At 69.7% G+C, this 55713-nt stretch carries 55 protein-coding genes, 2 tRNA genes and 1 riboswitch (1 of these 58 running past the window's edge); of the genes, 32 read left to right on the top strand and 25 right to left on the bottom strand.

The annotated features are described in order from the left end of the window. Window positions 1-313: 313 nt before the first annotated feature. Together Q0937_RS07895 and Q0937_RS07890 are read right to left on the bottom strand one after the other, a co-directional pair. Window positions 314-745: a hypothetical protein gene (locus tag Q0937_RS07895; RefSeq protein ID WP_299301986.1), complete on the bottom strand. Its 432-nt coding sequence runs from the start codon at window positions 743-745 to the stop codon at window positions 314-316. Window positions 746-2220: 1475 nt separating this feature from the next. Further along, on the bottom strand, window positions 2221-3198 hold the full coding sequence (locus Q0937_RS07890; RefSeq protein ID WP_299301983.1) for a ParB/RepB/Spo0J family partition protein: 978 nt from the start codon (window positions 3196-3198) through the stop codon (window positions 2221-2223). A 271-nt stretch (window positions 3199-3469) separates the two neighbouring features. On the opposite strand from Q0937_RS07890, the gene Q0937_RS07885 reads away from it, so the two are divergent. Beyond that, on the top strand, window positions 3470-3712 hold the full coding sequence (locus Q0937_RS07885; protein ID WP_299301980.1) for a hypothetical protein: 243 nt from the start codon (window positions 3470-3472) through the stop codon (window positions 3710-3712). Between the two features lie 408 nt (window positions 3713-4120). On the opposite strand, the gene Q0937_RS07880 is transcribed toward Q0937_RS07885, so the two are convergent. The 7 genes from Q0937_RS07880 to rpmH all read right to left on the bottom strand — a co-directional run bounded on the left by Q0937_RS07880 (window position 4121) and on the right by rpmH (window position 8583). Continuing rightward, window positions 4121-5002 carry a ParA family protein gene (locus Q0937_RS07880; protein WP_299302500.1) on the bottom strand — a complete coding sequence of 294 codons (882 nt, stop codon included), beginning with the start codon at window positions 5000-5002 and terminating at the stop codon, window positions 4121-4123. 34 nt (window positions 5003-5036) lie between these two features. After that, window positions 5037-5711, bottom strand: coding sequence for a 16S rRNA (guanine(527)-N(7))-methyltransferase RsmG (gene rsmG, locus Q0937_RS07875; RefSeq protein WP_299301977.1), 675 nt, complete (start codon window positions 5709-5711; stop codon window positions 5037-5039). A gap of 8 nt (window positions 5712-5719) precedes the next feature. After that, window positions 5720-6478 (bottom strand): R3H domain-containing nucleic acid-binding protein, encoded by a 759-nt coding sequence (locus Q0937_RS07870; RefSeq protein WP_299301974.1) that lies wholly within the window; start codon window positions 6476-6478, stop codon window positions 5720-5722. Between the two features lie 67 nt (window positions 6479-6545). Then, window positions 6546-7655, bottom strand: coding sequence for a membrane protein insertase YidC (gene yidC, locus Q0937_RS07865; protein ID WP_299301971.1), 1110 nt, complete (start codon window positions 7653-7655; stop codon window positions 6546-6548). Between the two features lie 85 nt (window positions 7656-7740). After that, entirely contained in the window at window positions 7741-8037 is a 297-nt protein-coding gene (yidD, locus tag Q0937_RS07860; RefSeq protein ID WP_299301969.1) for a membrane protein insertion efficiency factor YidD, read from the bottom strand. After that, window positions 8034-8486, bottom strand: coding sequence for a ribonuclease P protein component (gene rnpA, locus Q0937_RS07855; protein ID WP_299301965.1), 453 nt, complete (start codon window positions 8484-8486; stop codon window positions 8034-8036). The genes yidD and rnpA overlap by 4 nt, the downstream gene beginning before the upstream one ends. Beyond that, the gene (rpmH, locus tag Q0937_RS07850) at window positions 8446-8583 is read right to left on the bottom strand and encodes a 50S ribosomal protein L34 (protein WP_299301961.1); all 138 of its coding nucleotides are present in this window, start codon (window positions 8581-8583) and stop codon (window positions 8446-8448) included. Before rpmH ends, rnpA begins: the two co-directional genes overlap by 41 nt. 390 nt (window positions 8584-8973) lie before the next feature. On the opposite strand from rpmH, the gene dnaA reads away from it, so the two are divergent. The 11 genes from dnaA (at window position 8974) to Q0937_RS07795 (ending at window position 24245) form a co-directional block, all read left to right on the top strand. Next, on the top strand, window positions 8974-10662 hold the full coding sequence (gene dnaA / locus Q0937_RS07845; RefSeq protein ID WP_299301958.1) for a chromosomal replication initiator protein DnaA: 1689 nt from the start codon (window positions 8974-8976) through the stop codon (window positions 10660-10662). 617 nt (window positions 10663-11279) lie between these two features. Then, window positions 11280-12404, top strand: coding sequence for a DNA polymerase III subunit beta (gene dnaN / locus Q0937_RS07840; RefSeq protein ID WP_299301955.1), 1125 nt, complete (start codon window positions 11280-11282; stop codon window positions 12402-12404). Between the two features lie 19 nt (window positions 12405-12423). Next, window positions 12424-13683: a DNA replication/repair protein RecF gene (gene recF, locus Q0937_RS07835; protein WP_299301952.1), complete on the top strand. Its 1260-nt coding sequence runs from the start codon at window positions 12424-12426 to the stop codon at window positions 13681-13683. Next, window positions 13680-14426, top strand: a complete 747-nt coding sequence (locus Q0937_RS07830) for a DUF721 domain-containing protein (protein ID WP_299301949.1) — start codon at window positions 13680-13682, stop codon at window positions 14424-14426. The genes recF and Q0937_RS07830 overlap by 4 nt, the downstream gene beginning before the upstream one ends. An 80-nt stretch (window positions 14427-14506) precedes the next feature. Next, window positions 14507-14636, top strand: a riboswitch (FMN riboswitch). Between the two features lie 125 nt (window positions 14637-14761). Beyond that, window positions 14762-15823 (top strand): bifunctional diaminohydroxyphosphoribosylaminopyrimidine deaminase/5-amino-6-(5-phosphoribosylamino)uracil reductase RibD, encoded by a 1062-nt coding sequence (gene ribD, locus Q0937_RS07825; RefSeq protein WP_299301946.1) that lies wholly within the window; start codon window positions 14762-14764, stop codon window positions 15821-15823. A gap of 43 nt (window positions 15824-15866) precedes the next feature. Next, on the top strand, window positions 15867-16478 hold the full coding sequence (locus Q0937_RS07820) for a riboflavin synthase (protein WP_299301944.1): 612 nt from the start codon (window positions 15867-15869) through the stop codon (window positions 16476-16478). Next, window positions 16478-17728: a bifunctional 3,4-dihydroxy-2-butanone-4-phosphate synthase/GTP cyclohydrolase II gene (locus tag Q0937_RS07815; protein WP_299301941.1), complete on the top strand. Its 1251-nt coding sequence runs from the start codon at window positions 16478-16480 to the stop codon at window positions 17726-17728. Before Q0937_RS07820 ends, Q0937_RS07815 begins: the two co-directional genes overlap by 1 nt. Next, complete coding sequence (gene ribH / locus Q0937_RS07810; RefSeq protein ID WP_299301938.1) at window positions 17725-18225, top strand: 6,7-dimethyl-8-ribityllumazine synthase; 501 nt, start codon at window positions 17725-17727, stop codon at window positions 18223-18225. Before Q0937_RS07815 ends, ribH begins: the two co-directional genes overlap by 4 nt. 496 nt (window positions 18226-18721) lie before the next feature. Then, on the top strand, window positions 18722-20770 hold the full coding sequence (gene gyrB, locus Q0937_RS07805; protein WP_299302497.1) for a DNA topoisomerase (ATP-hydrolyzing) subunit B: 2049 nt from the start codon (window positions 18722-18724) through the stop codon (window positions 20768-20770). Window positions 20771-20855: 85 nt separating this feature from the next. Further along, entirely contained in the window at window positions 20856-23684 is a 2829-nt protein-coding gene (gene gyrA / locus Q0937_RS07800; protein WP_299301935.1) for a DNA gyrase subunit A, read from the top strand. A gap of 3 nt (window positions 23685-23687) precedes the next feature. Further along, the gene (locus tag Q0937_RS07795) at window positions 23688-24245 is read left to right on the top strand and encodes a DUF3566 domain-containing protein (RefSeq protein ID WP_299301932.1); all 558 of its coding nucleotides are present in this window, start codon (window positions 23688-23690) and stop codon (window positions 24243-24245) included. On the opposite strand, the gene Q0937_RS07790 is transcribed toward Q0937_RS07795, so the two are convergent. Next, on the bottom strand, window positions 24232-24738 hold the full coding sequence (locus tag Q0937_RS07790) for an aminoacyl-tRNA deacylase (RefSeq protein ID WP_299301929.1): 507 nt from the start codon (window positions 24736-24738) through the stop codon (window positions 24232-24234). The genes Q0937_RS07795 and Q0937_RS07790 overlap by 14 nt on opposite strands. Before the next feature lie 94 nt (window positions 24739-24832). Here Q0937_RS07790 and Q0937_RS07785 point away from each other — a divergent pair, with 94 nt between their 5' ends. Further along, a complete protein-coding gene (locus Q0937_RS07785) occupies window positions 24833-25621 on the top strand; it encodes a hypothetical protein (RefSeq protein ID WP_299301927.1) in 789 nt (262 codons plus the stop codon). A gap of 24 nt (window positions 25622-25645) precedes the next feature. On the opposite strand, the gene Q0937_RS07780 is transcribed toward Q0937_RS07785, so the two are convergent. The 5 genes from Q0937_RS07780 to Q0937_RS07760 form a co-directional block, all read right to left on the bottom strand. Continuing rightward, window positions 25646-27259 carry a molybdopterin-dependent oxidoreductase gene (locus tag Q0937_RS07780; RefSeq protein ID WP_299301924.1) on the bottom strand — a complete coding sequence of 538 codons (1614 nt, stop codon included), beginning with the start codon at window positions 27257-27259 and terminating at the stop codon, window positions 25646-25648. Continuing rightward, a complete protein-coding gene (locus tag Q0937_RS07775) occupies window positions 27256-28119 on the bottom strand; it encodes an anti-sigma factor (protein WP_299301921.1) in 864 nt (287 codons plus the stop codon). Before Q0937_RS07775 ends, Q0937_RS07780 begins: the two co-directional genes overlap by 4 nt. Next, the gene (locus Q0937_RS07770; RefSeq protein ID WP_363323213.1) at window positions 28116-28418 is read right to left on the bottom strand and encodes a sigma factor-like helix-turn-helix DNA-binding protein; all 303 of its coding nucleotides are present in this window, start codon (window positions 28416-28418) and stop codon (window positions 28116-28118) included. Before Q0937_RS07770 ends, Q0937_RS07775 begins: the two co-directional genes overlap by 4 nt. Continuing rightward, a complete protein-coding gene (locus tag Q0937_RS07765) occupies window positions 28355-28747 on the bottom strand; it encodes a sigma factor (RefSeq protein ID WP_299301917.1) in 393 nt (130 codons plus the stop codon). The genes Q0937_RS07770 and Q0937_RS07765 overlap by 64 nt, the downstream gene beginning before the upstream one ends. A gap of 89 nt (window positions 28748-28836) precedes the next feature. Continuing rightward, window positions 28837-29547, bottom strand: a complete 711-nt coding sequence (locus Q0937_RS07760; protein WP_299301914.1) for a fasciclin domain-containing protein — start codon at window positions 29545-29547, stop codon at window positions 28837-28839. Window positions 29548-29819: 272 nt separating this feature from the next. On the opposite strand from Q0937_RS07760, the gene Q0937_RS07755 reads away from it, so the two are divergent. The 4 genes from Q0937_RS07755 to Q0937_RS07740 all read left to right on the top strand — a co-directional run bounded on the left by Q0937_RS07755 (window position 29820) and on the right by Q0937_RS07740 (window position 30739). Continuing rightward, window positions 29820-29893: transfer RNA gene (locus Q0937_RS07755), tRNA-Ile, on the top strand. A gap of 21 nt (window positions 29894-29914) precedes the next feature. Then, window positions 29915-30100 carry a DLW-39 family protein gene (locus Q0937_RS07750; RefSeq protein WP_299301912.1) on the top strand — a complete coding sequence of 62 codons (186 nt, stop codon included), beginning with the start codon at window positions 29915-29917 and terminating at the stop codon, window positions 30098-30100. Window positions 30101-30149: 49 nt separating this feature from the next. Then, window positions 30150-30225, top strand: a tRNA-Ala gene (locus Q0937_RS07745). Between the two features lie 142 nt (window positions 30226-30367). Further along, window positions 30368-30739, top strand: coding sequence for a hypothetical protein (locus Q0937_RS07740; protein WP_299301909.1), 372 nt, complete (start codon window positions 30368-30370; stop codon window positions 30737-30739). 112 nt (window positions 30740-30851) lie between these two features. On the opposite strand, the gene Q0937_RS07735 is transcribed toward Q0937_RS07740, so the two are convergent. Continuing rightward, a complete protein-coding gene (locus Q0937_RS07735; RefSeq protein ID WP_299301906.1) occupies window positions 30852-31988 on the bottom strand; it encodes a glucose-1-phosphate adenylyltransferase family protein in 1137 nt (378 codons plus the stop codon). 37 nt (window positions 31989-32025) lie between these two features. Next, window positions 32026-32634: a flavodoxin family protein gene (locus tag Q0937_RS07730; RefSeq protein WP_299301903.1), complete on the bottom strand. Its 609-nt coding sequence runs from the start codon at window positions 32632-32634 to the stop codon at window positions 32026-32028. A 269-nt stretch (window positions 32635-32903) separates the two neighbouring features. Here Q0937_RS07730 and Q0937_RS07725 point away from each other — a divergent pair, with 269 nt between their 5' ends. Both Q0937_RS07725 and Q0937_RS07720 read left to right on the top strand, forming a co-directional pair. After that, window positions 32904-33683, top strand: a complete 780-nt coding sequence (locus Q0937_RS07725) for a CHRD domain-containing protein (protein ID WP_299301900.1) — start codon at window positions 32904-32906, stop codon at window positions 33681-33683. Between the two features lies 1 nt (window position 33684). Continuing rightward, window positions 33685-34449, top strand: coding sequence for a class F sortase (locus tag Q0937_RS07720; protein ID WP_299301897.1), 765 nt, complete (start codon window positions 33685-33687; stop codon window positions 34447-34449). Window positions 34450-34526: 77 nt separating this feature from the next. Here the strand turns inward: Q0937_RS07720 and Q0937_RS07715 are convergent, their stop codons facing one another. Further along, window positions 34527-34955, bottom strand: a complete 429-nt coding sequence (locus Q0937_RS07715) for an Lrp/AsnC family transcriptional regulator (RefSeq protein ID WP_299301895.1) — start codon at window positions 34953-34955, stop codon at window positions 34527-34529. 162 nt (window positions 34956-35117) lie between these two features. Between Q0937_RS07715 and Q0937_RS07710 the strand changes: the two genes are divergently transcribed. Together Q0937_RS07710 and Q0937_RS07705 are read left to right on the top strand one after the other, a co-directional pair. Further along, entirely contained in the window at window positions 35118-35738 is a 621-nt protein-coding gene (locus tag Q0937_RS07710) for a LysE family translocator (RefSeq protein WP_299301892.1), read from the top strand. A gap of 25 nt (window positions 35739-35763) precedes the next feature. Continuing rightward, window positions 35764-36444 carry an SDR family NAD(P)-dependent oxidoreductase gene (locus tag Q0937_RS07705; RefSeq protein WP_299301889.1) on the top strand — a complete coding sequence of 227 codons (681 nt, stop codon included), beginning with the start codon at window positions 35764-35766 and terminating at the stop codon, window positions 36442-36444. On the opposite strand, the gene Q0937_RS07700 is transcribed toward Q0937_RS07705, so the two are convergent. Beyond that, a complete protein-coding gene (locus tag Q0937_RS07700) occupies window positions 36401-37948 on the bottom strand; it encodes an XRE family transcriptional regulator (RefSeq protein WP_299301887.1) in 1548 nt (515 codons plus the stop codon). The genes Q0937_RS07705 and Q0937_RS07700 overlap by 44 nt on opposite strands. Before the next feature lie 162 nt (window positions 37949-38110). On the opposite strand from Q0937_RS07700, the gene aceA reads away from it, so the two are divergent. From aceA to Q0937_RS07685, 3 genes are all read left to right on the top strand, one after another. Next, entirely contained in the window at window positions 38111-39448 is a 1338-nt protein-coding gene (gene aceA / locus Q0937_RS07695; RefSeq protein WP_299301884.1) for an isocitrate lyase, read from the top strand. Between the two features lie 256 nt (window positions 39449-39704). Then, window positions 39705-41288: a malate synthase A gene (gene aceB / locus Q0937_RS07690; RefSeq protein WP_299302494.1), complete on the top strand. Its 1584-nt coding sequence runs from the start codon at window positions 39705-39707 to the stop codon at window positions 41286-41288. A gap of 174 nt (window positions 41289-41462) precedes the next feature. Further along, a complete protein-coding gene (locus Q0937_RS07685) occupies window positions 41463-42944 on the top strand; it encodes an Hsp70 family protein (protein WP_299301881.1) in 1482 nt (493 codons plus the stop codon). Window positions 42945-42979: 35 nt separating this feature from the next. On the opposite strand, the gene Q0937_RS07680 is transcribed toward Q0937_RS07685, so the two are convergent. The 3 genes from Q0937_RS07680 to fdxA form a co-directional block, all read right to left on the bottom strand. Continuing rightward, window positions 42980-43366 (bottom strand): YciI family protein, encoded by a 387-nt coding sequence (locus Q0937_RS07680; protein ID WP_299301878.1) that lies wholly within the window; start codon window positions 43364-43366, stop codon window positions 42980-42982. 91 nt (window positions 43367-43457) lie between these two features. Then, window positions 43458-43847, bottom strand: coding sequence for a MerR family transcriptional regulator (locus tag Q0937_RS07675; RefSeq protein ID WP_299301876.1), 390 nt, complete (start codon window positions 43845-43847; stop codon window positions 43458-43460). Between the two features lie 86 nt (window positions 43848-43933). Next, a complete protein-coding gene (gene fdxA, locus Q0937_RS07670) occupies window positions 43934-44263 on the bottom strand; it encodes a ferredoxin (RefSeq protein WP_299302491.1) in 330 nt (109 codons plus the stop codon). A gap of 96 nt (window positions 44264-44359) precedes the next feature. Here fdxA and soxR point away from each other — a divergent pair, with 96 nt between their 5' ends. The 4 genes from soxR to Q0937_RS07650 all read left to right on the top strand — a co-directional run bounded on the left by soxR (window position 44360) and on the right by Q0937_RS07650 (window position 47325). Further along, window positions 44360-44878 carry a redox-sensitive transcriptional activator SoxR gene (gene soxR / locus Q0937_RS07665; protein ID WP_299301873.1) on the top strand — a complete coding sequence of 173 codons (519 nt, stop codon included), beginning with the start codon at window positions 44360-44362 and terminating at the stop codon, window positions 44876-44878. A 137-nt stretch (window positions 44879-45015) separates the two neighbouring features. Beyond that, complete coding sequence (locus Q0937_RS07660; RefSeq protein WP_299301870.1) at window positions 45016-45204, top strand: hypothetical protein; 189 nt, start codon at window positions 45016-45018, stop codon at window positions 45202-45204. Between the two features lie 91 nt (window positions 45205-45295). After that, window positions 45296-46687 carry an ATP-binding protein gene (locus Q0937_RS07655; protein WP_299301867.1) on the top strand — a complete coding sequence of 464 codons (1392 nt, stop codon included), beginning with the start codon at window positions 45296-45298 and terminating at the stop codon, window positions 46685-46687. Then, window positions 46684-47325 carry a response regulator transcription factor gene (locus Q0937_RS07650; RefSeq protein WP_299301864.1) on the top strand — a complete coding sequence of 214 codons (642 nt, stop codon included), beginning with the start codon at window positions 46684-46686 and terminating at the stop codon, window positions 47323-47325. Before Q0937_RS07655 ends, Q0937_RS07650 begins: the two co-directional genes overlap by 4 nt. A gap of 102 nt (window positions 47326-47427) precedes the next feature. On the opposite strand, the gene Q0937_RS07645 is transcribed toward Q0937_RS07650, so the two are convergent. Beyond that, complete coding sequence (locus tag Q0937_RS07645) at window positions 47428-47976, bottom strand: hypothetical protein (protein WP_299301861.1); 549 nt, start codon at window positions 47974-47976, stop codon at window positions 47428-47430. Between the two features lie 251 nt (window positions 47977-48227). On the opposite strand from Q0937_RS07645, the gene Q0937_RS07640 reads away from it, so the two are divergent. Continuing rightward, window positions 48228-48722 (top strand): flavodoxin domain-containing protein, encoded by a 495-nt coding sequence (locus Q0937_RS07640; protein ID WP_299301858.1) that lies wholly within the window; start codon window positions 48228-48230, stop codon window positions 48720-48722. Between the two features lie 61 nt (window positions 48723-48783). On the opposite strand, the gene pdxT is transcribed toward Q0937_RS07640, so the two are convergent. Together pdxT and pdxS are read right to left on the bottom strand one after the other, a co-directional pair. Further along, window positions 48784-49440 (bottom strand): pyridoxal 5'-phosphate synthase glutaminase subunit PdxT, encoded by a 657-nt coding sequence (gene pdxT / locus Q0937_RS07635; RefSeq protein WP_299302488.1) that lies wholly within the window; start codon window positions 49438-49440, stop codon window positions 48784-48786. After that, window positions 49434-50357, bottom strand: a complete 924-nt coding sequence (gene pdxS, locus Q0937_RS07630; RefSeq protein WP_299301856.1) for a pyridoxal 5'-phosphate synthase lyase subunit PdxS — start codon at window positions 50355-50357, stop codon at window positions 49434-49436. The genes pdxT and pdxS overlap by 7 nt, the downstream gene beginning before the upstream one ends. A gap of 183 nt (window positions 50358-50540) precedes the next feature. Between pdxS and Q0937_RS07625 the strand changes: the two genes are divergently transcribed. From Q0937_RS07625 to Q0937_RS07615, 3 genes are all read left to right on the top strand, one after another. Beyond that, entirely contained in the window at window positions 50541-51863 is a 1323-nt protein-coding gene (locus Q0937_RS07625; RefSeq protein WP_299301853.1) for an aminotransferase class I/II-fold pyridoxal phosphate-dependent enzyme, read from the top strand. 162 nt (window positions 51864-52025) lie between these two features. Beyond that, a complete protein-coding gene (locus Q0937_RS07620) occupies window positions 52026-53057 on the top strand; it encodes a LacI family DNA-binding transcriptional regulator (protein ID WP_299301850.1) in 1032 nt (343 codons plus the stop codon). Beyond that, a protein-coding gene (locus Q0937_RS07615) for a GH36-type glycosyl hydrolase domain-containing protein (protein ID WP_299301847.1) crosses the window boundary here: on the top strand, window positions 53054-55713 show its 5' portion. The gene runs 763 nt beyond the window's last position; the window shows 2660 of its 3423 coding nt (coding positions 1-2660); it begins with the start codon at window positions 53054-53056; the stop codon falls past the right edge of the window. Before Q0937_RS07620 ends, Q0937_RS07615 begins: the two co-directional genes overlap by 4 nt.

Below are 55713 nucleotides of genomic sequence, written 5' to 3'. Positions count from 1 at the left end.
CTGGCCCCCGCGCGAGATGCGCTCCGAGTCGTCCGCGTCTTGGCAGCGTTTGCTCTGATTCCGGCCACGCTTCTCCTCCCTCAACCGGGGTCAAGGTCGTGCAGGGGCGAGCGGCGCCGGCGGTTCCGCTCGCTGACCCGGCGTCCCGAGGCAGGTCCGAGCAGACTTCCCGATCGGTGGCAGACACGGAGTTCCTCGTGAAACTTCGTAGGAGCGGCATCGGTCTAGTGCATTGAGGCCCCAGCGCGCGCTGTGTGATCGTTTCACGGGGAACGTCGCGTCGTTCGTGCTGTTGGTGATATCCGTTGTCGCGTCAGCGACTGACTGACACGGTCCTGCGCTGCGCCAGGCGTCCGGTGATGAGTTCGACTTCTCGTTCCACGTGGAACGAGCCGCCAGAGGTGCGATGCGGATCAGGTCGCTTCATCGTGGGCTCCGCACTCTGCGTGTAGCGCATCGTCGGGGTCAGGCCGGGAGCTGTTCCACCGAGATCGATCGAGGTTTCACGTCGAACTTCGTCACGAGTTCCGTGAAGTCGAGCCTCGTCATCAAATCCGGGATTCCGCGGGGCGACGGAATGGTGCGCATCCAAAGTTGCCGAACTACTGCGTTTCACGTGAACCGCATGCTTCGGCTCGCGTTCGTTCGAAGCGAAGCAGCGGTGGCAGAGCAGGAGGCTGTCGCCGAATCTCTGCGCTACTCTCGGGCTGACCTTGCGCCATAGCGCCCCGTACTCCAAGGCCATCCGAGTGGAATAGTTCGCCAGCCTCCACTCAGAGTTTCACGCGAAACATGTCCCCAGAGGACAGCCTCCATACCGCCACGGAGTATCCGCCACCTGGTTCAATGCGCTCCTGACGTGAACGGGCCTCCGATTGGTCGAGGCGCTACACGTCGTGAGTTCAGATCCGGGAGGGCGCGGTGACGACGGAGGGGAGCACGACTCGAGTAGTGCAGTGTTTCACGGGGAACCGTCGCGGGACTTCGCCAGACGACAACGTCGCTGGTTCGGTCGACAGACCGAATCGGATTCGCCGCCCAGCTGGCCTTTCTTGAGTGTGACCGGACCGATCCAGCCGCTTTCCGCAGCGTTTCACGGGAAACCCGCGTTGAGCGGCGCGGTCCGAGCAATTGCGGAGCAAACAGCGCATTCCCTGCCCTCTTCGGCGCAGCGTTCACGGGTCTCTGCGAAAGGTGCCGTTCCACGTGGAACACGTCAGTACCTAGCGGTCCCACCCGGAGCTGGTTCTCGAACGGGACGCCTAAATGCATCCTCCAGAACGACCTCCCTCGTCACCACGCTGCGTTGGGCGTTCGGCAAGAGGACGAAGTGCCGGGGTTTCACGTAGAACTACCAGAACACGCGCTAGAGCTCGCGCAGCACGAGGTCGCTGACTTCTCTCGGCCAACAGAATTTCTCCCTTGGTGTGAACCGCGCACGTCGGTCTCGCCTCGCCCTTTCGGACGCTGGCGCAGTTCAGTCCGCGTTGCACGTGAAACACAACCTCGTAGGAATCTCTGATCATCGCTCAGTGCGCTGTTCACGCCTGCTGGGCCAGACGGTGCAACGCGCACCTACACCATTCGCCGCGGGAGTTCGTTTCACGTGAACACCTGCAGCGTGTTTCACGTGAACCGCCCGCATGACGTGGACTCTGGAGCTGCCGCCGCGATACCAACTCTTCGATGGAGTAGTTCGGGGTGCCTCTGGTTTCTCGTGAAACTCAAGCAGCGACCGTATCCATGAGCGCATATGCACTAGGGGGGTGTTGCTGCACCGTGAGTAGTAGAGACCATCGCCGAAACGGATGAGCAAGCACACCCGAATACCCTTGCCTCTATCCACAAGTCTGTGCACATCGGTGGATAACTCCGCAACATGGCGATGACCAGCGTGAATGCGGGTCGTCTCGACTCTCTGGCCTGTACAGCCCACGGAGGGAGCCGTGCGTGACGCACGGCACACATTAGATAATATGACGTCATGGAACTATGAGTCATCTTATGGATCAGAGACCTTGAATCCCCATCAGCTTCGGCATAGCGACGCGACGAGTCCCCGTCCGGACACATCGAGCATTGAGCAACCCCTCGGTGGTGCGACAATCCAGTCCGGGAGCAGCGACACCGCACGGCAGATTCCGAAGCCCGATCGGCACTGGACAGCCGAGGAGGGGCCCGCATCCATGCGGGCCCCTCCTCGGCTGCGGATATTCCGGTTCAGTCCCGGGTGCCGTGCTCTCCAGCGGGCAGGGGAATGTCCAGCCCCATGTTCTCCACCAGTCGCTCCAGATCTTCGAGGGTGCTGAACTCGAGGGTGATCCGCCCCTTGCGCTTGCCGACATCGATGCGGACGGGTGCTTCGAGTCGGTTGGAGAGTCGACTGGTGAGGTCCACGACATGCGGATCATAGGTCGTCCGACGAACTGTCCGAGTGCCGGTCTCCTGGCCGCCACGTGCGACGAGACGTTCCACGGCTCGCACGGACAGCCCTTCCTGGACGATGCGCTGAGCGAGTTCCTCCATCAGCGTCGGGTCGTCGAGGGAGAGGAGCGCGCGAGCATGACCGGCGCTGATCGCCCCGCTGGCGAGCCGGCGCTGCACGAGGGCGGGGAGTCGCAGGAGACGCAGGGTGTTCGTGATCTGGGGACGCGAACGCCCGATGCGTTCACCGAGCTCATCCTGCGTGCATCCGAAGTCCTCGAGGAGCTGCTGATAGGCGTTCGCCTCTTCGAGAGGATTCAGCTGCGTGCGGTGGAGGTTCTCCAGCAGCGCATCGCGAAGGAGATCATCATCGCTGGTCTCGCGGATGATGGCGGGAATGGCGAGGAGCCCGGCCCGGCGAGCAGCGCGCCAACGACGCTCACCCATGACCAGCTCGAAGGACTCGCCGTCCTCGGTGACGGGGATCGGGCGCACCACGACCGGCTGCAGCACGCCGACCTCGCGAAGCGAGTAGGCGAGCTCGTCGAGCTCGTCATCATCGAACATGGTGCGGGGATTCCGCGGGTTCTCCCGCACCTCATGGATCGGGATCTCAGCGAACTCAGCGCCGGGAACACTCACCAAGCCACGGGTCCCGGAGGAGCCTGCCGGCGTTTCATCGCTGGTCTTCTCGTCCTGCTGGGGGCCGTCCTCCGGCTCCGCGGGTTCCGCAGCGGGTGCCGTCGGTTCCTCGGACAGATCCGTCGGCTCCACAGGAGTTTCCGTGGGCTCTTCCGCTGAAGCGGGCGTCCCCTCCTGTGCCACGGGAGATTCTCTCGGCTCGGCGTCCGCCGGAGCAGCGTCAGGCTGTGCGGGCGTCGACGCCACCGTCTCGACGTCGACGACCGGGCTCTCCTCGTTCTGGGGCGGCTCCTCGCGGGGCGCGTCCGGGGGGAGGCCAGCGGGCTGGGCGACGATACGCTCCGGAGCCGTCGATGCAGGCGCAGTCGATTTCTGGTCCTCGGGAGTCGAGGAGCTCGGAGAGGTGGCCGTCCTCGCCACGGTGGGCTTCGCCGCTGCACTGCCCGTCAGCGCAGTGCTCTTCGGCGAGGTCTTCTTCGGCGCGGCGCTCTTCGGCACGGCCTTCTTCGCCGCAGCACTGCTGGGAGCGGTGCTCTTGGCGGGGGCCTTCTGCGCAGGGGCCCTCTTCACGGTGCCCCTCGTGGAGGTGCTGCGGGTGGAGCGCGCCGGTGCCGGGCTGTTCGAGGGAACGCTGTCCGTCTCCTGACCAGCACCCTCGGAAGACGAGGACGCAGCGGTCGAGCGAGCGGCACTGGTGGCGCTGTTCCGCCCGCGTCGTTCTGCCGCCGCCCGGGCCATGCCGGCCGCCAGATCGTGGGCACCAGCGCTTCCCCGCTGTGGGCGGTCGCTCTCGCCGGCCTTCTCCCCGGAGAAGAACATGTCCACGGGCCGGGGGGCGTTGGAGCGTCCCTCGGTCGCGTCGGACGGGCGCGTGCGCGTACGAAGCTCCTGCTCAGGCGCAGGCGTCGAACCAGCACCCGGGATCAGGGCGCCGAGTCCTCGACCGAGTCCTCGCTTCTGCGTCATGGCCGTTGTCCTTCCAAGAAATATCGTCGCCATCGGGATGTCGACCGGGTGTACGCGCGTCGTCGCAGCGTGGCCCGGTCAGGGGAGATCAGGGAGCAGGGCGGGTGTTGAGCTCATGCGCGGCTGCCCGGTAGGCGAGTGCCCCGCTGGAGCCCGGATCGTAGGTCAGCACGGTCTGGCCATAGCTGGGAGCCTCGGAGATCCGCACCGAACGCGGGATGCTCGTCTCCAGGGTCTGTTCCGGGAAATGGTCCCGCACATCCTGGGCAACCTGCGCCGCCAGGCGGGTGCGGACGTCGTACATGGTGATCATGATCGTGGAGACCACCAGGTCCGGGTTGAGATGCTGGCGGATCAGATCGATGTTGTTCAGCAGCAGCGAGAGACCCTCGAGGGCGTAGTACTCGGCCTGGATCGGGATCATGACCTCACGAGCGGCGACCAGGGCGTTCACGGTCAGCAGTCCCAGTGAGGGCGGGCAGTCGATCAGCACGTAGTCCAGGCGATCAAGTCCCTGCTGATCGCGTTCCTCGAGATGATCGCGGATCGCGTTGCGCAGCCGGTTCTCGCGCGCCACGAGGGAGACCAGCTCGATCTCGGCACCCGAGAGGTTGATCGTCGCGGGCGCGCAGAACAGGCGCTCCATGTCCGGGACCGGCTGGATCACATCGCTCAGAGGAGCGGACTCCACCAGCACCTCATACATGCTGGGGACCTCGGCGTGATGATCGATGCTCAGTGCGGTTGAGGTGTTGCCCTGCGGGTCCGCGTCGATCACCAGCACGTTCAGGCCGCCCATGGACAGTGCGGCCGCCACGTTGACGGTGGTCGAGGTCTTCCCCACGCCGCCTTTCTGGTTGGCGACCGTGATGACACGGGTGTTCTCGGGACGAGCGAACTCGAGACCTTCGAGCTTCTTCCTGCGGGCATGGTCCCGGGTGAGCTCACGCATCAACGGGGTGTCTTCCATCGCGCCGCGCCCCGGGGAGGAATCTTCGCGCTTTTCAGCCACGTGCGTCTCCCTTCCTGGTCGCCTTCGCACGGCGACGCACTTGGACCACTGTAGTGGGAACCTCGACCTCGCCCATGCCGTACTGGGAGATGGTGGGGTCGACGCCTCCGAGCTTGGTGAGCACCTTCTGAGCGTTCTGCACCTCTTCAGCCGCGGAGGATCCCTTCATGGCCAGCAGCATCCCGTCCTCGGCCACCAGCGGCAGCGTCCAGCGGGCCAGCTTGTCCAGCGCAGCGACCGCGCGCGCGGTCACCACCTCGAAGCTCCGCACGCCGTGCAGCTCCTCTGCCCGTGCCCGCACCACCTCGAGGCCCAGACCCAGCTCGGCGTCGACCTCCTCGAGCCAGGTGGCACGGCGCTGCATCGTCTCCACCAGCGTGACCTGCAGATTCGGTCGGGCGATCGCGATCACCACGCCGGGCAGGCCGGCCCCGGAGCCGATATCAGCCAGTGTCGTGGCGGTGGGCGCGGCGCTGTCGATCGCATCGACCATCAGGGCGCAGTTGAGCAGGTGCCGCTCCCACAGGCGGTCCACCTCACGCGGACCGATCAGCCCGCGCTCCGGCCCCTGCTCGGCGAGCAGGGTGACGAAACGCTCCGCGAGCTCGAGACGGTCTGTGAAGAGACGCTCGGCTGTCGGCCGGAGGGAGTCGGGAAGGGGCTGCACCGGATGCCTCAGGATGCCGGGTAGATCACGACGTGGCGGTTCTTGCCATCACCGTCGGACTCCGAGCGCAGACCCTCGCGCTTGGCCACGTCATGGACGACCTTGCGCTCGAAGGGGTTCATCGCGCGCATCGGGACCGGTTCACCGGACTCCTTGGCGGCAGCGATCGCAGTCGCGGCAAGGCCCTCGAGGCTCCCCTTGTGCTCCGCACGGAATCCACCGATGTCGAGCATGAGGCGCGAGCGATTGCCGGTCCGGGTCTGCACGGCCAGCCGCGTCAGCTCCTGCAGCGCGTCGAGCAGCTCACCCTTGGGGCGGTTCAGGCGGGCCAGCTTGTCGGCGCCGGCGATCTCCACGGACGCCCGATCGCCGTCCACGTCGATATCGATGTCTCCATCGAGGTCGGTGATGTCCAGCAGCTCTTCGAGGTAGTCGGCGGCGATGTCTCCCTCCTCCTCGAGTCGGCGCATCCGCTCTTCGGTCGTCTCGACGACCGCCTCGGGATCCCCCGCGAAGTCATCGCCCTCCGTCGTGGCGCGCTCAGCAGACGCGCCCTCCGCGGAGTCGGACTCCGCAGCGGTGGGCTCAGCAGACGCGGGCTCAGCAGACGCGGGCTCTGCGGATGCGGGCTCGTCGGGAGCAGCCTGGTGGACTGATTGCTCCTCCTCGGTGGCCGCCACGTCGGCCGCAACCTCGCGCGGAGCGGTCGAGGTCTCGGCGCCCTCGTCGGTCACAGGAGCATCAGCGATGGGGTCGTTCAGGTTCATCAGGAGTCCTCCGGGAATGCGGGATGTGGAGTGCTCCCCGGGAGCGGCTGTGCTCCCGGGGGCGAGGTCACTTCTTACGCTTCTTCTTAGCGCCCTTGTTCAGGGCGTTCGATCCCTGCGTGGGAGGCTTGGGCGTCTCGCCGGCGGCCTCCTGCGCCTTCCGACGCTCCTCCGCGGCCTGGGCGCGCAGAGCACGAGCACGCTCGAGCTTCTCCTCGTCGGAGAGCTTCTTCCCGCTCTTGCCCTTCGAGGGTTGGACTCGGAGCGGAGCCTCGACCTCGGGCTCGACGGAGATCTTCTTGGGCGGGGTGAAGTCCAGGGGCTCGAGGCCCTTCTTCGCGCGCTTGGCATTGATCCGGTCGTGCTTGGCCTTCTCCGCCTCGGTGCCGGGCGTCGGAGTCGCGCGGATGACGATGTACTGCTGGCAGAAGGTCCACACGTTCGTGGTGAGCCAGTAGACGAGCACACCGATCGGCATGCCCGGACCCGTGATCACGTAGATGAACGGGAGCATGTACAGCATCATCTTCTGGGTGCTGGCCATGGGACCCTCGAGGGCCGCCTTGGGCATGTTCTTCATGGTCAGCGACTTCTGGGTGAAGAAGGTGACCGCGGACATGCACGCGATGATGAGGCCGGCGACGATCTTGGTGGTGATGCCGCCATCACCCGAGTTCAGGAAGCTGTCGGCGATCGTGACGTCGCCGAAGAAGGTCGCCGTGCTCGCGCTCTCGGCCAGCTGCTGGGTGAGCGGGCCGAAGCCGTCGCTGCCCTCCGCGGCGGCCTCCGGGAGCTTGTTGAACAGCACCCGGAACAGACCGAAGAAGATCGGCATCTGCAGCAGCACCGGCAGGCACGAGGAGAACGGGCTGGCTCCCGCATCCTTGTAGAGCGCCATGGTCTCGTTCGCCATCTTCTGGCGGGAGTCCGGATCCGTCTTGCCCTTGTACTTCTTCTGGACGGCCTGCAGCTCCGGGGAGACCATCTGCATCGCGCGGGAGGCACGGATCTGGCGCACGAACAGCGGGATGATCAGCGTTCGCACCACGACGGTGAGGCCGACGATCGAGAGCACCCAGGTGATGCCGGCGTCCGCGTCCATGAACAGGGACAGCAGCGCATGGAACTGCACCATGAGCCATGCGACGGCCCATTCGATGGGATACAGGGGGTTCATCGGCCTGGTCTTCCTGCCGCACGGATGCGCATGACGTTCATACGAGGTGTCGGCTGTGATCGGGAATCTGAGTCAAGAGTAGGCCCTAGTGGGCTGGGTGCCTGAGACGGCGAGGATTCGTCCACATGCCGGGGGCGGGAACCGGGTCGGGACCCCCGCGGGTGAAGGGGTTGCACCGCAGGATCCGCCAGCTGGTCAGCAGCGTGCCCTTCAGCGCACCGTGCACCCGCAGGGCGTCCATGCCGTACTGCGAGCACACCGGGTCATAGCGGCAAGCGGGCGGGGTATAGGGAGAGATGCCCACCTGGTAGCCGCGCACCGGCAGCATCAGCAGCCGGCGAGGCAGGCGGGTGAGGGCATGAAGTGCCCGCCACCGGCTCATCTGACCTCCTCCAGGCGCCGGGCGAGCTTCCGCTCGGCGGCGGCGAGGGCGGAGTTCACGTCGTCCTGAAGGGCGGCGAAATCCTGGTCCTGGATGCCGGGAAGGGTCCGCAGCACGATCGCCGACCCTGCGGGCAGGGTCGCGAAGTGCGGACGGACGATCTCCCGCAGCCGTCGGGTGACGCGATTGCGCACCACGGCGTTGCCGACCTTCTTGGACACGACGAAACCCACGCGGGGTGCTTCTCCTCCCTGCGTCAGCAGGGCGAGATGCACGACCACGTGGGATCGGGCGCTGCGCACACCACCGCGGGTGACCGCTCTGAACTCGTCACCGGAATGAAGCCGGTGGCTGGACCAGCTCACGGTGTCACGGAGAGTGCGCCGGGGTTCGCCTCGACGAGCTGTCTCAGGCGGAGAGCTCGGAGCGGCCCTTGGCGCGACGTGCATTCAGGATCGCGCGGCCCGCACGGGTGCTCATGCGTGCGCGGAAGCCGTGCTTCTTGGCGCGGCGACGGTTGTTCGGCTGGAACGTGCGCTTGCTCATGGTTCTCCTCGATCGTGGGCACGGATCATGCCCTCGCGGTGGTCTGTACGTCTGCTGCACGAACGGGAAGTCCGGGCGCACCCGCCGAGGCGGGGCGGCTGCCGAGGTCCGATCCGATGCCGGAGTGGGTCCGCAGTGGATCCGGGAACCGTATCGGGACGGCGCGCAGCGCTGACTGCACGATGTTAGGCGCGAGGGTGCGCGGGGTCAACGGCTGGAGCCCTCAGGAGGCCGGTTGTGGCCGGATTCTCACATCGCACCGGCGTTTCGCGGGCGTCGGACCCGTGGGAGGTGTCTCCCGTCTCCGTTGTCCACATTCTCGATCCACAATACAGACGCTATTGTGGAAAACTGTCCCGAACGCCCGCTCGACCTGTAGGGAGAGACCTGATGAACGAGGCGAATGCCGACGCGATCTGGGAGCGCACGCTCCAGACCCTGCGCCGCGACGACACCGTGTCCCAGCGTGTCATCGCCCTGCTCACGCTCTCCCGGCTGATGGCCGTGGTGGCAGACACCGCGCTGGTCGCAGCACCGTCGACCTCGGCGAAGGAGCTGTTCGAGCACCGGGTCGCCGGGTCCCTCAAGGCTGCCCTCAGCGAGGCCACCGGACGCGACATCCGCTTCGCCGTCACGGTGGACGAGTCACTGCTGCTCGAGGAGGACACCGCTCAGCCGGCATCCTCTCCGCTGACCTCCTCCTCCACGCGCGGACGTGCACATTCTGTGGACAGAGATGTGGACAACGCTTCTCGCGACATCCACAACGCGCCCTTCCGCCGCAACGAGGGCTCGATCCTCCCCTCCTCCGAGCAGGTCGGCCGGCCCGCCCTGCCGAGCAGCAGCTCGACGAGCTCGGCCGGCGGCTCGTCCGCCGCGGATCGCTTCGCGACCCACCCGGGCTATCGCGGCCGCGCCGCCGATGACCCCAGCGCCTACTCCGGGCTCACCGGCCCCTCAGCGCCCTCTCCCGGACCCGCTCCGCGCCGTCCCACCCGCAACGGCGCCTCTCGGATGGGCGAGGACTCCCGGCTGAACAGCAAGTACACCTTCGACACCTTCGTGATCGGTGCCTCGAACCGCTTCGCGCAGGCAGCGGCGTCGGCCGTCTCGGAGACTCCCGCGAAGGCCTACAACCCGCTGTTCATCTACGGCGGCTCGGGCCTGGGCAAGACCCACCTGCTGCACGCCGTGGGCCACTACGCCCAGAGCCTCTACCCCGAGGTGGTGGTGCGCTACGTCAACTCCGAGGAGTTCACGAACGACTTCATCAACTCCGTCCAGTCCGGTCAGTTCGGCAAGGCCCAGGAGTTCCAGAGCCGGTACCGGGACATCGACATCCTGCTCATCGACGACATCCAGTTCCTGCAGCGGGCCCCGGAGACCATGGAGGCGTTCTTCCACACCTTCAACACGCTGTACAACTCGGACAAGCAGATCGTGATCACCTCCGATCTGCCACCGAAGGAGCTGGGCGGGTTCGAGGACCGCATGCGCTCGCGCTTCGAGATGGGTCTGATGACCGATGTGCAGCCCCCCGACCTCGAGACCAGGATCGCGATCCTGCGCAAGAAGGTCGCTCAGGAGGACACAGGGGAGGTTCCCCATGACGTGCTCGAGTACATCGCCTCGCACATCGCCACCAACATCCGTGAGCTGGAGGGAGCACTGATCCGAGTGCAGGCGCTGCACTCCCTCTCTCGACAGCCCATGGACGTCACCCTCGCCGAGACCGTGCTGAAGGATCTGCTCTCGCATGACGACGGCGCCCAGATCACGGCGTCCACGATCATCGTGCAGACGGCGACCTACTTCGGACTGTCCGTCGAGGAGATCGTGGGCACCGGTCGGTCCCGTCGACTGGTCTCTGCGCGACAGATCGGCATGTACCTGTGCCGAGAGCTCACCGATATGCCGCTGATCCGCATCGGTGACGAATTCGGTGGCCGCGACCACACCACTGTGATGCACGCGAACAAGAAGATCAGCGAGCTGATGAAGGAACGTCGAGCGATCTTCAACCAGGTCACCGAGCTCACGGCCCGCATCAAGTCCTCGAGCTCCGCGTCGCGTCAGTGATGCTGCCGGCGCTCACGGCCGGAATCTGAACAGCAGAAGAACAGAGCAGGTCAGCACGGAGTTCTCCCCAATTGTGGATAACTCTGTGGAAACTGTGGAATGACAGTGATCCACGCAGGAGCCGATGTGCACGAGGGAATGACAGGAATCGGCGGGGGCAGGGCGTCCATGCACAGCCGACGCACGATGCGCTGACACTCCTCAACGATCTGTCCACGCCGATCGAGATCGTAGTGAACTGCACTGATGCGGGTTATCCACTGGATCCACAGCCGTGAAGAAGAGGACTGTAAGTACTTGCTCGACGGGGATGTGGACGGGGAGGGCTGTTCGGGAGCGACCGCAGAGCATGTGATTCCAGGTGCCGGGGAACGACGAGAAGCCTGGACCAGGAGGGGCCGGATCTCGGGAAACCTCGGGGAACACTGCGGGAGGAGTGCCGCAGCAGGAGTTCCCACGGCGGCCGAAGCAGGGTTCGGTGATCAGGGAAGTCAAGGATCGTGCCCGGTGTGTCGGCGGGAGTCCTCCGGAACCGATACGCTGTGCTCCGTTCGGCCGCGGCACCTGACGCGGACGAGCTGATCCCGTCATTCGACCACTGCGAAGGAGTGGCAACGGTGAAGTTCCACCTCGATCGCGGCGTCCTCGGCGACGCCGTCTCCTGGGCCACCCGTACCCTCCCCGTCCGCCCGGCGATGCCGATCCTGCAGGGGGTGCGGATCGTCGCCGAAGCCAGCGGCGAGCTGCAGTTCTCGACCTTCGACTACGAGGTCAGCGCACAGATCCGGCTCGAGGCGGAGATCGATCAGCCCGGTGAGGTGCTCGTCCAGGGCAGGATGCTCTCCGACATCGTCCGGGCCCTGCCGAACAAGGACGTCTCCATCGCGCTCGAGGGAACCAAGCTCCAGGTCCGCTGCGGCAGCGCCCGCTTCGCCCTGGCGACCCTCCCCGTCGAGGAGTACCCGCAGCTGCCGAGCATGCCCCCGGTGGCCGGCTCCGTCGCAGCAGATGTGTTCGCCGAGGCGATCTCGCAGGTCACCGTCGCGGCGTCGAAGGATGACACCCTTCCGCTGCTGACCGGCGTGAAGGTCGAGATCTCGGGCGAGACGATGACTCTCATGTCCACCGACCGTTACCGTCTGGCGCTGCGCGAGCTGACCTGGAACCCCTCGAGCCCCGGCACCGAGCTCACCGCCCTGGTCCGCGGCCGCACCCTCCACGAGGTGGCACGATCGCTCTCCACCGGCGGCAGCGTCGAGATCGCCCTGTCCGATGACTCGTCGGCGAACCTCATCGGATTCGAGGCCGGCGGCCGTCGCACCACCTCCACGCTGGTCGACGGCGACTACCCGCCCGTGCGGCGGCTGTTCCCGGACACCTCGGCGATCACCGCCGTGGTCTCCACCGGCAGCCTGATCGACGCAGTCAAGCGCGTCTCCCTGGTCGCCGAGCGCAACACCCCCGTACGGCTGTCCTTCACCGAGGGCCAGGTCGCCCTCGAGGCCGGTGCCGGCGACGATGCGCAGGCCAGCGAGGTGCTCGAGGCACATCTCGAGGGCGAGGACCTGGTGGTCGGCTTCAACTCCGGCTTCCTGCTCGACGGCCTCGGCGCCCTGGGCAGCGAGTTCGCCCGGCTCACCTTCACCGACTCCATCAAGCCGTCCGTGATGACCGGTCAGGATTCCCTCGAGGGTGAACCCGACACGTCGTACAAGTACCTGATCATGCCGATGCGGATCTGAGGGAGGGAGTGCTCCCTCTGTGCAGCTGACCGCGCTCGATCTCACCGACTACCGCTCCTACCAGCGGCTCTCTCTGCCGGTTCTGCCCGGAATCACCGTGCTGGTGGGCCAGAACGGGCAGGGCAAGACCAATATCGTCGAGGCCCTCTGGTATCTCGCGACCCTGTCCAGCCATCGGGTCCCCCATGATGCCGCCCTCGTCCATCGCGGCGAGAGCACCGCGATCATCCGGGCGAGCTTCCTGCGGGCGGGGCGCCCGCTGCAGATCGATCTCGAGATCACGCCGGGCAAGTCCAACCGGGCACGCCGTCAGGGACAGAACGTCTCCCGCCTGCGGGATCTGCTCGGCGAGGTCCGGGCGGTGCTCTTCGCTCCCGAGGACCTGGGCCTGGTGAAGGCGGATCCCGAGGGCCGACGCCGCTTCCTCGACGAGCTGCTGTTCGTGATCGCCCCGCGCTACGCCTCGGTGAAGGTCGACTACGACCGGGTGCTCAAGCAGCGCGGGAACCTGCTCAAGCAGATGCGGTCGATGCGCCGCGGCGGAAACGGTCGCAGCGTCGGCGGCCTGGACCCCGCAGACTCCGCCGCCTCCACCCTCGAGGTCTGGGACCAGCAGCTCGCCCGCCACGGTGCGGAGCTGCTGCGAGCCCGCCTGCATCTGGTCAACCGCCTGCGCCCCCACCTCGGCTACTCGTACCTCCGGGTGGCGACCGACGAGGGGGCCGAACAGGCCCTGGATCTTCCCCCTGACCAGCGCGGCGAGGTCAGCTCCCCGGCGGACATCCTCTACCGTTCAGAGGTGCTCGACGAGCTGGGCACCCTCCCCGGGACCCTGCCCAGCACCCTCGAGATCCACGATCGGATGCTGGAGATGCTGGCGGCCCGGCACGATGAGGAGATCGATCGGGGGGTGACCCTCACCGGCCCCCACCGCGATGACCTGGAGATCCGGCTGCACGAGTTCCCGGCGAAGGGCTACGCGAGCCATGGCGAGTCCTGGTCGCTCGCCCTCGCGCTGCGGCTCGCCTCCTACGATCTGCTGCGCCTCGAAGAAGGCGATCTCGGCGACGGCGAGCCGATCCTGATCCTCGATGACGTGTTCAGCGAGCTCGACGTGCACCGGCGCGAACGGCTCGGCCGGATCATCACCGGCGCCTCCCAGGTGCTGATCACCACCGCCAACGACACCGACATCCCGGAATCCCTGGACGGCGAGATCCACGTGGTCGAGGTCAGCCTGGGCGAGGCAGCGCCACGTCAGAACGGCCGCGGGCTGTGACCGGCCGCGGTGAAAGGACCGCCCGGCCGCGCCTCGCGAACCCCTATGACCTCGGCACCTGGTCCACAGCGAACAGGCCGACGGCCGAGCCGGAGCGCACGCCGCGCCGTGAGCCGGCGCCCGGGCCCGAGCCCGACGTGGCGCCGTTCGATCCCTCTGATGACCGCGCGGCCTCCCGCAGCGCCGCGGTCGAGGTGCTCTTCGATCCGCCGCAGCTTCCCATCCCGACGGATCCCTTCGAGCTCGCGCGGCGCACGGTGAACCGCTCCCGGGCCGCGGCGCGGGACCGCGGTCTGTTCCCGATCTCCGCGAAGACACAGGCCAGGGACGTGCGGGACCGGTCCGGCCGGGCACCCGGCTATTCCGGATCCCGGCCCGACCCGCGCGATCCGCAGGGCATCGAGAACGTGCTGAAGAAGGTGCTGGGGAACCTCGGCTGGAATGCGGGGATGAACGCCGGGAGGGTGCTCGAGGAGTGGGACGAGATCGTCGGCGAACGGCTCGCGAGCCATTGCCGCCCGGTGTCCCTGGACGACGGAGTGCTGGTGGTCAGCGCCTCCTCCTCTGCCTGGGCCTCGCAGCTGCGGATGCTCACCCCCCAGCTGATCACCACGATCGAGGAGCACGTGGGATCCCACGTGATCTCGGAGCTCAAGGTGACCGGACCCGCCGCAGCCGAGCGCACCTGGAAGAAGGGCCGCCGCACCGTGACCTGGCGCGGCCCCCGGGATACGTACGGATAGGCCAGGTGTGATGCGCGGTTCACACCCCGTCATCTCCAGGCGGCATCCTGCTACGGTGGATCCCGACGAGCTGATGAAGCTCGCGTGCACTGGGGTCGGTGAAATTCCGAGCCGGCGGTGATAGTCCGCGACCCGATGGCTTCTGGCCCTCGGCTGACCAGGTGGAACTCCTGGACCGACGGTCAGAGTCCGGATGGGAAGCGCACGCGAACGACGTCCTCGGGCGATCCGTCCTCGCGCACCCCGGTGCGCCGCACGGTGACCCTGGGTGACGGCGTCCCCGCGCACCCTTCCTCTCCCTCCGGGACCGCGAGCAGCGGACTGGAGGAGAGACGATGCTGGAGGATGCCGAGCGGCAGGCCCTGCGCCGAGCCCTCGAGATCGCGGCCGATCCCGCTGTACCCCTGGGCCCGAACCCCCGGGTGGGCTGTGTGCTGCTGAGCCCTGCCGGCGACGTCCTCGCCGAGGGCCATCACCGCGGCGCCGGGACCCCGCATGCCGAGGCCGATGCCCTCTCCCGTGCCAGCGCTCCCCTGACCGGCGCCACCGCCGTGGTCACCCTTGAGCCCTGCGACCACGTCGGCCGCACCGGACCCTGCACCGAGGCGCTGATCAGCGCCAGCGTCGGCCGGGTGGTCATCGCCCGCCGCGATCCGAATCCCGTGGCGAGCGGCGGCGTCCAGCACCTGCGCGAGGCCGGGATCGACGTCGAACTCGATGTGCCGGAGGAGCTCGCCGCCGCCGCGGCAGCGCTGAACCGCGGCTGGGAGCACGGCCTGCAGCGCCAGCGCCCCCTGGTCACCGCCAAGATCGCCCTCACCCTCGATGGCCGCGCGGCCGCCGCCGACGGCACCAGCCAGTGGATCACCGGCCCCGCAGCCCGCGACGAGGTCCACCTCCTGCGCACCACCTGCGACACGGTCCTGGTGGGCACCGGCACCGCCCGGAGCGACCACCCCACACTCACCGCCCGTCGGCCCGACGGCAGCCTGCACCCGCGCCAGCCGCTGCGGGCCGTGATGGGCACCGGCGAGGCCCCCTCGCTGCCTGCCGTCGACGGCGCCGGGGAGGAGATCCGGCTGCTCACCCGCGACCCGTCGGCCGCCCTCACGGAGCTGTTCGCCCGCGGGGCCCGCCACGTGCTGCTCGAGGGCGGTCCCACGCTCGCCGCCGCCTTCCTGCAGGCCGGCCTGGTCGACGAGCTGATCGTCCATCTCGCCCCGACGCTGCTGGGGGCCGGCCGGCCCGCCGTCGCGGATCTCTCCATCACCACCCTCACCGACCGCCTCGACCTCGAGCTGATCGATGTGACCCCGCTGATCTCACCGGAGGGCCCGACGGATCTGCGTCTCACCCTCCGCCCCCGCGCTCGGCCCTCTGCGATCCGCCCCACCTGACCCACCCCGCCTGACCCACCTCGCCTGACCAGGAAGGACCACCATGTTCACCGGCATCATCGAAGAGCTCGGCACCGTCGAGTCGCTCACTCCGGGCGCCGATCCCACGCGCCTGCAGATCCGCTCCCCGCACGTCTTGGACGGCATCTCGCTCGGCGACTCCATCGCCGTGAACGGCTGCTGCCTCACCGTGACCTCTCACGAGGGCGAGCTCTGGAGCGCTGACGTCATCTCCACCACCCTGGCAGCCACCTCCCTCGGCGATCTCGCCCCCGGCGACCGGGTGAACCTCGAGCGATGCGTGCGCGTCGACAGCCGCTTGGACGGCCATATCGTCCAGGGCCACGTCGACGGCGTCGCCGAGGTCAGCGGGCGGCAGGAGGCGGAGGGGACCACCCTGCTGCGCCTCGCCCTGCCCGCCGGTCTGGCGCGCTACGTCGTGGCGAAGGGCTCCCTCGCCGTGGACGGCGTGAGCCTCACCGTCGCCGAGATCGAGGGCGACCAGGTCACGATCGGCCTGATCCCCGAGACCCTCGCCCGCACCACCCTCGGCGGCCGCGACGTCGGCGACCGGGTGAACCTCGAGGTCGACGTGCTGGCGAAGTACGTCGAGAAGCTCACCGCGAACCTGCTGCCCGCCACCGAGGAGATCTGATGACCACGCTGCGCCTGGACCCTGTCGAGCAGGCGATCGCCGCGATCGCCGCCGGCCACGCCGTGGTCGTCGTCGACGACGAGGACCGTGAGAACGAGGGCGACCTGATCCTGGCCGCCTCTGCCGCGACCCCCGCCCTGATCGGCTTCGCCGTGCGCCATTCGAGCGGCCTGCTGTGCGCACCGATGAGCGGGGAGCGGGCCGACGCCCTCGAGCTGCCGCTGATGGTGCGTGAGAACGCCGACCCGCTGCGCACCGCCTACACCGTGAGCGTCGACGCGAGCGCGGGTGTGACCACCGGCATCAGCGCCTCCGACCGCGCCCGCACCCTCCGGGACCTCGCCGGCGAGGACACCGTGCCCGGCGATCTGATCCGGCCGGGGCATGTGCTCCCGCTGCGCGCGAAGCCCGGCGGGGTGCTCGAGCGCCGCGGCCACACCGAGGCCGCCGTCGACCTCACCCGTCTGGCCGGCCTGCCCGCGGTGGGGATGATCGTCGAGCTCGTCCACGACGACGGCGAGATGATGCGCGGTCCCGCCCTGCGCGAGTTCGCCGATCAGCACGGCCTGGCGATGATCTCGATCGAGGACCTCGCCGCATACCGCCTGCGGGAGGATCAGCCGGCGCTGGAGATCACCGCGCCGGTTCCGCTGCCCACCCCCCACGGCACCTTCCAGGCGCTCGCCGTCCGCGAGGGCACCGCCGAGCACCTGGTGCTGGTCCGCGGAGACGTCACCACCGAGGCCCCGGTGCTCACCCGGGTGCACTCCGAGTGCGTGACCGGGGACGTCTTCGGCTCGCGCCGCTGCGACTGCGGCCCCCAGCTGCAGGAGTCCCTGGCCCGCATCGACCAGGCCGGGCGCGGGGTGCTGATCCTGCTGCGCGGCCACGAGGGCCGCGGCATCGGCCTGGTCGAGAAGCTGCGCGCCTACGCCCTGCAGGATGCGGGGCGGGACACCGTGGACGCGAACCTCGACCTCGGCCTGCCCGTGGACTCCCGCTCCTTCGCCGCGGTCCCCGGCATCCTCGCCCACCTCCAGGTCGAGGCCGTGGAGCTGCTCACCCACAACCCCGAGAAGGCCCATGCCCTGGTGGGCGGCGGGGTCGAGGTCGCCGGCAGCGTTGACCTCGCCACCCATGCCACCCCGGAGAACCTCACCTACCTCACCACCAAGCGGGACCGACTGGGGCACCACCTCGTCGGCCTGCCCGACCTCCCCACCACCCCCCTCGAAGGAGAGACCGCATGAGCGGCCACGGAAGCCCCACCACCTCGATCCCCTCCCAGCCCGGCACCCGGCTCGCGATCGTCGCCGCGTCCTGGCATGAGCAGGTCATGGACGGACTGCTCGCCGGCGCCCTGCGAGGCGCCGCGGAAGCCGGCATCACCGCTCCGACCCTCGTGCGCGCCCCCGGCTCCTTCGAGCTGCCGGTGATCGCGGACGCCCTCGCCCGCGATCACGACGCGGTCGTGGCCCTCGGCGTCGTGATCCGCGGCGGCACCCCGCACTTCGAGTATGTGTGCGCCGCGGCGACCGACGGCCTCAGCCGGGTGTCCCTGGATCACGGCGTGCCGGTCGGATTCGGTCTGCTGACCTGCGACGACGAGGAGCAGGCACTCGACAGGGCGGGGCTCGCGGACTCGCGGGAGGACAAGGGCTATGAGGCCGTGGCCGCCGCGCTGACCACGGTGAGCGTGCTGAACGGGCTGCGCTCCGGGGGCTCCTCCGAGGTGCCGCGGGACTGAGGTGCGTCCGGGCCCCTAGTGTGCGTACGCCAGGCGCCCCTGTGCCGCGACAGCACCCGGGGAGGGGTATGGGACCCCGTCCGACGGCTCTCGGGGTCGAAATCGAGCCGTTTCCTGGCCTCCTGAGGGCCGTTCCGGGTCGCGTTGTCCACAGAAGCGGCGGTGTGAATAGGTTCAGGAGCCGATCTCCGCTAGAATCAGAGAGGTTCGGCCGACGTCCTCCGACGTCCTCGTGGACTCGATGCTGTCGGCTCGATCGCCGTGGCCTACGGACTTCTCACGCGCGCACGCGCGCGAGCGTCGGTGGGCCGCCTGTGCGAAGAGCCGGCGGTTCCGTCCTCCTGGTCTGCCGAACCACCCTCGGCGTTCTCCCGACCGAGGGACCCTGGACTGCGAGGAGCCACATCAGGTGAGCGACAGCGACCGCCCCATGCCCGATCAGAACGTGCCCGTGGGCACGCCGGGCCCCACTGCCGGGGCCGACGCCGCGCCGGTCATGCCCGGCCCTGCAGAGCCGACCGCCGGTGAGCGCGCGGCCCGCGCGCCGGAGCACTACGAGGCCTCGGACATCACGGTCCTCGAGGGCCTCGAGGCGGTCCGCAAGCGTCCGGGCATGTACATCGGCTCCACCGGCGAGCGCGGCCTGCACCACATGGTGCAGGAGATCGTCGACAACTCGGTGGACGAGGCGATGGCCGGTCACGGCGACACCATCGAGGTCACGCTCCTGGCCGACGGCGGCGTGCGCGTGGTGGACCACGCCCGCGGCATCCCGGTGGACATGCACCCCACCGAGGGCAAGCCCGCGGTCGAGCTCGTGCTCACCGTCCTGCACGCCGGCGGCAAGTTCGGCGGCGGCGGCTACGCGGTCTCCGGCGGTCTGCACGGCGTCGGCTCCTCCGTGGTCAACGCCCTGTCCATCCGGATGGAGGTCGAGATCCGCCGCCAGGGTCACGTCTGGCGCCAGGCCTACAGCCGCGGCGTCCCGCTGGCCCCGCTCGAGAAGGGCGAGGAGGCCACCGAGACCGGCACCACCATCAGCTTCTGGGCCGACGACGAGATCTTCGACGAGACCGTCTACGACTTCGAGACGCTGCGCAAGCGGTTCCAGCAGATGGCGTTCCTGAACAAGGGACTGCGCATCACCCTGACCGACGAGCGCGCCCCGGAGACCTCTGAGGACGACGACGATCTCATCGACGTCGAGCTCGAGGCGCAGGCCACCGAGAAGGACAAGGGACCCCGCACCATCTCGTACTACTACGAGCGTGGCCTGCAGGACTTCGTCGAGTTCATCAACACCTCCAAGCGCGCCGAGGTGATCCACCCCGACATCATCTCCTTCGAGTCCGAGGACACCGAGGCGCACATCAGCGTCGAGGTCGCGATGCAGTGGACCGGCGCCTACTCGGAGTCGGTGCACACCTATGCCAACACGATCAACACCCACGAGGGCGGCACCCACGAGGAGGGCTTCCGCTCCTCGCTGACCTCGATCGTGAACCGGTACGGCCGCGCCCAGGGGCTCCTCAAGGAGAAGGACGCCAACCTCACCGGTGAGGACATCCGTGAGGGCCTGACCGCAGTCATCTCGGTGAAGCTCGGCGAGCCGCAGTTCGAGGGCCAGACCAAGACCAAGCTGGGCAACACCATCGCCCGCACCTTCATGGTCAAGGTGATGACCGATCAGCTCCAGGACTGGTTCGTCTCCCACCCGCAGGAGGCCAAGTCCATCGTCATGAAGGGGCAGGCCGCCGCGGCCGCCCGCGAGGCGGCCCGCAAGGCCCGCGACGCCACCCGTCGCAAGTCCCCGCTGGAGACGGGCGGCATGCCGGGCAAGCTGCGTGACTGCGCTTCGCGCAACCCCGCCGAGTCCGAGATCTTCATCGTCGAGGGCGACTCCGCCGGCGGCTCGGCCGTGATGGGCCGGGATCCGCGCACCCAGGCGATCCTGCCCATCCGTGGAAAGATCCTGAACGTCGAGAAGGCACGCCTGGACCGGGCCCTGGACAACCAGGAGGTCAGGTCCCTGATCACCGCCTTCGGCACGGGCATCGGCGAGGACTTCGACGCCACCAAGCTGCGGTACCACAAGATCATCCTGATGGCGGATGCCGACGTCGACGGCCAGCACATCTGTACCCTGCTGCTCACGCTGCTGTTCCGCTACATGCGCCCGCTGATCGAGCTGGGGCACGTGTTCATCGCGATGCCGCCGCTGTTCCGCCTGAAGTGGACCAACGCCCCGCACGAGTACGTCTTCAGCGACGACGAGCGCGACGAGCGCCTCGAGGCCGGTCGTGCGGCGGGCCGCAGGATCCCCCGGGACAACGGCATCCAGCGCTACAAGGGCCTGGGCGAGATGGACTGGAAGGAACTCCAGTCCACCACCATGGACACCAACACGCGCACGTTGAAGCAGGTCACGGTCGATGAGGCCGCCGATGCGGACACCATCTTCTCCGTCCTGATGGGGGATGACGTCGAGTCCCGGCGCCGCTTCATCCAGGAGAACGCCAAGGACGTCCGCTTCCTCGACATCTGATCGTCGGCCCCGGGGCGGCGCCGGCCCGCCGTGCGCCCCCGGGAGTCCCTGACCCATCGGCCCCATCTGAAAGGCCTTGTGCCCCATGAGTGACACCCCGCAGGACCCCACCAGCCCCGATCAGGACCCGACCCCGGCGGAGAGCGCCGGGCTCGGAGGCCAGGAGACGCCCGAGGGCGCCCACGAGATCTCCTCCGAGGAGGCCGCCTCGCGCACGGTCACCCTGGTGGATCCGCTGGACGAGCACGAGGTGGACCGCATCACCCAGGTCGACCTGAACCAGGAGATGCAGCGCTCCTACCTGGACTACGCGATGAGCGTCATCGTCTCGCGGGCCCTGCCGGACGTCCGCGACGGCCTCAAGCCCGTCCACCGCCGCATCGTCTACGCGATGTACGACGGCGGCTACCGCCCCGACCGCTCCTTCTCGAAGTCCGCGAAGGTCGTCGGCGAGGTCATGGGCAACTACCACCCCCATGGCGACAGCGCCATCTATGACGCCATGGTGCGCCTCGTGCAGCCCTGGTCGATGCGCTACCCGCTGATCCTGGGCCAGGGCAACTTCGGCTCCGCCGGTGATGACGGCGCCGCCGCCCCCAGGTACACCGAGTGCAAGATGGCCCCGCTGGCCCTCGAGCTCGTGCGCGACATCGACCAGGAGACGGTCGACATGCAGGGCAACTACGACAACACCGTCGATGAGCCCGTCGTGCTGCCCGCCCGCTTCCCGAACCTGCTGGTCAACGGCTCCTCCGGGATCGCCGTCGGCATGGCCACCAACATCCCGCCGCATAACCTGCGCGAGGTGGCTGACGCGGCCCAGTGGCTGCTGACCAACCACGAGGCCACCAAGCCCGAGCTGCTCGAGGCCTGCCTGCGCCTCATCAAGGGCCCCGACTTCCCCTCCGGCGCCACCATCGTGGGCACCTCCGGCATCGAGGACGCCTATCGCACCGGCCGCGGGTCGATCACCCAGCGCGCCGTGGTCTCCACCGAGGAGATCAACGGCCGGATGTCGCTCGTGGTCACCGAACTGCCCTACCAGGTCAACCCCGACACCCTCGCGCGGAAGATCGCCGAGATGGTCAAGCTCGGCAAGATCAGCGGCATCGCCGACATCACCGACGAGACCTCGGGCCGCACCGGCCAGCGCCTGGTCATCACCCTCAAGCGCGACGCCGTGGCGAAGGTGGTGCTGAACAACCTCTTCAAGCACACCCAGCTGCAGGAGAACTTCTCCGCGAACATGCTGGCGCTCGCCAACGGTGTGCCGCGCACCCTGTCGATCGACTCCTTCGTGCGCGAGTGGACCAAGCACCAGATCGACGTCATCGTGCGTCGTACGACGTTCCGCCTGCGCAAGGCCGAGGAGCAGATCCACATCTTCCGCGGCTACCTCAAGGCGCTCGACGCGCTCGACGAGGTCATCGCGCTGATCCGCCGCTCGCCGGACGTCGACGAGGCCCGCACGGGCCTGATCGACCTCCTCGAGATCGACGAGATCCAGGCCAATGCGATCCTCGCGATGCAGCTGCGCCGCCTGGCCGCCCTCGAGCGCCAGAAGATCATCGAGGAGCACGACAAGCTGCAGGCCCTGATCGAGGAGTACACCGCGATCCTGGCCTCGCCCGAGCGTCAGCGCGAGATCGTCTCCGAGGAGCTCGCCGAGATCGTGGACCGCTATGGCGACGACCGCCGCACCCAGATCCTCCCCTTCGCCGGCGACATGGCGATGGAGGACCTGATCCCCGAGGAGGATGTGGTCGTCACCATCACCCGCGGCGGTTACGTCAAGCGCACCCGCGAGGACCAGTACCGCGCCCAGAAGCGCGGCGGCAAGGGGGTGCGCGGCGCCTCGCTGCGCGAGGACGACGTGGTCGAGCACTTCTTCACCACCACCACCCACCGCTGGCTGTTGTTCTTCACCAATCAGGGCCGCGTCTACCGCTCCAAGGGCTACGAGCTGCCCGAGGCGCCGCGGGACGCGAAGGGCCAGCACGTGGCCAACCTGATGGCCTTCCAGCCGGACGAGCGCATCGCCTCGGTGCTCGCGATCGACAGCTACGAGGACGCCCAGTACCTCGTGCTCGCCACCGAGTCGGGCCTGGTCAAGAAGACCGCCATGAGTGCTTTCGACTCGAACCGCACCGGCGGCATCATCGCGATCAACCTGCGGGACATCGACGGGGCCGAGGGCGCCCGCCCGGACCGCGTGATCGACGCCCGTGCGGTGAACGGGGACGAGCACCTGCTGCTGGTCTCGCGCAACGGCCAGTCCGTGCGCTTCCCGGCCGATGACGGCACGCTGCGCCCGACGGGTCGTGCGACCAGCGGCGTATCGGGCATGAAGTTCCGCCACGAGGACCAGCTGCTGGCCATGGACGTGGTGCGTCCGGACACCTTCGTGGTCACAGTGACCGACGGCGGCTTCGCCAAGCGCACCAGCGTCGACGAATACCGGCTGCAGGGCCGCGGCGGCCTGGGCATCCGGGTCGCGAAGCTGCCGGATGACCGCGGTCACCTGGTGGGCGCGGCCGTGGTCGAGGAGTCCGACGAGCTGCTGGTGGTCATGGAGCGCGGCCGCGTGGTCCGCTCCAAGGTCGCCGAGGTTCCCGCCAAGGGCCGCACCACCATGGGCGTCGTCTTCGCCAAACCCGACAAGGGAGACCGCATCCTGCTGGTGACCACCGGTCAGGAGACAGAGGTCGACGAGGAGGACGCCGAGGCGCCCGAGATCATCGACGCCGACGCGGGCACCGAAAGCGCCGCGAGCACCGCGGACGGAGCAGGCGAGGATGCTGTGGAGATCTCCACCCAGGACGCGGCCGAGGGTGTGGCCGACCAGATCGATGTTCTAGGCTCTGACGAGTCCGACCAGTCGCCGCAGGGCGAAGCCGACCCGAATCAGGAGTGATCCGTGAGCACCAGTGACTCCAGGACAGCCTCCGGGTCTCCCAGCCCGGCCGAGTCCACCACCAAGCTCCCGGCGTTCGAGGGCACCTCCTCGCCGACGGAGTCTTCGATGGGCACAGGCCGAGGCTCCGCGGCCAAGGGCGCGAGCCGCAGCCCGAAGAAGACCAGCGGGATCTCGAACCCGGCGGAGAAGGAGCGTCGCGGCCCCCGCCGCGTGCGCCTGACCCTGGCCCGGCTCGACCCGTTCTCGGTGATGAAGCTGTCCTTCCTGGCTGCGATCGCCATCGGCATCGCGACCGTGGTCGCCGTGGTGCTGCTGTGGAACCTGGTCGAGGCGATCGGCATGTGGGACCAGCTCGACGAGCTGGGCCGTTCCCTGAACGGCGGCGAGCCGCTGCCCTTCATGGAGTTCTTCAGCTTCTCGAAGATGACCAGCTACGGCACCATCGTCGCCGTGGTGAACGTCGTGATCATCACCGCCCTCGGCACGCTGCTGGCCTTCCTCTACAACCTGGTGGCGGCGCTGCTGGGCGGATTGAAGATGACCTTCACCGACGAGTGAGGCTCGAGCCGCCCGGAGCGTAGGCGAGGTCGGTGATGTCGGCGATCTGGGCGTCGAGGTGGGCGAGGGCGGACTCGGCGGGGACGGTGGCCGCGACTCCGTGGGCGCCGGCGCCGAGGGAGATCGTGCGCTGCGGGTCACCGGTGAGGTCCAGGTCCGCGATCACGGGCCAGGCGGTGGTCGATCCGAAGGGCGTGATGGTGCCGCGCTCGTAGCCGGTGACCTCCTTGGCGACCTCCTTGTCCGGCATCGAGAGCCGGTTGACGCCCAGCAGCGCCCGGAGCTTCGGCCAGGAGATCTCGCGATCGCCGGGGACCAGCACGAACAGGAAGTCACCCTCGCCGCGTCGCACCACGAGGGTCTTGATGATGTCGCGGGGCTCCACACCGCGAGCGGCGGCCGCCTCGGCGAGGGACCCCACCCGGCCGTGCCGGGTGATCTCGTAGGTGAGGCCGGAGGCCTCCAGGGCGTCGATCGCACGCTGTTCGCTCATGGGCGCAGCGTAGGCCCGCGGTCTGCGGCAGAGCTCAGGTGAGCCTCCTCGCGATGGTCTGGGGTCAGCGCATCGACCTCGCTATGGTCGAAGGATGTCCTCCTCCACGATGATCGCCGTGACCCCTGCCCTCGCCGCTCCGGAGGACTACCCGTGGCTCGGACCGGCCGTGCGCTCGGCCCTGCTGCTGAGCGAGGGCATCGTGGAGCTGGACCCGAGCGGCGGTGCGGAGGCCCCGAGCGAGCAGCTCGAGGAGGCGCTCATCAATACCTCCGCGATCGACCAGGCTCTCGCCGCCGAAGGGGTGGCACCGCTGGCAGAGCGCACCCTGGTGGTCGCCGTCGGCTCCAACCAGACCCCGCAGACCATCGCCCGCAAGTACCACCGCTCCGGTCGCCGCATCTCGGTGACCACGCCCTTCGTGCGCTGCACCGTGCGGGACCTCGCCGTCGGGCACGTCGCTCATACCGCCGCGCCTGGGTATGTGCCCGCCGCCCCGTACCGTGCCGTGGGGGAGCGGATGGAGCTGGTCGCGACCTGGTTCGACGACGAGCAGCTCGAGGTCGTCGACGCCACCGAACCGAACTACGACCGGGTGCGGCTGTCCGCAGACGACTTCCCGCTGACGCTCGCCACCGGTGAGAAGCCCGCACACTTCGACGTCTACGCCTCGCTCTGGGGCGTGATCGCTCGGGAGCAGCAGCCGATCCCCCTGCGCCATCGCCAGCAGGAGATGTTCGACGAGCTCGTGGGACTCACCGGATCCTTGCTGACCCACGGCGACGCGGCTGAGATCTGCGCTGCGCTGGCCACCTCCCCGGCGGCCCTGCATGAGCTGGTCATCGCCCACGACCTGGTCGCCGAGGACGGTCTGCCCCGCTGACCGGCGAGCCCCCGTCGGTGCGGCTCAGACCACCGTGCAGCGCACCGTGTGCCAGCCGCTGGAGCCGTCGGGCGCGGGGTTCGCCCGCTCCTCGGTCTGCACCTCGCCCTCGCCGTCGGTGGCGCGGACCATGATGCTGTGGTCCCCGGGCGATGCCTCCTCCCAGCGCAGCGACCACTGCACCCAGGTGTCCGGGGTGACTTCCGCACCGAGCTCGGCCTCGCGCCAGTCGCCGTCGTCGATCCGCACCTCCACGGTCGCGATGCCGCGCTGCTGCGCCCAGGCGGTGCCGCCGAGCATCACGGCCCCGTCGGCGTCCGGCTGGAGATCCCCGAAGGAGCGGGGGACGTCCACGCGGGAGGCGATCTTGATCGGACCGCGCTCGGACCAGCCCCGGGTGGACCAGTAGGCGACGTCATCGGCGAAGCGGGTGACCTTGAGCTCGGTGAGCCACTTGGTCGCGGAGACGTAGCCGTACAGGCCCGGCACCACCATCCGCACCGGGTAGCCGTGCTCCGCCGGGAGCGGCTCACCGTTCATGCCCACGGCGATCAGGGAGTCGCGGGAGTCGGTGAGCGCCTCGAGCGGGGTGGAGGCGGTGAAGCCGTCGACCGAGCGGGAGAGCACCATATCGGCCCCGTCCTTGACCCCGACCCGCTCGAGCAGCGTGCGCACGGGAACTCCGAGCCAGACGGCGTTGCCCGCGAGGTCGCCACCGACCGCATTGGAGACGCAGGTCAGCGTCAGATTCGTTTCGATCATGGGCTCTGCGAGCAGCTCTTCGAAGCTCAGCGTCAGCTCCCGCTCGACGAGCCCGTGGATCCGCAGCTCCCAGGTGGTGGGATCCACCCTCGGCACCGCGAGCGCCGTGTCGATCCGATAGAAGTCCGCATTCGGGGTGACGAAGGGCGGCATCCCCTCGAGGTCCACCTGGGCGTTCTCCGGAATCGGCTCTGCGGTGGTGCGCGGCGTGGGGAGCACGAACTGCGCGGCCCGACGGGCGACCTCTCGGCTCGCGGTGACCCCCCGCGCCGCGCCCGCACCGATGACGGCGAGCAGACCGACGGCGCCGACGCCGAGCAGCGACCGACGGCGCGTCCAGCGAGCTCCCGAGTCGTCTGCGTCGTCAGCGCCTGCCGGGGCGTGGACGGCCCGCAGCAGGAGCAGGAAGGTGGGCACGGCGACCACGGTGCCGACCAGGGTGGGCAGCAGGTCGAGCACCGAGTTCTGGGCGCGGGTGACCACGAGGACCATCGCCAGGACACCGAGGCCGGCCAGCAGGGCGGCGGCGGAACGGGGGCGGGTGTCCCCGAGACGTCCGATCAGAGCCGTGAGCAGGGCGTACACCGCGATCATCGAGGCGAACAGCACCACCTTGTCCCAGGTGCCGAACAGACTGATCACCAGGTCCTTCACCGCCGGCGGCACGATGTCGACGAAGGCGCCGCCGACGGCCACGAACGGTGTGGAGGAGGCGCTGAAGGCGAGGGAGGCGAGCTCCGCGACGGCTACCAGCACCATCCCGGCCACCACCCCGGTCACGGCGGACCAGATGGGGGCCCCGCCGCGGGGATGGGCGCTGCCGCGGGGGTGGGAATCACCGCGGGGGTGGGCACCGCTCCGGGTAGGGGTGGTCATGTCAGCACCCCGCTCGCGATCGGGTCCATCGACGGCTGAACCGAGCCGCCGGCGGGTTCGATGGTCAGGCCGAGGGTCACGCCCTCGGGGATCGCGACCTCCTGCATCACCGCGTCAGCGGGACCGTCGAGCAGCCCGGCGCTCGCGATGTCGCCGGAGCCGTCGATCATCCAGAGCTGGTACACCTCACCCTCGGGCAGGTCCGGCAGGTTCGCTCCCTGCACGATCATCGCCTGCTGCTCACGGGAGTACATCAGCTGCAGGGAGCCGCCCTGATCGGAGGGGACCGTGAGGTGGGCGGCATCATCCGAGGCCATGATCGTGGAGACCATCTGGTTCTCCTGCTCTGCATCGGCCTGCGCGGATTCCAGCGCCGCGAGGGTCTCCCGGGTCTCCTGCTGGGCGGCGCGCTCGGTGCCCCAGAGGCCGAAGCCGGCGATCGAGGTGACCAGGAGCGCCCCGGCGGCGACGGAGAGCCAGCGGGTGCGGGAGCGATAGCGGTCCAGGGGGATCACGGTCGCGTCGGGACTCAGAGCATCGTGCACAGCGGTGTCGCGCTCGACCGCAGCGAGGCTCTCCGTGGAGGTCGCCGGCTCGACGTCCGAGTCGGCACCTGCGTCCGGTTCCGGCGACAGCTGGCGGGTCTGCGAGATCTGCGCCATCAGTGCGTGCTTGAGCGCTGGGCGGGGGGTCTGCGGTGCGAGGCCATGAGCCAGCTCACCGGCGGTCTCCTCGAAGGAGCGGGCCTCGGCGGCGGCATCGGGATCCTGGGCGAGGAACTCCTCGAGCAGGGCGCGCTCCTCGGCATCCAGGGCGTTCAGCGCCCAGGCACCGGTCATGTCATGCTGCTGATCGTTCACGAGGTCACCCCCAAGCTGTCGCGGAGGACGATCATGCCGTCCCGGATTCGTGTCTTGGCCGTCCCGACGGGGATGTCCAGAAGTTTCGCCACCTCCGAGTGGCTGAAGCCGCCGAAGTACGCGAGGCGGATCGCATCGGCCTGCAGCCTGCTCAGTCTGCCCATCGCTGTCTTCACGCGCTGTGCCTCGACCCTCATCATGCCCTCCTCCTGCACGTCGACGACTTCCTCCTGGATCATGCGCAGCCCCTCCTGGGAGTCGCGGCGGCGAGCGGCGGCGCTGGAGCGGACCGTATCCACGGCGCGACGGTGGGCGATGGTGCAGATCCAGCCGTGAGCGGATCCGCGCGGGCGTCGAATCGGGGAGCCTGCTTCCAGATCTCCACGTACACCTCCTGGAGCACCTCTTCGCTGATCGACACATCCCTGACCACGCGCTTGATCAGCGCGAACAGCAACGAGGAGGTGTCGTCATAGAGACGAGAGAAGGCGTCCTCATCGCCTCGGGCGACGCGGGACAGCAGCTCGGGGAGAGCGGGAGCATCAGGTCCCTCCGCCAGGTCACCTCCGCTGTCCGGCTGCGGCGGTGGCCGTCGCTCGGCGGATGACTCGGGAAGGTCGTGCGCCATTCACAGCTCCTTCGGGGACGGGTCGAGCGGGCGGGGGCCATCGGGTCGATGCCCCCGCCCGCTCACTGCGTCTGCCCAGTGTGCGCTGGTCAGCTGGCGTCTGCCATCGACGGCGGCATCAGAACGGTATCGACCAGGTAGACGGTTGCGTTCTGGGTGGTCACGCCGCCGCAGATCACGGTGGAACCGTTGACCATCAGATCGTCGCCGCTGCCGGTGACCTCGACGTCATCGCCCTGCACAGTGGTGTGGGTGCCGGCGATCTCCTCAGGGGAGATCTGACCGGGGACCACGTGGTAGGTGAGCACGGAGGAGAGGCCCTCGGCGTCTCCGGCCAGGGCGTTCAGGTCCGCCTCGGGGATCGCGGCGAAGGCGTCGTCCACCGGGGCGAACACGGTGAACTCGTCACCGTCGAGGGTGTCGACGAGGTTCACGTCCGGATTCAGCTCGCCGGAGACCGCAGAGGTCAAGGTGGTGAGGATGGGGTTGTTGGAGGCGGCCACGCTCAGCGGGTCCTGGGCCATGCCCTCCACGGAGCCGGCACCGTCGGGCACCATCTCCGCATAGTCGGCGCAGCCGGCGCCGACGAGGTTCGCGGCGGGATCCATATCCCCGCCGCCGTCGGACGCCATCCCACCCCCGTCGGACGCCATCCCGCTGCCCTCGCTCTGCGAGGTCGCGGGCTGTTCGCCGCCCTCGGCAGAGGACGGGTCCTCGGTCATCCCACCGGAGCAGGCGCTCATCAGCGCGACCGTGGCCGCCAGGGCCCCGATGCGGGGAAGAAGTGTGCGAGCGTTCATGACGATCTCCTTTGTCAAGCTTCTGTCGCGTTCGGGGGACCCGGCCACGGAACGTCACCGGGGTGGCGTCACACCAGCAGTTCGGAGCGGGCGGTGGAGCGGATTGGTGAGCATCTGCGGGGAACGGCCGGCAGACGGACCCGGAGCGGCCGACGGGGGTGGCGCTGTGACCTCGGGAACACCCGGTCGGCCGGGTTGGACGCGGCGCCCTGGGTCGCGGTAACGTAGCTCGTCGGTGGCTGACACCGGTACGATTCGGAGATCAGCCCCATGGGCCTATAGCTCAGTCGGTTAGAGCGCTGTCCTGATAAGACAGAGGTCACTGGTTCAAGTCCAGTTAGGCCCACTTCGAGGATCGGAGGAACGCATGAAGAAGTTCGTCACCGCCGCCGTCGTCCTGCTCGGGACGTCGATCGCTGGGATCCTCACCTGGCGGAAGGTCGAATCCGACCGCATCCGCAACGATCTGTGGAGCGAGGCGGAGCGAGTCTCCGCCGAGCAGGATGCGTCTGCCGCGAAGCAGGCTCAGCCGACCTCCGCAGCTCGCGGCTGATCCGCAGCCTGCCGCAGCGTGCAGCGGTAGGATCGGGACAATCGAATATGGGGACTTAGCTCAGTTGGTAGAGCGGTAGCTTTGCAAGCTTCAGGTCAGGGGTTCGACCCCCCTAGTCTCCACCACCTGCAGAAGGCCTCTCCTCCGGGAGGGGCCTTCTGCTTTCGTGTGCGTAGGGCCGGCCTGGCGCACCTTTCCCGGTATAGAGTGACCACCTTCGCAGAAACTTAGCCAAGATATCTATTTCTTCCTTGTCGAAGGAGAGTCATGGTTGCCATCACCAGCGTGTCCACCCGAGCGATCGACAGGGCGCGAGAGACGCCGGGAGGGGTGGCGTCGGATCGAGTCGTCCGCAGCGGACCCCTGCAGCAGTCCATCGTCGCCCTCGTGGAGGGAGCTCGTCTGGCTCCGCACCAGTCGGACGTTCCGGCCTCGCTCTATCTGCTCGCCGGTGCTGTACGGATCGAGGCCGAAGAGCCTTTTGTCCTGCAGCGGGGCGATCTGCACCAGATGCCTTCCCAGCGACGTGGCGTCACGGCCCTCGCGGATACGGTGCTGCTGCTCACCGCCGTGACGAAGGTGTCCGATCCGGATTCTCCGGAGGGCTTGATCGAGGATCACACCCTGCCCCTCGCCTGACCAGCCCGACCCGTCGGGCCGTCCTGTGCTCGTGTCCTCAAGGTGCAGCTGCGGCGAGATCTCGACCGGGCTGCCCGCTCTCGGACGCCGGCTCGGTGACCTGTGCAGAGCGTCACTCGCGCGGGACCGCTTCCGCCGCCGTGCCGTCGGCCCCCACGAGCGTGACCATCTCCTCGGCTCCGAGCCGGGCTCCCGCCGGGACCTGCGCCCCGTCCTGCACCAGGCAGCCGTGCAGACGCGCACCGGCGGCGATGCGCGCGCCATCGAGCACCACGCAGTCCACCAGCTCCGCGCCGGCCTCGATCACCGCTCCCGGGCAGATCACGCTGTGCGCCACCGTGCCCGAGATGTCACTGCCCTGGGCGAGCAGCGCGTCGCGCACGTGCGCGCCGTCCCGCACCCGGGAGGGCAGGAGCTGCGGCTGGGCGGAGAAGATCGGCCAGTCGGGATCATCCAGCGTGATCCCGTCCCCGTCCAGCAGATGCATGTGCGCTCTCCAGTACGAGGCGAGCGTGCCGATGTCCCGCCAGTAGCCCTCGAGGCGGTGCTCGACGGTGCGGCGGTGCTCCACGAAGTGGGGAATCAGGTCGTCGCCCCAGTCCTGCAGCTCACCCACCTCATCGGGCAGGGTCTCGAGCGCGTCGAGCAGCGCTGGGGCGTCGAAGCAGAAGATCTCCGTGGCGACCAGGTCGGTCGGAGGATCCTCCGGCTTGTACCAGAACTGCTCGACGACGCCATCCTCCGCCGTGCGCACCACCCCATGGCGGGACGCGTCCTGCGGGAGGCGGGTGGTGACCATGGTGAGGTCCGCGCCGGCGGCCGCATGCGTGTCCAGCACGTCCAGCAGGTTGATCGTGTAGAGGTGGTCGGCACTGAGCACCACCACCAGCTCGGGGTCGAACTCCGCGATCAGCGCCTTCTGCCGCCACAGGGTGTCGCTGTTCCCCGCCGCGAAGCCCTCACCCTCCGCCCCCTCGAACGGGGCCAGGGTGCGCAGCCCACCGTGATGGCGATCCAGGTCCCAGGGCCGGCCCGCTGCCAGATGCGCATTCAGGGAATGCGGGAGGTACTGCTCGACCACCCAGACGTTCGACAGATGGCTGTTGGCGAGGTTGGACAGCGCCACGTCGATCAGCCGGTAGGAGCCGCCCATGCGCAGGGCGGGCTTCGCGCGCTCGTCTGTCAGGGCGCCCATTCGGGAGCCCTGACCGCCGGCGAGGACGATCGCGAGGGTGCGGGGTATGCGCATGCGTGTCAGGGTACGTCCGTGACGGAGCCGGTGGGCCTCAGCCGACCGGCGGGTACGCCGAGCCCCGCAGCAGCCGTGCCAGGTGGGCGGCATTGCGGGCGGCCGTCGCGGTCGTCGAGGCGACGGCTTCCGGCACCTCCTCGAGGTCCTGATAGTCCGTCGAGCCCATCGCCTCACCCACCCAGTAGGTGGCGCCCTGCGCGGGCAGGGTGAAGCCCACGTCGTTCAGACCCTGACCGAGATCCGCGGTCACCTTGTGCGCGCCGTCCTCGTTGCCGACCACGCCGATCAGAGCGACCTTGTCGAAGACGCGGGGACGACCTCCCTCGTCGGTCTCCGAGTCGCCGTTGAGCCGCTCGAGCACGCGCTGGGCGATGCTGCTGGGGTGCCCGAGCCAGATCGGGCTGGACAGCACCAGGATGTCCGCCGCGAGAACCTTCTCGTACAGGGCAGGCCAGGCGTCTCCGGCGCCCATGTCGACCGCCACGCCCGGCTTGACGTCATGGTCGACCACCCGCACGGAGGAGGTCCTCACGCCGTGCTGCTCGAGCTCGTCCAGCAGCTGTCGGGCGAGACGATCGCTGCTCGAGGTCGCGGGGGAGGGGGTCAGGGAGCAGGTGAGGGCAAGGGCGGAGAGGTCGGTCATCGGTGGTTCCTTCCATCGAGGGGCGGACTGCCGGTCCCGCCATGCTGGCCTCCGTGGGTGGGCCTGTCGAGAATCTCGACCGTTCAGTCGGCCGACGGGGTCGGCACCGGTGACCAGCGGCTTCTGCGTCCCGGCCCCTCCGGTCACGAGCCCTCCCCGCCGCGCCGAGAAATTCCCTCCCATCCGATCCTCCGTGTGCTCCGAACCACGTCATGGAACGCCGCCCACGACGGCTGCAGGGTCGTCCGGCGTCCGACGAAGGAGTCATGATGCGCACGACGACGAAGCGACTGCTCCCCCTGTTCGCGGCCACGGCCGTGCTCGGCATGTTCGGTGCCTCCGGTGCCGCCCTGGCCGAGGGTCACGACGGAGACCACGGATCCACCACGCTCGAGGCCCATCTCACCGAGCTCAACGACTCCGGAGCCTCCGGCACCGCCTGGATCACGCTCGAAGGCAACGAGATCACCGTGAAGCTCGACAGCGCCGGCATGCAGGCCGAGGCCCCGCACGCTCAGCACATCCACATCGGCGGCACGAACGAGTGCCCCGATCCGGGTATGGAGGGCACCGGCGCGGACGGTGCGATCCGCACCACCGATGCTGCCGGCGCCTATGGGGCGGTGAAGGTCTCGCTCACCAACGACGGTGACACCAGCGCCGACAGCGCCCTGGCCGTCGACCGCTACCCGGTCGGCGACGCGAGCTACGAGCGCACCTTCGAGGTCGACGACGCGACGGCCGAGAGCCTGCGTGCAGGCGACGGCTCCGTGGTGCTGCACGGTGTGGACCACAACGGCAATGGCACCTACGACGGTGACCAGATGTCCGATCTGGATCCCGCGCTGCCGTCCGAGGCCACTGATCCCGCCGCCTGCGGCACGCTGGACGTGGCCCAGATGGAGCAGTGGCCCGAGGGCGGTGCCGAGACCGGTGACGGCACCGCCGCCGGGATCGAGCAGTCCGGCGTCATGCTCGCCGGCGGTGGTCTGCTGACCGCAGCGGCTGCCGGTGGTATCGCCCTGCGTCGTCGCCAGACCGAGAAGTGACATGACCCCTCAGGGAACTCCCCGTCGGAACGGCGGCCGTCGCCTGGCGGCCGTCGCTCTGGCGGGCCCTGCCCTGATGGGCGCGGCGCTGCTGGTGTTCTCGCTGACCAGCCAGGTCGGCGCGCCGCCGGAACCCCCGCTCCGCTCAGACGGAGCGAGCTCCGAGAGGGGAGCCACCGCGCAGTCCGACGGCGGAGGTGCTGATCCCTCGGCCGACGGCGCAGAGCCGGCGGTCGTCCCCGGCACCGCGGCGGCGGAACCCTCGGAGCAGCCGACCCCGGAAGCACCGGAACCCGCCGTCGCCGCAGCGCTCCCGGGCTCCGAACCCACCTCCCTGCGGATCGACGCGATCGGTGTGGACGAGAAGGTCTTCCCGATCGGTCTGGGACAGAACGGCGAACTGCTCGCCCCGCGCGGCGAGCAGGCGGATCTGGCGGCATGGTTCGACGGCTCACCCACCCCGGGGGAGTCCGGGCCCGCCGTCATCGAAGGACACGTCACCTGGGGCGGTGAGCCCTCCGTCTTCTTCGAGCTCGGAGGCCTGACGCCCGGAGACCGGATCGAGGTCGACCGTGAGGACGGCACGGTGGCGACCTTCGAGGTGTACGACTCGGCCCGCTACCCCAAGGACGAGTTCCCCACGGTCGCCGTCTACGGACGGACCGACGGGCCGGAGCTGCGCCTGATCACCTGCGCCGGCGACCTCGACCCGGACGGGCACCACCTGGACAACACCGTGATCTCCGCGCGGCTGATCGAGAACTGAGGGCACTCCCGGGCCCGTGCCGGACCCGTGCGCCCGCGCGCGATGATGATTCCGGTCGAGCTCTCCGGGCAGCGGGGCTATGCGGTCCGCAGGGAGCTGAACAGCAGACTCGTCTGCGTGGAGCGCACGCCGGGCAGGGCGCGGATGCGCTCCAGTGCGAGATCGAACTCGGTGAGGTTCCGGCTGCGGAGCTGGATCACGAGGTCCCAGGTGCCGATCGTCGAGTGGAGCTCCTCGATCTCGGGGTAGCCGCGGATCTCGTGGACCACCTCGTGGCTGCTGCGCGTCTCGGTCGCGACGAGGATGACGCCGCGGACGGAGTCCGGCGCGAGATCGTTGCTGACCCGGATCGTGAATCCCTCGATCACCCCGCTGTCCACGAGCCGGTCGATCCGTGAGGTGACGGTCGAGCGATTGATGCCCAGCTCCCGCGCCAGGACCGCCACCGGAGTGCGGCTGTCGGTGCGCAGGAGCGCGATGAGTCGGTGGTCCAGATCGTCGAGCACGCAGAAAGCGTACTGCCGCCCCGCAGAGTGCTGGGACTTCCGGCGATCGGGCCGCAACTCGGCGATTGCGGCACCGCACCGCTGCGCCCTACTGTCACTCCTGGCCCAGGTGAGGGCATGGTTCCGGGAGCATCTTCCCGCAGGTCTCCGAGGTGGCGAGAAGTGTTCGATGTGTCCGTCCTGCCCGCTTTCCTGCTCGCGGTCATGGTGATCCTGGTGACCCCCGGCCCGGACATGGCCTTCATGATCGCGACCGGTATCAACCAGGGTCGCGGGGCGGCGGTGCGGGGCGCCTTCGGGGTGACCACCGCGATGACGGTCTGGGTGGTGATCGCGGCCACAGGTCTCGGGGTGGCGCTGACGCAGCTGCCGTCGGCCCTCGATGCCATCCGTCTCGCGGGCGCTGCATATCTGCTCGTCCTCGCCGTGACGACGTGGGCGCACGCGGGGGAGGAGATCGCGGAGGCGAGGACAGGCGCGCACGTGTTCCGCCGCGGTTTCCTGGTCAACATCACCAATCCGAAGATCGCTCTCTTCTTCGTCGCCTTCCTCCCGCAGTTCCTCGGCACGGCGAGCGAACGGCCCTTCGCCCAGATCCTCATGCTCGGCCTGCTGCTCCAGCTCACCGGGCTCGTCGTGGATCTCGCGATCGGCAGCGCGGCGGGCCTGTTCCGGGACGCCGTGCTCGGCCGACGCAAGGTGCGCCTGGCACTGGACGGGGCCGCCGGGACCGTCTACGGAGCGCTCGCCGTCCTGCTGGTGCTCGGGGTGGCCCGCGAGTAGCCGAGCCCAGAGGGAGACTGGACTCATGGACACCCAGCGCAGCTCCTTCACCGCCGTCGTCACCGGCGCCTCCAGCGCCATCGGCCAGCAGGTCGCCCTGCAGCTCGCCGAGAGGGGGTGGCGCGTGATCGCCATCGGACGTGACCAGGAGGCGCTCGCCGAGCTCGGGCGCAGCTCGGCACTGATCACGCCGCGCGCCGCGGACCTGCTCACGGATGACCTCGCCGCCCTCCTCCCCGCGCGTGTCGATGCGCTCGTGCACGCCGCGGGGATCTCGCCTGATGGCGGGGTCGAGCGCACGGACGCCGAGGACTGGTCCCGGGTGTTCGCGCTCAATGTCACCGCCGGGGCACAGCTGGTCCGATACGCCCTGCCCTCGCTGCGCCGCTCCCGCGGCACCATCGTGTTCGTCAACTCGGGCGCCGGCACCGCCGCCAGGCCCCGCAACACTCCCTACGCTGCGAGCAAGCATGCGCTGCGGGCCCTCGCCAACGGCCTGCGCGGCGAGGAGGAGGCTCACGGGGTCCGCGTCTCCACCGTTTACCCCGGACCCACCGACACCCCGATGTTCACCGGGGACGTGGACCGCAGCGACCTGATCCGACCCTCCTCCGTGGCTGCGGCGATCCTCACCGCGATCACCGCGAGCGAGGATGTGCAGCTCACCGACATCCATGTCCGGCCGCGTCGCGAGCTGTCCTGGTGAGCTGAGCTGCCCGGGCGGGGACGGTGTCCCCATCGGTCCGCGAGGGCGCATGCCGTTCGAGGAACTCGAGCATCGAGACCCGGTCCACCCCGGTGAAGGTGCCCGTCGGCATCGCCGCCAGCAGCGAGGCGTGCAGCCGCGCGACCGGCCACACCGACCCGTCCCAGCGGTCCACGAGCGTCGGATCCGGTTCGCGGCAGCAGGTCGGATCGGGACAGGAGGAGGAGTGGCGCACTGTGGTCTCCCGACCCCGGAACCACTTCGTGTGCTGGTAGGCGGTGCCCACCGAGATCGAGAACTCCCCGCCCGGCCCGGATTCGATGTGCGAGGTGCACCAGTAGGTGCCGCCGGGCTTGTCCGTGTACTGGCAGTACTGGCGCATCCGGTCCTCGCTGCGGAACACCCGCCGCGCGCTCCACCAGCGGCACACCCGCTGCCCCTCCACCGCCCCGAGAGCATCGGTGGGGAAGCGCACGTCGTCGTTCTGGTACGCCTTGAGGATCGTGCCGGAGGAGTGGACCTTCAAGAAGTGCACGGGGATGCCCAGGTGATGGGTGGCGAGGTTCGTGAAGCGGTGCGCGGCCATCTCGTAGCTGACCGCGAACTCATCGCGCAGATCCTCGACCGACAGCTCCCGCTCCGCCTTCGCGTGCTGCAGGAAGTCCAGCGCCCCCGACTCGGGCAGCAGCAGTGCGCAGGCCAGATAGTTCGTCTCCACCCGCTGGCGCAGCAGGTCGCCGTAGTCCGCGGGCTCGCCCTTCTGCAGCACATGGGCGGCGATCGCCTGCAGCACGGTGGAGCGCGGATCCGAGGTCGCCCTGCCGAGCGGCAGATAGATCCTCATGTGCTGCGAATCGGTGATGGACCTGGTCGAATGCGGCAGATCCGGCACCGAATGCAGGGAGAAGCCGAGCTTCGAGGCCAGCAGAGACACCTTGGACTGGGACAGCGGGCCTCCCCGATGCCCGATCTGTCCCAGCAGATCCCGGGCCACCTCCTCGAGCTCGGGATAGTAGTTCCCTCCCTCGGACTGCTCCTGGCGCAGCTGGCCGTTGACCCGCCGCGCCTCCTCCGGAGTGGCGGCACGCTCCTCGTGCAGGCGCCGCAGCTCCTCATGCAGCGCCAGGATCGTCTCGATCGCCGCATCGGAGAGGGACTTGCGCACCGGCAGCTCGGGCAGCGGGAGGCTCTGGTAGAGGGTGCCCGCCTGGGCTCTCTCCAGTGCTATCTCCAGGGCGGCCCGACGGGACGGCGGCTCGGACTCCAGCAGGTCGTCGACCTCCACCTCGAGGGCGCGGGCGATCCGGCCCAGCTCGCCGAGCTTGAGCTCGCGCCTGCCGTTCTCGATCACCGACAGCTGGGAGGGAGCGCGCTCGACCCGCTGCGCCAGCTGGGCGAGGGACAGCCCCCGCTGCAGCCGGCGCGCGCGGATGCGCTGACCGATCAGCAGCGGGTCGTAGGAGTCGTCGTCGGCCGCACGGGGGATCACCACGTCGTGAGTCATGCGGACACGGTGCCACAGAAAAGTTCTGTTCGGCAGAAATATTGGAGAAGTTCTTTGATTCAGGGGGTTCTGGGCATCTTGCACGGCCTGCAGAGTGTGACTACTCGATGAAGTTCGTCGAGAACATCACCCGAGACACCACACGATCCAGAGGAGCCGACGATGGCCACTCCCACCACTCCCAGCACCCGGCCCGGCACTCCCCGCCCCGGAGACCAGACCATGACCGCCGAGGAGCTCTCCCGCGACTGGGAGATCGACCCCCGCTGGCGAAACGTGCGCCGCGACCACACCGCAGAGGACGTCATCGCACTCGCCGGACCCGTCCGCGAGGAGCGCACCCTCGCCCGCCGCGGCGCGGAGATGCTGTGGGAGCTCATCGAGGAGAACACCTCCGATCCCGAGCAGTGGGTGCGGGCCCTCGGCGCGCTGACCGGCAACCAGGCCGTCCAGCAGGTCCGCGCCGGGCTGAAGGCCATCTACCTCTCCGGCTGGCAGGTCGCAGCGGACGCGAACCTCTCCGGCAAGACCTACCCCGACCAGTCCCTCTACCCCGTCAACTCCGTGCCCACCGTGGTGCGTCGCATCAACAACGCCCTGCAGCGCGCCGCGCAGATCGAGCACGCCGAGACCGGCACCACCAGTCGTGAGTGGATGGCCCCGATCGTCGCCGACGCCGAGGCCGGCTTCGGCGGTCCCCTGAACGCCTATGAGCTGATGCTCTCGATGATCGAGGCCGGCGCCGCGGGCGTGCACTGGGAGGACCAGCTGGCCAGCGAGAAGAAGTGCGGCCACATGGGCGGGAAGGTCCTGGTGCCCACTTCCCAGCATGTGCGCACCCTCAGCGCTGCCCGCCTCGCCGCGGATGTCGCCGGGGCACCGACGGTGATCATCGCCCGCACCGATGCGCTCGCCGCGAACCTGCTGACCAGCGACATCGACGAGCGCGATCAGCCCTTCCTCACCGGGGAGCGCACCGCCGAGGGCTTCTACGCGGTCCGCCCCGGGATCGAACCGGTGATCGCCAGGGGCCTGGCCTATGCGGAGTACGCGGACCTGCTGTGGGTGGAGTCCTCCGCGCCGGATCTGGAGCTGGCCCGCACCTTCGCCGAGCGGATCCACCGGGACTTCCCCGAGCAGAAGCTCGCCTACAACTGCTCGCCCAGCTTCAACTGGAAGCGCCACCTGGACGACACCCAGATCGCCACCTTCCAGCGTGAGCTCTCCGCGATGGGCTACGCCTTCCAGTTCATCACCCTGGCCGGCTTCCACTCGCTGAACCACGGGATGTTCGAGCTGGCCTCCGGCTACCAGGAGCGGCAGATGAGCGCCTACGTCGAGCTGCAGGAGGCGGAATTCGCGGCAGCGGATCGCGGCTTCACGGCCCATCGCCACCAGGCCGAGGTGGGCACCGGCTACTTCGACCGGGTCGCGACCGCCCTGAACCCGAGCTCGAGCACCCTCGCTCTCGTCGGCTCCACCGAGACGGCGCAGTTCTGAACTGCGCAGCTCTGAACGGCGCAGCTCTCCTCGAGGGAGCAGATGACCCTCACGTCCCGGCCCGCGCACCACCGCCGGCCCCCTGCACGACCGCCCCAGAAGGAGCAGGATCATGACTCTCACCCAGCAGTCCCGACCCACCCAGCAGTTCCGACCCACCCAGCAGTTCCGACCCACCCAGCAGTCCCGGCCCACCAGCGGCGCCCAGGCGAGTCCCACCACGGCGAGCCTCAGCTGGATCGAGCAGCTCGGCCCGATGGAGCACCGATTCGACGAGATCCTCACCCCGGAGGCGATGAGCTTCCTCGCCGCGCTGCACGACCGCTTCGCCAGCCGCCGCTCCCAGCTGCTCACGGCGCGGGCCATGCGGCGCGAGGCGATCTCCGGCGGTGCGATGTTCGACTTCCGCCCCGAGACCGCCGCGATCCGTGACGACCCGACCTGGCAGGTGGCCGGCGCCGGCCCGGGCCTCGAGGACCGCCGGGTCGAGATCACCGGTCCCACCGACCGGAAGATGACCATCAACGCCATGAACTCCGGCGCGAACGTGTGGCTCGCCGACGGGGAGGATGCGCTGAGCCCCACCTGGCACAACGTCATCACCGGGCAGCTCAACCTCCACGACGCGATCCGTCGGAGGATCGACTTCGTGACCGACGAGGGCAAGGAGTACCGGCTGGGGGAACAGACCCCCACCATCGTGTTCCGACCCCGCGGCTGGCACCTGCCCGAGCAGCAGCTGCGATACCAGCGGGCCGACGGCCGCTCCTGCCGCTCCTCCGGCTCGCTGGTGGACGTCGGGCTGTACCTCTTCCACAACGCCCACGAGCTGATCTCCCGCGGCGCCGGCCCCTACCTCTATCTGCCGAAGCTCGAATCCCATCACGAGGCGAGGCTGTGGGATGAGGTGTTCACGTTCACCGAGCGGCGCCTGGGGCTGGCCCATGGCACCATCCGCGCCACCGTGCTCATCGAGACGCTGCCCGCGGCCTTCGAGATGGACGAGATCCTCTATGAGCTGCGCGACCACTGCGCGGGCCTGAACGCGGGTCGATGGGACTACCTGTTCTCGATCATCAAGCAGTTCCGCGACCGCGGTCGCAACCAGGTCCTGCCCGACCGCGCCCAGCTGACCATGACCGTGCCGTTCATGCGGGCCTACACGGAGCTGCTGGTGCGCACCTGCCACCGCCGCGGCGCCTACGCGATCGGTGGGATGAGCGCCTTCATCCCGAATCGTCGGGACCCCGAGGTGACCGCGAACGCCTTCGCGAAGGTCTCCGAGGACAAGTCCCGGGAGGTGGCCGACGGATTCGACGGCACCTGGGTCGCGCACCCGGACCTGATCCCCGCTGCCCGCGCCGAGTTCGCCGCGGTGCTCGGGCAGCGCCCCCATCAGCTGGACCGGATGCGGGAGGACGTGCAGGTCACCGCCGCGGATCTGCTGGACCTGCGGGTCGAGGGCGGCCGCATCACCACCGCCGGGATCCGCCAGAACATCCAGGTGGCGCTCCGCTACCTCGACTCCTGGCTGCGGGGCCAGGGCGCCGCGGCGATCGACAACCTGATGGAGGACGCCGCGACCGCCGAGATCTCCCGTTCCCAGCTCTGGCAGTGGATCAACCAGGGGATGCTCACCGAGGAGGGCATGCCGATCGTCAAGGAGCGGATCGAGTACTTCATCGACCGCTGCGCCGAGGAGCTCACCGGCTCCGAGGTGTCCCCGGGCGACGAGGGAAGCCGTATCCCGGAGGCGGCCGAGCTGCTGAAGGACGCGGTGCTCGGGGAGGAGTTCCCGGCCTTCCTCACCACCGCCGCCTACGAGCAGCACCTGCGCTGAGCGGGGGCGGGTTTCCGGTTCTGCTGCCCTGGCGACCGATGCGGGCCTTCGCATCGGTCGCCAGGCCAGCAAAAGTGGGAGGAGATCGGGGCGCAGGGGCCTTCGTGACGGGAACGACGTGGAACCGCGTGGAACCGTCGCGCTCCGGGATCCCCCCGAGGGTATCGTCAGCACATGCGAATCGGTATAGATGTGGGCACGACCAGGACCATTGCAGCAGGAGTCGACCGGGGGAACTACCCGGTGCTGAGCTTCCTGGACCCCGACGGCGATCCCCACGACCACTTCCCCTCCGTGATCGCGCTCGACGGGGATGCGCTGGTCCACGGCTTCGAGGCCGAACGTGCGGCGCGGGCCGGCGCACCGCACCTCCGCTCCTTCAAGCGTCTGCTCGGAGACCCCGCCACGCATCCCGGGACCAGGGTCGAGCTCGGCGGGCGCGAGTTCGCCCTGCTGGACCTGCTCACCGGCTATCTCACCGCGGTGCGCACCGCCCTGCCGGTGCCGATGGGGGAGGTCGCGGTCTCCGTCCCGGCCCACGCCCACTCGGCCCAGCGGGTGATGACCCTCGAGGCGTTCCGACGTGCGAGCATCGACGTGATCGCGATGATCAACGAGCCCTCCGCGGCGGGCTTCGAGTACACCCACCACCAGAGCCGCTCCCTGACCTCGCGCCGCACCCGCATCGCGGTCTACGACCTGGGCGGCGGCACCTTCGACAGCTCCCTGGTGGAGGCCGACGGCGCCAGCCATGTGGTGCTCGGCAGCCGCGGCGAGAACCGCTTGGGCGGGGACGACTTCGACCAGGTCCTCGCGGACCTCGCGCTCGAGCGGGCAGGTCTGCGTCCCGAGGACCTCACCGCAGAGCAGCACGCCGCTCTGCGCGAGGAGTGCCGCGAGGCCAAGGAGCGCCTCACCCCGCAGACCCGCCGGGTGATGGTCGAGATCGCTGAGGAGCACGATCCGGTGATCCTCACCGTGGATAACTTCTACGCGGCCGCGACACCGCTCGTCGAGCGCACCCTGGAGGTGATGACGCCGCTGGTCGGCACGCTCGATGCGGACTCCGGGATCGCGGGCATCTACCTGGTGGGCGGCGGCTCGGCGCTGCCGCTGGTGGCCCGGCTGCTGCGCGATCGCTTCGGTCGACGGGTCCACCGCTCGCCCTATCCTGCGGCGTCGACCGCGATCGGGCTGGCGATCGCCGTGGACCCTGACGCCGACGTCACCCTCACCGATCGGCTCTCCCGCGGCATCGGGGTGTTCCGCGAGGCGGATTCCGGCGTGGGGGTCACCTTCGACCAGGTCCTCACCCCGGAAGCGCCCCTGCCGCAGACCGGCAGCACCAGCGTGACCAGGCGTTACACCGCCGCACACAACCTGGGCTGGTTCCGCTACGTCGAACACCCTGCGCTCGACGAGGCAGGGGAGCCGCGCGGCGACCTGGTCCCCTTCGCGGACGTCCTCTTCCCCTTCGATCCCGTGCTGCGCGAACTCGATGCGGCGGAGCTCGCCGCGGTCACTGTCGAGCGCCGGGAGGGCGGACCTGAGATCGAGGAGACCTACACGGTGGACGCCGCCGGCATCGTCACCGTGCGGATCACGGATCTGAGCAGCGGCTTCAGCCGTGACTACGGGCTCGCCCGACGGGCCTGAGCGCAGGGCCCCGGCAGGGGTGCCGGGAGCGATCCTCAGCCGAGGACGGGGCGCAGCTCGAGCCATTCGTGGATCGGCTCGCCGTCCTTTCCGGGCTCCGCAGAGAGCTCGGCGGCGAGCTCCACAGCCCGGTCATGATCGACGACGTCGATGATGATCCACCCTGCCACCAGGTCTTTAGCGTCGAGGGCGGCGGAATCGGTGAGCGGGGGACTGCCCACTCCGTCATACCTCACGAAGGTTCCCTCGGCGGACAGCGCCAGGGAGTCCACGAACTCGCCGCTCTCCCGCAGTCGGTCCGCGAAGTCCTCCATGTACTTCATGTGGTCCGCGACATCGCGCTCGGACCACTGATCCATCGGGACGTCGTTCACCCCGGCCGGGGCGCCTCGGTAATGCTTCAGGAGCACGTACTTGGCCATGGCTGGCCTCCTTCGAGAGGGTCCGCCCAGTCTCCTCCGCGGAAGGTCTCACGGGAAGTGTAAAGGGGCGGCGACTCCCGGGTCCGGAGCGTCAGGACTGTCCGTGGAACTCGATGACCTCGTCGAGGATGTCGATGGTGTCGAGCTGCCAGGCGATCTCCTGCTGCAGGCGTTCGCGGTGCTCGCTGAGCACAGCCACGAGATCTTCGGTGCGGCACCCCTCCTGGACCAGGCCGGGCAGCACCGGCTGGATCTCGGTGCTCGTGAGCCCGGCGGCGAACAGTCGCTGGACCAGGCCGACCCGGTCCACCGCCTCCTGGCTGTAGCGACGATGCCCGGCTGGGGTGCGCTCGGCGAGGAGCAGGCCCTGCTCCTCGTAATACCTCAGGGAGCGATGGCTGACCCCGGTGCGGGAGGACAGCTCACCGATGCTGAACGTGGACCCGTCGGTGGTCCTCACAGCTATGTCAGTGGTGGTCATGACCGCACTGTACGACTTCTGCGGCGACGATTCGTGCAGGTCAGCGGCGTGTCTTCAGAAGTGACAACGATGTGAGGACACCGTTGTCAGGCCAGCGGGTTCGGCTGTGGGGGCAGGGCTTCGACGAGGGGGTGGTCCTTGGGGATCACGCCCATCTTCGCCGCTCCGCCGGGGGCGCCGAGGTCATCGAAGAATTCGACGTTGGCCTTGTAGTACTCAGCCCACTGGTCCGGGGTGTCGTCCTCGTAGAAGATCGCCTCGACGGGGCAGACGGGCTCGCAGGCCCCGCAGTCCACACACTCGTCCGGTTGGATGTAGAGCATCCGGTCGCCCTCGTAGATGCAGTCCACGGGACACTCGTCCACGCACGCTCGATCCTTGACGTCCACGCAGGGCAGTGCGATCACATAGGTCACGGGATTCGGTCCTCTCACTCGATGCTCCTCGGAGCGTAGGATCTCAAGTGCACTTGAGGTCAAGGCGACGCGCCCGAGAGGGACGCGGCACCGGCCATGACCCGGAGCACGAGGAGAGGGGGCCGGGTGAATCCCACCCACGAGCCCGATGACCTGCTGACGATCGGCGAGATGAGCCACCGCACCGGCGTCGCGACGTCGGCGCTGCGCTATTACGAGGAGCTCGGCCTGGTGGGCTCGGTGCGCACTGGCGGCAACCAGCGTCGCTATCCCCGCCATATGCTGCGCCGGGTCTCCCTGATCTCCGTCGCGAAACGGCTCGGCATGCCGTTGTCCGATGTCAAAGAGGCTTTCGGAGACGTCCCGATCGAGAGCACCCCCTCGCACTCGGACTGGCAGCGTGCCTCCCGGCGCTGGAAGAAGCGGCTCGAGGAGCGGCGACGGGCCATCGAACGGCTCGAGCACGAGCTCACCGGCTGCATCGGGTGCGGCTGCCTCTCGCTCAAGGCCTGCGCACTGCTGAACCCGGATGACGCCCTCGCCGAGATCGGCCCGGGACCACGCCGCCTCGAGGATGTCACCGAGTTCCCCGAGGGCGACGCGGAGAGGTCTTGACCTCAAGTATGCTTGAGGTCTTAGTGTCGATGAGCCGTCGCGGGCATCACGACGGGGGCACCGACCTATCCTGGAGCATCGGAATGCGGGCGCTCCCGCGGTAGTCCAGCCCGCCCGTGACAGCAGAGGAGGACCCCATGGACGTCTCCTTCCTCGGCATCTTCTTCATCCTGGCCGTCCTCGCGGTGGTGGTGATCGCCGCAGTGGCCCTGGTGGCGGTTGTGGTGGCGAGCATCCTGCTGGTGCGCAGGTCGGCCGCGCGCGCTACATCGACGACGACCACTGGCCCCGACCCCCGCGCAGGGAGTGGTCCCGGCCGGCCCTGACGCCCTGGAGCCGACGCCGGCACGTCAGCTCCCAGCGCGCCGGACCTTTCGGACGATGTGGGGGCCCCATCGACGCCCCTAGAGTGACGGTGTGGATCTCGATCGTGCGCCCTCCCCGGAAGCGTCCCGTGCTGCGGCGCCGGCCGTCGGTCGTGCTTCCTTCCGTGCCCGCGCCGTCGCGGAGAGCGATACCGCCACTGCCCTCGCCGCCACCTTGCGCGGCGCGATGCATGTGGCGTTCCTGGTGCTGCCGAGCGTCGGCGCTCTGCGTGCCATCACCGCCGAGGCGGTGGCCCCGGTGCTCGCGATCCTCGCCGCTGCCGTGGTCGCCGTGATCTACCTGCTCGGATCCCAGCGCGCCCTGGCCCGCGGTGCGGCGGGACGCTCGCTCAGCACTGACCTGCTGCTGCCCTCGCGGGGCTGGGTGCTCACCCTCTCGGTGGCCTGGATGGCCAGCACCTTCGTCTCCGCGGCGTTCGTCTGGATCGCCTTCCCCCTGTTCTTCCTGGTCCTGTTCGCGCTCGGCCGCATCGCCGGACCGCTGGTGATGTGGGGGGTCGCGCTCTGGGCGGTGATCGCCCCCGTGATCGCCCGTGAGCAGTGGTCGCTGGGAGTCGGCGAGATCCTCGGCCCGCTGGTCGGGGCGGCGTTCTCACTGATCGCCCATGCCGTCCACCGTCGGCTGCTGCAGGAGACGGACCGCAACCGGGAGCTCGTCGTCCAGCTGCGGGCCGCCCAGGCCGAGCTGGCCGATTCCGAGCGGCGCAAGGGCATCGCCGAGGAGCGTCAGCGCCTCGCCCAGGACATCCATGACACCCTCGCCCAGGGCCTGAACTCGATCGTCATGCTCAGCCGCGGCGCCCGCAACGCCCACCCGACGGCCGGCGTCGAGTTCGCCCGCATCGAGGACACCGCCCGCGAGAACCTCGCCGACGCCCGCCGCCTGGTGCGGGATCTCGCCGACCGCGCCCCGCAGACCACCCTCGAACAGGCGCTGCGCGCCGCGATCTCCCGGGCCGAGGCGCTCGTAGACCCGGGGGAGCAGCCCCGCTGGGAGCTGCGCATCGACGGCACACCGCGCGAGCTGGACTCCGCACAGGTGGAGACCCTGCAGCGTGCCGCCCAGTCGCTCATCGCCAACGTGCAGCGGCACGCCGAGGCGCAGCGCTGCGTGCTCACCCTCGCCTGGTGGCCGGATCGGGTGAGCCTGGACGTGGTCGACGACGGCCGCGGCTTCGACCCCTCTGCCGCTCCCCGCCGGGGTGAGGGCGAGGGCGGCGACGGGCTGTGCCTGCTGCGCGCGCGGATGGACCGCGCCGGGGGGACGGTGACGATCGATTCGGCGCCGGGGGAGGGCACCACCGTCGGCCTCTCCTTGCCGACCAGCACGCCGTTCACCTCTGCTCCCACGAACCCCACCCCACCGGACCCCACCCCACTGAACCACGCTGGGTCGACCCCTCTCCAGGAGCCAGGCGCATGAGCATCCGCCTCATGATGGTCGACGACCATCCCGTGGTCAGGGCAGGACTGCGCGCCCTGCTCGAGGCCGACGAGGGGATCGAGGTGGTCGCCGAGGCGGGCTCCGGCGACGAGGCGATGAGGGCGCTGAACCTCCTCGCGCAGACCGCTGAGAGCGTCCCCGACCTGGTGCTCATGGACCTGAACCTCGGTGACGGGATCGGTGGGATCGAGACCACCCGGCAGCTGCGCGCCCGCTATCCCGCGGTCCGGGTGCTCGCGGTGACCACCTTCGATGCGGAGGCGGACATCGTCGGCGCTCTCGAGGCCGGCGCCACCGGCTACGTCCTCAAGGACTCGCCCACCGAGGCGCTGATCGCCGCCGTCGGCGAGGCCGCCGCCGGGCGCAGCGTCCTCTCCCCCGAGGTGCAGCAGCGGCTGGTCGCGCGGATGACCAACCCGGCCACCGCCCTCTCGCCGCGCGAGACCGAGATCCTCGAAGCGCTCGCCACCGGCGCGACGAACCGGGAGGTCGCCAAGGTCCTGTTCATCTCCGAGTCGACGGTGAAGACCCACCTGGTCCATCTCTACGACAAGCTCGGCGTGGACAGCCGCACCTCCGCGCTGCGGGTGGCCAGGGAGCGCCGGCTGATCCGCTGAGGCTGCCGGGCGCGCGGCCGGACCCCCGCACGGCGGAGGACCGACGGACCGCTCCTGCACAGGAGCAGCCGTCGGTCCTCGAGATGCCGGTGGGAGCGGGTGTCACCAGCGATGGGCCACGTCGATCACCAGGCGGGATCCGTCGCCGGGGCCGTCGAGCACGAATGTCCTCATCGGAAGTCGGGCGCGCACGCCGAGCCCGATCAGGGTCTGTCCTTCGAAGCTGCCGCTGAAGGCGACCTGACGGAAGGTGCGGTAGCCGTCGACGTTCACGGCCTGCGAGCGATGGCGCGGGGTGTAGGTGGCGCGGTAGTCGGCGTCGTGAGCGGGCGCGAAGACCAGGACCTCCAGGTCGGCGGCGCCGCTGAGCGGCACGGCGAACCCGGAGCCGAGCTGGTTCACGCTGCTGACGTACTTCACCGAGTAGCCGGAGACGTCGCCTTTGAGGTCGACGACGAGCCGGTCGAAGCAGGTGTGCCGCCCGGAGCGAAGGTTCTTGATCTGGGCCGAGGACATCCCTGAGGCCGATTCGGGGAGCGAGCCCCAGGTGATTCCGCAGTAGGGGGCGGCGGTGGCCGTGGCCGGGGCGAACATCCCCAGGCTGAGCAGCAACGCACACGACGCGAGGACGGACAGGACTCTCTTCTTCATGGCTGGCTCCTCGAGGAGACGGCCGAGGCCACGGCGGCCGGGCCGTATGCCGTGATTGTCCGCCTTTGCGGGCGTGTTATCCAGTGACTGGACGGTCATGACAGCAGAATCGTGATCTGCCGCTGACCGGGGGATTCGCCGCCGTCTGTCCGGAGAACGAGACCATCAGGGTGGGTGCTCGGGCGGGTGCGCCGATCCGGCGAGACCTCGGTCCCGCGCGAGCTCGCGGAACGGCTGGCAGGATGGGGCACATGACCGTGCTCGTCGCCTACGCGACCCACTCCGGAGCCACCCGCACCCTTGCCGAGACCCTCACCACCGCACTGCGTGCCGTCGGGCTCGAGGCGGACCTCGCCGACATCGAGGACTCGCCCGATCCTGCCGGATATGACGCCGTGGTGCTCGGCTCCGGGGTACGGGTCGACGCGATCGAGAAGGCCGCGACCGCCTGGGCGCTGCAGCACGCGCAGGCGCTTCGCCAGCAGCCCTTCGCGTTCTTCTCCTGCTCGGGCTCGGCCTCCGATCCGTCCAAGGGCGGGAAGCAGAAGGCGACCGATGCCTTCCTCGAGAAGGCCCCGGTCACCCCGGTCGCGGTGAAGAACTTCCCCGGCTGGGTGCTCATGGACCGGATCCCCCTGCACGAGCGGCTGCTGCTGAAGTCCATGCGCACCCCGACCGGAGACTTCCGTGACCTGCCGGCCGTCGAGGCGTGGGGCCGGGAGATCGCGCCGTTGCTGCGGGGCTGACGCCCTGGGGCCGCGCCCCGGTGAGGAACGAGATGAGCTCCCGACGGGAGATGCCGCCGCGTCAGGAGGTCCCGGCGGTGCCGTCTGCTCGTCGCACGGCGGCGCTCTCCAGCAGCAGCCGGTGGAAGCGCCGCTCCCCGGACACCTCCGGATGGAAGGCCGTGGCCAGCAGATTCCCCTGCCGGACAGCCACGATCCGGCCGTCCTCGAGGCGCGCGAGCACCTCGACGTCCGGGCCCGCCAGGACCACCTCCGGGGCACGGATGAAGGTCGCCGCGACCGGTTCGTCGCCGAGCGCGGGGAGCAGGAGCATCGCCTCGAAGGACTCCTGCTGTCGGCCGAAGGCATTGCGGCGCACGGTGATGTCGAGCCCGCCGAAGGTCTGCTGACCCGCGATGGCATCCTCGAGCCGCTCCGCCAGCAGGATCATCCCGGCGCAGGTCCCGTAGACGGGGAGGCCGGCAACGATCGCCGCCCGCAGGGGCTCGCGCAGCCCGAAGGCTCGGGAGAGCTTGTCGATCACGCTCGACTCGCCACCGGGCAGCACCAGGGCGTCGAGGCCGAAGAGATCCGCCGGACGGCGCACCCGCACCGTCGTGGCGCCGAGGGTCGCGAGCGCGCGCTCATGCTCACGCACGTCGCCCTGCAGGGCGAGGACCCCGATCCGCAGGGCGGGCCCTTCCGCGGCGGTCGACGGTGCGGGGGCGCCTGTCACCAGCCGCGTTCGGCCAGGCGGTGCGGGGCGGGGAGGTCGGCGACGTTGATGCCCACCATCGCCTCGCCGAGCCCGCGTGAGACCTCCGCGATCACGGAGGGGTCGTCGTAGAAGGTGGTGGCCCTGACGATCGCGGCGGCCCGCTCGGCAGGATTGCCGGACTTGAAGATCCCGGAGCCGACGAACACCCCGTCGGCTCCCAGCTGCATCATCATCGCGGCATCCGCCGGGGTGGCCACGCCGCCCGCGACGAACAGCACCACCGGGAGCTCACCGTTCTCGGCGACCTCCTTGACCAGCTCGTAGGGTGCCTGGAGGTCCTTGGCGGCGAGGTAGAGCTCGTCCTCGCTCTTGGCCGACAGCTCGCGGATCTGGGCGTTGATGGTGCGGATGTGCTTGGTGGCCTCGGAGACGTCGCCGGTGCCGGCCTCACCCTTGGAGCGGATCATCGCGGCGCCCTCGGTGATGCGGCGCAGGGCCTCGCCGAGGTTCGTCGCGCCGCACACGAAGGGGACGGTGAAGCGGTGCTTGTCGATGTGATGGAGGTAGTCGGCGGGGGAGAGCACCTCGGACTCGTCGACGTAGTCCACGCCCAGCTCCTGGAGGACCTGCGCCTCGACGAAGTGGCCGATGCGGGCCTTGGCCATCACCGGGATCGAGACGGAGCTGATGATGCTGTCGATCATGTCCGGATCGCTCATGCGGGAGACCCCGCCCTGGGCGCGGATGTCGGCGGGGACCCGCTCGAGGGCCATGACCGCGACCGCGCCGGCGTCCTCGGCGATCTTCGCCTGCTCGGCGGTGACGACGTCCATGATGACGCCGCCCTTCATCATGTCGGCCAGGCCGCGCTTGACTGTGCCGGTGCCGGTGCCGGTGCCGGTGGTGGGCGTGGAGGCGGTGGTGCCAGTGCTGTCCATGGGATTCCCTCGTCGCTCTCGCGGCGCGGGCCGACGGCATCTGACGCGTCGACCCTCCCTGCACCACATTGACCTAGGCCAAAACTAACACGGCCCGGGCCAGTGGGTGACAGCGGGCCGTTCCCAGCAGGGACCCGTGCTGCAGCCGCCTAGACTCGGGCGGGTGAGCATGGAGATGAGCGGGTGATCAGCGGCGGAACCGCGGCGGAGATCGCCGACAGCGTGCGGGCCCTCGTGGACCGTGGCGACCTGTCCCCGGGGCAGAGCCTGCCCCCTGTGCGCGCACTCGCCGAGCAGCTCGGGATCAACCGGAACACCGCTGTGGCCGCCTATCGCACGCTCGCCCGCTCCGGGGTCGTGGTCTCCCTGGGCCGCGCCGGCACCCGGGTCGCGCAGCGGCAGGCCGTCGCGCAGGAGGGCTTCGCCTCCGCCGGATCGCTCATGGATGTCGCCACCGGCAACCCCGACCCGCGCCTGATCCCCGACCTCGCCCCGGCCCTGACCGCCGCGGCGGGGCGCCCCGTGCTCTACGGCGAACCCGTGATCGACCCCGAGCTCGAGCAGTGGGTCCGGGAGTGGATGAGTCCCGACGCCCCGGGGGATCCCGCGGACCTGCACCTCACCCTGACCAGCGGCGCCGTCGATGCCGTGGAGCGTCTGCTCGCCCAGGCCCTGATGCGGGACGATGCCGTGGCGCTCGAGGATCCCTGCTTCCTCGCCAGCATCCAGATCGCCCGGCACGGCGGTTATCGCGCCGTCCCGGTCCCGGTCGACGCCGAGGGGATGACCGTCGAGGGCCTCCGTGCGGCGCTGGACCAGGGGGTGCGAGCCGTCGTGTGCACACCCCGCGCCCAGAACCCCACCGGCGCCTCCCTCACCGCACAGCGTGCCGCCGCCCTGCGAGAGGTCCTCGTCGAGCACCCGTATGTGCTGGTCATCCAGGACGACTATTACTCCTTCCTCTCCCAGCAGCCCTTCCACTCGATCATCGGCCCGGCGCACCGGCGCTGGGCGCTGCTGCGCTCGGTCTCGAAGTTCGTGGGCCCCGACATGTGCCTGGCCGCCACCGCGACCGATCCCGAGACCGCCGGTCGGCTCGCCCAGCGGCTCAGCCCCGGCACCACCTGGGTCAGCCACCTGCTGCAGCGGATCACGCATGCCGTGCTCCGTGATCCGGACGCGCTCGCGCTGATCGACCGAGCCGGCATCCACTACGCCGCGCAGAACACCGCCTTCGCCGCTCAGCTCACGGCGCTGGGCCTGCCGGTGGAGGCGGGCGACGGGATGAGCCTGTGGGTCCCCGTGCCCGTGCCCGCCCGAGTGGTCGCCGAACGGCTCATGCGCCGAGGATGGCTCGTGCGCACCGGGGACGACTTCCGGCTCGCGCCCGGTGCGGAACCGTCCCGGCACCTGCGGCTGACCGTGCATGACCTCACGTCCGAGGAGATGCGGCGTCTGGCGGAGGATCTGGCGGCGGCCGCGACCCCCTCCCAGCTCTCGCCCTGAGCTGCCCGTCCCCTGCCGGCTGTCGCTGGACCTTGCACGCATGGCGGCGGTGCCGTAAGTTCGGGGGACCCGGCGTGTAAGCGGTTTCATTCGGGGTGTCGCGAGGATGCGACGACTTCCCCCGACCGCCTCACCGGCCTCGAGACCTCACGGAGAGCAGACATGAGCCAGGACAGTGAACGGGCTGCCACCATCTATGCCGTCGCCCAGAGGGCCGGGGTCTCGACCGCCACGGTATCGCGCACCCTCGCAGGCAGTGCGAAGGTCGCCCCCCTCACCCGGGAGGCGGTGCTCGAGGCGGTGCGTGCGCTGAACTACCTGCCCGACGGCGCGGCCCGCGCCCTGGCCGGCCGCCGCACCCACGCCCTCGGCCTGGTGCTCCCGGACATCGTGGGCCCCTACTACGCCACGCTGCTGGTGGCCTTCGAGATGACCGCGAGCGAACGTGGACTCTCGGTGGTGATCTCCCTGGCCGGGGCCGGCAGCACCCCCGATCAGGCCGTGCGCACCCTGGCCGGGAACGTCGACGGCATCGCCTTCATGGCCCGCAGCGCCGCCGACGACGAGCTGATCGCCGAGATCGCCCGGCGCAGGCCCGTGCTCACCGCAGCCCGTTCCCGCCTCCCCGGCCGCGACGCCCTGTTCGCGGAGAACCGCGAGACCGCGGCGCAGCTGACCCGCCACCTGCTCGAGGCCGGGCACCGCCGGATCGCCTTCGTAGGCCGTCCCGAACCCCATTCCGACGTCGGCGCGCGCCTGCGCGGTGTCAAGGCGGCCCTCGAGGAGGCGGGGCTCGAGCCCGCCGCCGTGTTCGAGGTCGACTCGGTGGAGGCCGAGGGGCTCGCCGTCGCCCGCCGCATCGTGGCGGAGGAGATCGCGCTCGACGCCGTGATCTGCGGCAATGACGAGCTCGCCCTCGCCCTGATGCATGAGCTGCAGGACCTCGGGGTCGACGTCCCAGGGCAGATCGCGGTGACCGGCTGGGACGACGTCCTCGCCGCCCGCTACGTGCGCCCGGGGCTGACCACCGTCGCCCAACCGGTCCAGGAGCTCGGCGCGCTCGCCGCCCGTCGGCTGGCCGCCCTGATCGATGGCGAGGCCCCGCTCGAGGAGCCCGTCGTCCTGCCTTCCCGGATCGTGCATCGCGCGACCTGCGGATGCGGTACCCCCGGAGAAGGAGAGATTCTCGCGTGAGGACAACTGGGACGACGACTGGGACGACGGCAGAGACCCACCCGGTGCTGCTCTCCGTGGCCGCCGAGACCACCAGCTCCGGTGACGCCCGCCGGCTCGACGCCGGCCCGCTCAGCCTGCTGCAGTATCCCGCCACGGAGGCAGGCTCCGGGCCGGCCGCAGTGCACCTGCGCCTCCGCACCGAGAACGGGCACCGCTCGCGGCCGCTGACCGGCCCCACCAGCGGCGGCAGCCTCCTGGCCGACGGCACCATCCTCACCGTCCACGACGGCCTCGAAGCCCGCACCCGGCTCCAGGTCGCGGCCGACGGCGAGGCCTGGGCCTGGAGCATCCATCTGCGTCACGGTGGTGACGCGCCCCTCGAGCTCGACCTGCTGCACACCCTCGACATCGCGCTCACCGAGCGGGACGCGATCCGCCGCAACGAGCAGTACGTCGCCCAGTATCTCGACCTCACCCCTGTGCAGCTGCCGCAGGGCGGCGGCCGGGAGGCCTCGCTCGCCCTCGCCGTGCGCCAGAACATGCCCGGGCCCGCCGCACCCTGGGCGGCCGTGGGAGCCAGCACCCCCCTCGCCGAATGGGGGACCGACGCCCTCCAGCTGCTGGACCGCCGCACCGGGGAGGGCCTGGATCCTGCCCGCGACCTGCCCTCGGAGCGCCTGCAGCACGAGCACACCCTCGTCGCGCTGCGCACCGCGCCGCTGGTGTTCGCCCCCGGCCAGGAGTGGAGGGGCAGCTTCTGGGGCTTCGCGCTCGCCGATCATCCCGCGGCCACCGGGCCCCAGGATGCGACGCTGATCCGGCAGCTGCAGGAGCGGATCGAGGGATCCCTGGCTGCGCCGGCGGCGCTGCCCGCTGCGGCCGCTGAACCCGCTCCCGCAGAGGCGGAGGGCGTCGCCCCCGACGCGCGACCCGCCACCTCACATCCCGCCACCTCTCATCCCGCCACCACCGAGTCCGCCGCCTCTCCGCTCGCGACATCCCTCCTCGCCGCCGCGCCGCCGCTCGCGGTGCAGGAGGCTGATCACGCGCAGTGCGAGAAGTTCGCCGGCGGGCCGCTGCGGCTGCTCGAGGAGGACGGTCGGCTGCTGAGCGCCTTCTCCGACCGCGGCCATCTCGTCACCGCAGCCAAGGAGCGCCTGGTCCTGCGGCCGCACGGCCACATCCAGCAGGTCCACGGCAGCGGCACTGCAGATCTGGACACCGTCGCCTCGACGGTCTGGATGCGCGGCGTCTTCTGCTCCCAGCTCACCCTCGGCCACGCGTCCACGGGCGCCCTGACCACGGTGCGCCGCTCCTACCTGGGCCTGGATCGCAGCGGTGGGGTGCGCCTGCTGCTGCGCACGGCCGACGGCGGCTGGTCGCTGCTGTCCACCCCCTCCCTCTGGCTCACCGACGGCGCCTCCTCCCAGTGGCTGTACCTCACCGAGACGCTCACCCTGCGCATCAGCTCCGAGGTGCTGCTCGGGCAGGGCGCCTTGGTGGACATCGAGGTCAGCGGCGAGCCCGGGCCGGGCGCGGAGCTGCTGCTGGTGGTGGGCACCGAGTCCGCCGAGCTCGCGCTCCAGGTCATCGCAGACGGCTGTCCGGTGGAGATCGGGGATGACTCCGCTCTGTTCTCCGACGGCAGCGTGCACGGCACCGGACTGCTCACCGCCCGCCTCGACCTCTCCCAGTCCGCGCGGGTGCGGCTGCTGCACGGGGAGGCCACGCCGGGCGCTCCCCGCACGCCGGGCGCTGCCCGCACAGCGGCCAACCCGGTCGGCTCGAGCGCTCCGGTCGGCTCGGGCGCCGCAGGTGAGCCGTCCGCCGCAGCCCCGTCGGCCGCCTATCGCCCCCGCCTGCCCGCACTGCGCGGCGGCGGAGAAGAAGTCGCGGCGGTCGGTGAGACGCTGGGCTGGCTCGCGCAGAACGCCTCGATCCACTTCCGCTCCCCGCGCGGGCTCGAGCAGTACTCCGGCGGCGCCTGGGGCACCCGCGACGTGTGCCAGGGCCCCGTGGGCCTGCTGCTGGCCACCGATGAGCCGGCCGTGCTGCGCCGCACCCTGCTGAGCGTGATGGCGGCCCAGCAGGAGGACGGCACCTGGCCCCAATGGTTCGACTACCTGCCCGGACACACCGGGCCCGGGATGCGGGACGCCCACGGGGACGTCGTCTATTGGCCGCTGCTCGCCCTCGGGGAGTACCTCGCCGTGACGGGTGATCACGGGATGCTCGAGGAGACCGCCCCCTGGGTGGGCGAGCAGGCGATGGGGGAGCCGACCACGGTCCTGGACCACCTCTCCCGCGCCCTCGACCACATCGTCGGGCACCGCACCGAGGACCCGCGCCTGCCCGCCTACGGCCACGGCGACTGGAACGACTCCCTGCAGCCGGCCCGCCCCGAGCTCGCCGAGCACATGTGCTCCACCTGGACCACCGAGCTCGAGGTCAAGGCCCTCACCGTGCTCGCGGACGCCCTCGCGGAGGACGCCGACGCCCGCGGGGCCGAGCTCGAGCGGCGCTGCCGTGCTCTGGCCGCCGGCGCCGAGCAGGGCCTGCGTGAGCACCTGCTGGTCGACGGCGAGCTGGCCGGCTACGCGATCCTCGACGGCGGTCAGGTCGAGCACCTGGTCCACCCCAGCGACACCACCACCGGGGTGCGCCACGGCTCCCT

It is taken from the genome of uncultured Brachybacterium sp. (genome assembly GCF_947500705.1).
Taxonomy (GTDB): domain Bacteria; phylum Actinomycetota; class Actinomycetes; order Actinomycetales; family Dermabacteraceae; genus Brachybacterium.
The sequence above is the reverse complement of the archived record's forward strand: the minus strand, read 5'-3'. Positions and strand labels throughout refer to the sequence as shown.

What these genes read in the sequence shown, in the direction of transcription:
- Q0937_RS07620 (WP_299301850.1), top strand. Translation starts at nt 52,026, where the DNA reads ATGAGCCAGGACAGTGAACGGGCTGCCACCATCTATGCCGTCGCCCAG.
- Q0937_RS07870 (WP_299301974.1), bottom strand. Translation starts at nt 6,478, where the DNA reads ATGAACCTGAACGACCCCATCGCTGATGCTCCTGTGACCGACGAGGGC.
- ribH (WP_299301938.1), top strand. Translation starts at nt 17,725, where the DNA reads ATGAGCGGCCACGGAAGCCCCACCACCTCGATCCCCTCCCAGCCCGGC.
- Q0937_RS07740 (WP_299301909.1), top strand. Translation starts at nt 30,368, where the DNA reads ATGGTTGCCATCACCAGCGTGTCCACCCGAGCGATCGACAGGGCGCGA.
- Q0937_RS07660 (WP_299301870.1), top strand. Translation starts at nt 45,016, where the DNA reads ATGGACGTCTCCTTCCTCGGCATCTTCTTCATCCTGGCCGTCCTCGCG.
- Q0937_RS07815 (WP_299301941.1), top strand. Translation starts at nt 16,478, where the DNA reads ATGACCACGCTGCGCCTGGACCCTGTCGAGCAGGCGATCGCCGCGATC.
- Q0937_RS07680 (WP_299301878.1), bottom strand. Translation starts at nt 43,366, where the DNA reads ATGGCCAAGTACGTGCTCCTGAAGCATTACCGAGGCGCCCCGGCCGGG.
- Q0937_RS07880 (WP_299302500.1), bottom strand. Translation starts at nt 5,002, where the DNA reads ATGGAAGACACCCCGTTGATGCGTGAGCTCACCCGGGACCATGCCCGC.
- dnaA (WP_299301958.1), top strand. Translation starts at nt 8,974, where the DNA reads ATGAACGAGGCGAATGCCGACGCGATCTGGGAGCGCACGCTCCAGACC.
- rnpA (WP_299301965.1), bottom strand. Translation starts at nt 8,486, where the DNA reads ATGCACGTCGCGCCAAGGGCCGCTCCGAGCTCTCCGCCTGAGACAGCT.
- Q0937_RS07780 (WP_299301924.1), bottom strand. Translation starts at nt 27,259, where the DNA reads ATGACCACCCCTACCCGGAGCGGTGCCCACCCCCGCGGTGATTCCCAC.
- Q0937_RS07720 (WP_299301897.1), top strand. Translation starts at nt 33,685, where the DNA reads ATGACCCCTCAGGGAACTCCCCGTCGGAACGGCGGCCGTCGCCTGGCG.
- gyrA (WP_299301935.1), top strand. Translation starts at nt 20,856, where the DNA reads ATGAGTGACACCCCGCAGGACCCCACCAGCCCCGATCAGGACCCGACC.
- Q0937_RS07730 (WP_299301903.1), bottom strand. Translation starts at nt 32,634, where the DNA reads ATGACCGACCTCTCCGCCCTTGCCCTCACCTGCTCCCTGACCCCCTCC.
- Q0937_RS07725 (WP_299301900.1), top strand. Translation starts at nt 32,904, where the DNA reads ATGCGCACGACGACGAAGCGACTGCTCCCCCTGTTCGCGGCCACGGCC.
- Q0937_RS07685 (WP_299301881.1), top strand. Translation starts at nt 41,463, where the DNA reads ATGCGAATCGGTATAGATGTGGGCACGACCAGGACCATTGCAGCAGGA.
- Q0937_RS07650 (WP_299301864.1), top strand. Translation starts at nt 46,684, where the DNA reads ATGAGCATCCGCCTCATGATGGTCGACGACCATCCCGTGGTCAGGGCA.
- Q0937_RS07895 (WP_299301986.1), bottom strand. Translation starts at nt 745, where the DNA reads ATGGCCTTGGAGTACGGGGCGCTATGGCGCAAGGTCAGCCCGAGAGTA.
- pdxS (WP_299301856.1), bottom strand. Translation starts at nt 50,357, where the DNA reads ATGGACAGCACTGGCACCACCGCCTCCACGCCCACCACCGGCACCGGC.
- rpmH (WP_299301961.1), bottom strand. Translation starts at nt 8,583, where the DNA reads ATGAGCAAGCGCACGTTCCAGCCGAACAACCGTCGCCGCGCCAAGAAG.
- soxR (WP_299301873.1), top strand. Translation starts at nt 44,360, where the DNA reads ATGACCCGGAGCACGAGGAGAGGGGGCCGGGTGAATCCCACCCACGAG.
- Q0937_RS07750 (WP_299301912.1), top strand. Translation starts at nt 29,915, where the DNA reads ATGAAGAAGTTCGTCACCGCCGCCGTCGTCCTGCTCGGGACGTCGATC.
- Q0937_RS07760 (WP_299301914.1), bottom strand. Translation starts at nt 29,547, where the DNA reads ATGAACGCTCGCACACTTCTTCCCCGCATCGGGGCCCTGGCGGCCACG.
- aceA (WP_299301884.1), top strand. Translation starts at nt 38,111, where the DNA reads ATGGCCACTCCCACCACTCCCAGCACCCGGCCCGGCACTCCCCGCCCC.
- aceB (WP_299302494.1), top strand. Translation starts at nt 39,705, where the DNA reads ATGGAGCACCGATTCGACGAGATCCTCACCCCGGAGGCGATGAGCTTC.
- Q0937_RS07735 (WP_299301906.1), bottom strand. Translation starts at nt 31,988, where the DNA reads ATGCGCATACCCCGCACCCTCGCGATCGTCCTCGCCGGCGGTCAGGGC.
- Q0937_RS07790 (WP_299301929.1), bottom strand. Translation starts at nt 24,738, where the DNA reads ATGAGCGAACAGCGTGCGATCGACGCCCTGGAGGCCTCCGGCCTCACC.
- Q0937_RS07700 (WP_299301887.1), bottom strand. Translation starts at nt 37,948, where the DNA reads ATGACTCACGACGTGGTGATCCCCCGTGCGGCCGACGACGACTCCTAC.
- gyrB (WP_299302497.1), top strand. Translation starts at nt 18,722, where the DNA reads ATGCCCGGCCCTGCAGAGCCGACCGCCGGTGAGCGCGCGGCCCGCGCG.
- ribD (WP_299301946.1), top strand. Translation starts at nt 14,762, where the DNA reads ATGCTGGAGGATGCCGAGCGGCAGGCCCTGCGCCGAGCCCTCGAGATC.
- yidD (WP_299301969.1), bottom strand. Translation starts at nt 8,037, where the DNA reads ATGAGCCGGTGGCGGGCACTTCATGCCCTCACCCGCCTGCCTCGCCGG.
- Q0937_RS07820 (WP_299301944.1), top strand. Translation starts at nt 15,867, where the DNA reads ATGTTCACCGGCATCATCGAAGAGCTCGGCACCGTCGAGTCGCTCACT.
- Q0937_RS07640 (WP_299301858.1), top strand. Translation starts at nt 48,228, where the DNA reads ATGACCGTGCTCGTCGCCTACGCGACCCACTCCGGAGCCACCCGCACC.
- Q0937_RS07645 (WP_299301861.1), bottom strand. Translation starts at nt 47,976, where the DNA reads ATGAAGAAGAGAGTCCTGTCCGTCCTCGCGTCGTGTGCGTTGCTGCTC.
- Q0937_RS07765 (WP_299301917.1), bottom strand. Translation starts at nt 28,747, where the DNA reads ATGGCGCACGACCTTCCCGAGTCATCCGCCGAGCGACGGCCACCGCCG.
- yidC (WP_299301971.1), bottom strand. Translation starts at nt 7,655, where the DNA reads ATGAACCCCCTGTATCCCATCGAATGGGCCGTCGCATGGCTCATGGTG.
- Q0937_RS07785 (WP_299301927.1), top strand. Translation starts at nt 24,833, where the DNA reads ATGTCCTCCTCCACGATGATCGCCGTGACCCCTGCCCTCGCCGCTCCG.
- Q0937_RS07675 (WP_299301876.1), bottom strand. Translation starts at nt 43,847, where the DNA reads ATGACCACCACTGACATAGCTGTGAGGACCACCGACGGGTCCACGTTC.
- Q0937_RS07705 (WP_299301889.1), top strand. Translation starts at nt 35,764, where the DNA reads ATGGACACCCAGCGCAGCTCCTTCACCGCCGTCGTCACCGGCGCCTCC.